The 55,891-nt window shown below is 75.3% G+C and carries 53 protein-coding genes and 1 tRNA gene (2 of these 54 only partly in view); 21 read left to right on the top strand and 33 right to left on the bottom strand.

Going from position 1 to position 55,891, the window contains the following annotated elements; translation table 11 throughout:
- The 11 genes from ACH443_RS14090 to ACH443_RS14040 all read right to left on the bottom strand — a co-directional run.
- Positions 1–1,444 carry the 5' portion of an ABC transporter ATP-binding protein gene (locus tag ACH443_RS14090; protein WP_430590694.1) on the bottom strand. Its footprint begins 386 nt before the window's first position, so only the first 1,444 of its 1,830 coding nucleotides appear in the window; it begins with the start codon at positions 1,442–1,444; its stop codon lies beyond the left edge, outside the window.
- 106 nt (positions 1,445–1,550) lie between these two features.
- Complete coding sequence (gene hisF, locus ACH443_RS14085) at positions 1,551–2,324, bottom strand: imidazole glycerol phosphate synthase subunit HisF (protein WP_429763374.1); 774 nt, start codon at positions 2,322–2,324, stop codon at positions 1,551–1,553.
- A 7-nt stretch (positions 2,325–2,331) separates the two neighbouring features.
- On the bottom strand, positions 2,332–3,345 hold the full coding sequence (locus tag ACH443_RS14080; protein WP_430590665.1) for an FKBP-type peptidyl-prolyl cis-trans isomerase: 1,014 nt from the start codon (positions 3,343–3,345) through the stop codon (positions 2,332–2,334).
- A gap of 118 nt (positions 3,346–3,463) precedes the next feature.
- On the bottom strand, positions 3,464–4,825 hold the full coding sequence (gene pafA, locus ACH443_RS14075; protein WP_429763372.1) for a Pup--protein ligase: 1,362 nt from the start codon (positions 4,823–4,825) through the stop codon (positions 3,464–3,466).
- A 94-nt stretch (positions 4,826–4,919) separates the two neighbouring features.
- Entirely contained in the window at positions 4,920–5,642 is a 723-nt protein-coding gene (gene prcA, locus ACH443_RS14070) for a proteasome subunit alpha (RefSeq protein WP_429763371.1), read from the bottom strand.
- Complete coding sequence (gene prcB, locus ACH443_RS14065) at positions 5,639–6,538, bottom strand: proteasome subunit beta (RefSeq protein ID WP_430590664.1); 900 nt, start codon at positions 6,536–6,538, stop codon at positions 5,639–5,641. The genes prcA and prcB overlap by 4 nt, the downstream gene beginning before the upstream one ends.
- A gap of 6 nt (positions 6,539–6,544) precedes the next feature.
- The gene (locus ACH443_RS14060) at positions 6,545–6,742 is read right to left on the bottom strand and encodes a ubiquitin-like protein Pup (RefSeq protein WP_079575068.1); all 198 of its coding nucleotides are present in this window, start codon (positions 6,740–6,742) and stop codon (positions 6,545–6,547) included.
- 184 nt (positions 6,743–6,926) lie between these two features.
- Positions 6,927–8,693: a depupylase/deamidase Dop gene (gene dop / locus ACH443_RS14055; RefSeq protein ID WP_430590693.1), complete on the bottom strand. Its 1,767-nt coding sequence runs from the start codon at positions 8,691–8,693 to the stop codon at positions 6,927–6,929.
- Positions 8,694–8,825: 132 nt separating this feature from the next.
- Positions 8,826–10,493 (bottom strand): proteasome ATPase, encoded by a 1,668-nt coding sequence (gene arc / locus ACH443_RS14050; RefSeq protein ID WP_430590663.1) that lies wholly within the window; start codon positions 10,491–10,493, stop codon positions 8,826–8,828.
- Positions 10,494–10,673: 180 nt separating this feature from the next.
- Complete coding sequence (locus ACH443_RS14045; RefSeq protein WP_429763368.1) at positions 10,674–11,708, bottom strand: tRNA (adenine-N1)-methyltransferase; 1,035 nt, start codon at positions 11,706–11,708, stop codon at positions 10,674–10,676.
- Positions 11,709–11,742: 34 nt separating this feature from the next.
- Positions 11,743–12,864 (bottom strand): site-2 protease family protein, encoded by a 1,122-nt coding sequence (locus ACH443_RS14040; RefSeq protein WP_429763367.1) that lies wholly within the window; start codon positions 12,862–12,864, stop codon positions 11,743–11,745.
- 144 nt (positions 12,865–13,008) lie between these two features.
- Here ACH443_RS14040 and ACH443_RS14035 point away from each other — a divergent pair, with 144 nt between their 5' ends.
- Positions 13,009–13,956 carry a RecB family exonuclease gene (locus ACH443_RS14035; RefSeq protein WP_430590662.1) on the top strand — a complete coding sequence of 316 codons (948 nt, stop codon included), beginning with the start codon at positions 13,009–13,011 and terminating at the stop codon, positions 13,954–13,956.
- On the opposite strand, the gene ACH443_RS14030 is transcribed toward ACH443_RS14035, so the two are convergent.
- Both ACH443_RS14030 and ACH443_RS14025 read right to left on the bottom strand, forming a co-directional pair.
- On the bottom strand, positions 13,946–14,659 hold the full coding sequence (locus ACH443_RS14030; RefSeq protein ID WP_430590661.1) for an HAD family hydrolase: 714 nt from the start codon (positions 14,657–14,659) through the stop codon (positions 13,946–13,948). The two genes, ACH443_RS14035 and ACH443_RS14030, sit on opposite strands and share 11 nt — an antisense overlap.
- 65 nt (positions 14,660–14,724) lie before the next feature.
- Positions 14,725–15,012, bottom strand: coding sequence for a hypothetical protein (locus ACH443_RS14025; RefSeq protein ID WP_430590660.1), 288 nt, complete (start codon positions 15,010–15,012; stop codon positions 14,725–14,727).
- 81 nt (positions 15,013–15,093) lie between these two features.
- Between ACH443_RS14025 and ACH443_RS14020 the strand changes: the two genes are divergently transcribed.
- Entirely contained in the window at positions 15,094–16,014 is a 921-nt protein-coding gene (locus tag ACH443_RS14020) for a PAC2 family protein (protein WP_430590659.1), read from the top strand.
- Positions 16,015–16,044: 30 nt separating this feature from the next.
- Here ACH443_RS14020 and mshC read toward each other — a convergent pair whose 3' ends face one another.
- Positions 16,045–17,328 carry a cysteine--1-D-myo-inosityl 2-amino-2-deoxy-alpha-D-glucopyranoside ligase gene (gene mshC / locus ACH443_RS14015; RefSeq protein ID WP_430590658.1) on the bottom strand — a complete coding sequence of 428 codons (1,284 nt, stop codon included), beginning with the start codon at positions 17,326–17,328 and terminating at the stop codon, positions 16,045–16,047.
- 52 nt (positions 17,329–17,380) lie between these two features.
- Entirely contained in the window at positions 17,381–18,253 is an 873-nt protein-coding gene (locus tag ACH443_RS14010) for an undecaprenyl-diphosphate phosphatase (RefSeq protein ID WP_429763360.1), read from the bottom strand.
- Positions 18,254–18,304: 51 nt separating this feature from the next.
- Here ACH443_RS14010 and ACH443_RS14005 point away from each other — a divergent pair, with 51 nt between their 5' ends.
- On the top strand, positions 18,305–19,270 hold the full coding sequence (locus tag ACH443_RS14005; protein ID WP_429763359.1) for an aldo/keto reductase: 966 nt from the start codon (positions 18,305–18,307) through the stop codon (positions 19,268–19,270).
- Here ACH443_RS14005 and ACH443_RS14000 read toward each other — a convergent pair.
- Positions 19,252–19,626, bottom strand: coding sequence for a primosomal protein (locus ACH443_RS14000; RefSeq protein WP_430590657.1), 375 nt, complete (start codon positions 19,624–19,626; stop codon positions 19,252–19,254). The two genes, ACH443_RS14005 and ACH443_RS14000, sit on opposite strands and share 19 nt — an antisense overlap.
- A gap of 74 nt (positions 19,627–19,700) precedes the next feature.
- Here ACH443_RS14000 and ACH443_RS13995 point away from each other — a divergent pair, with 74 nt between their 5' ends.
- Together ACH443_RS13995 and ACH443_RS13990 are read left to right on the top strand one after the other, a co-directional pair.
- On the top strand, positions 19,701–19,952 hold the full coding sequence (locus ACH443_RS13995) for a DUF5703 family protein (RefSeq protein ID WP_429763357.1): 252 nt from the start codon (positions 19,701–19,703) through the stop codon (positions 19,950–19,952).
- A gap of 45 nt (positions 19,953–19,997) precedes the next feature.
- Positions 19,998–20,783 (top strand): fructosamine kinase family protein, encoded by a 786-nt coding sequence (locus ACH443_RS13990; RefSeq protein ID WP_430590656.1) that lies wholly within the window; start codon positions 19,998–20,000, stop codon positions 20,781–20,783.
- A gap of 41 nt (positions 20,784–20,824) precedes the next feature.
- Here the strand turns inward: ACH443_RS13990 and ACH443_RS13985 are convergent, their stop codons facing one another.
- On the bottom strand, positions 20,825–22,195 hold the full coding sequence (locus ACH443_RS13985) for a M20/M25/M40 family metallo-hydrolase (RefSeq protein ID WP_430590655.1): 1,371 nt from the start codon (positions 22,193–22,195) through the stop codon (positions 20,825–20,827).
- Positions 22,196–22,524: 329 nt separating this feature from the next.
- Positions 22,525–24,156: an ABC-F family ATP-binding cassette domain-containing protein gene (locus tag ACH443_RS13980; RefSeq protein WP_430590654.1), complete on the bottom strand. Its 1,632-nt coding sequence runs from the start codon at positions 24,154–24,156 to the stop codon at positions 22,525–22,527.
- 265 nt (positions 24,157–24,421) lie between these two features.
- Between ACH443_RS13980 and ACH443_RS13975 the strand changes: the two genes are divergently transcribed.
- Entirely contained in the window at positions 24,422–25,093 is a 672-nt protein-coding gene (locus ACH443_RS13975; RefSeq protein WP_430590653.1) for a hypothetical protein, read from the top strand.
- 13 nt (positions 25,094–25,106) lie between these two features.
- Here ACH443_RS13975 and ACH443_RS13970 read toward each other — a convergent pair whose 3' ends face one another.
- The 5 genes from ACH443_RS13970 to ACH443_RS13950 form a co-directional block, all read right to left on the bottom strand.
- The gene (locus ACH443_RS13970) at positions 25,107–26,054 is read right to left on the bottom strand and encodes an NAD-dependent epimerase/dehydratase family protein (protein WP_430590652.1); all 948 of its coding nucleotides are present in this window, start codon (positions 26,052–26,054) and stop codon (positions 25,107–25,109) included.
- The gene (locus ACH443_RS13965) at positions 26,051–26,974 is read right to left on the bottom strand and encodes a bile acid:sodium symporter family protein (protein WP_429763350.1); all 924 of its coding nucleotides are present in this window, start codon (positions 26,972–26,974) and stop codon (positions 26,051–26,053) included. Before ACH443_RS13965 ends, ACH443_RS13970 begins: the two co-directional genes overlap by 4 nt.
- Positions 26,971–28,356, bottom strand: a complete 1,386-nt coding sequence (locus ACH443_RS13960) for a flavin-containing monooxygenase (protein ID WP_430590651.1) — start codon at positions 28,354–28,356, stop codon at positions 26,971–26,973. Before ACH443_RS13960 ends, ACH443_RS13965 begins: the two co-directional genes overlap by 4 nt.
- A 103-nt stretch (positions 28,357–28,459) precedes the next feature.
- Entirely contained in the window at positions 28,460–29,062 is a 603-nt protein-coding gene (locus ACH443_RS13955) for a GNAT family N-acetyltransferase (protein WP_429763348.1), read from the bottom strand.
- Positions 29,063–29,099: 37 nt separating this feature from the next.
- Entirely contained in the window at positions 29,100–30,293 is a 1,194-nt protein-coding gene (locus tag ACH443_RS13950) for an AI-2E family transporter (protein WP_429763347.1), read from the bottom strand.
- 193 nt (positions 30,294–30,486) lie between these two features.
- On the opposite strand from ACH443_RS13950, the gene ACH443_RS13945 reads away from it, so the two are divergent.
- A complete protein-coding gene (locus ACH443_RS13945) occupies positions 30,487–31,308 on the top strand; it encodes a hypothetical protein (protein ID WP_430590650.1) in 822 nt (273 codons plus the stop codon).
- 87 nt (positions 31,309–31,395) lie between these two features.
- On the opposite strand, the gene ACH443_RS13940 is transcribed toward ACH443_RS13945, so the two are convergent.
- Positions 31,396–31,480: transfer RNA gene (locus ACH443_RS13940), tRNA-Leu, on the bottom strand.
- 206 nt (positions 31,481–31,686) lie between these two features.
- Here ACH443_RS13940 and ACH443_RS13935 point away from each other — a divergent pair.
- Positions 31,687–32,511 (top strand): metal-dependent hydrolase, encoded by an 825-nt coding sequence (locus tag ACH443_RS13935; protein WP_430590649.1) that lies wholly within the window; start codon positions 31,687–31,689, stop codon positions 32,509–32,511.
- A 10-nt stretch (positions 32,512–32,521) separates the two neighbouring features.
- On the opposite strand, the gene ACH443_RS13930 is transcribed toward ACH443_RS13935, so the two are convergent.
- Positions 32,522–33,373, bottom strand: a complete 852-nt coding sequence (locus ACH443_RS13930; RefSeq protein WP_430590648.1) for an MBL fold metallo-hydrolase — start codon at positions 33,371–33,373, stop codon at positions 32,522–32,524.
- A gap of 225 nt (positions 33,374–33,598) precedes the next feature.
- Between ACH443_RS13930 and ACH443_RS13925 the strand changes: the two genes are divergently transcribed.
- Positions 33,599–34,507, top strand: a complete 909-nt coding sequence (locus ACH443_RS13925) for a serine protein kinase RIO (protein WP_429763343.1) — start codon at positions 33,599–33,601, stop codon at positions 34,505–34,507.
- Between the two features lie 7 nt (positions 34,508–34,514).
- Here ACH443_RS13925 and ACH443_RS13920 read toward each other — a convergent pair whose 3' ends face one another.
- The gene (locus ACH443_RS13920; protein WP_430590647.1) at positions 34,515–35,177 is read right to left on the bottom strand and encodes a hypothetical protein; all 663 of its coding nucleotides are present in this window, start codon (positions 35,175–35,177) and stop codon (positions 34,515–34,517) included.
- 35 nt (positions 35,178–35,212) lie between these two features.
- Between ACH443_RS13920 and ACH443_RS13915 the strand changes: the two genes are divergently transcribed.
- From ACH443_RS13915 to ACH443_RS13905, 3 genes are all read left to right on the top strand, one after another.
- Positions 35,213–35,611 carry a hypothetical protein gene (locus tag ACH443_RS13915; RefSeq protein WP_430590646.1) on the top strand — a complete coding sequence of 133 codons (399 nt, stop codon included), beginning with the start codon at positions 35,213–35,215 and terminating at the stop codon, positions 35,609–35,611.
- Between the two features lie 73 nt (positions 35,612–35,684).
- Entirely contained in the window at positions 35,685–36,335 is a 651-nt protein-coding gene (locus tag ACH443_RS13910) for an SRPBCC family protein (protein ID WP_430590645.1), read from the top strand.
- The gene (locus ACH443_RS13905) at positions 36,335–36,775 is read left to right on the top strand and encodes an ArsR/SmtB family transcription factor (RefSeq protein WP_430590644.1); all 441 of its coding nucleotides are present in this window, start codon (positions 36,335–36,337) and stop codon (positions 36,773–36,775) included. Before ACH443_RS13910 ends, ACH443_RS13905 begins: the two co-directional genes overlap by 1 nt.
- Before the next feature lie 12 nt (positions 36,776–36,787).
- Here the strand turns inward: ACH443_RS13905 and ACH443_RS13900 are convergent, their stop codons facing one another.
- The 4 genes from ACH443_RS13900 to ACH443_RS13885 form a co-directional block, all read right to left on the bottom strand.
- On the bottom strand, positions 36,788–37,960 hold the full coding sequence (locus tag ACH443_RS13900) for a glycerophosphodiester phosphodiesterase family protein (protein WP_430590643.1): 1,173 nt from the start codon (positions 37,958–37,960) through the stop codon (positions 36,788–36,790).
- A 104-nt stretch (positions 37,961–38,064) separates the two neighbouring features.
- Complete coding sequence (locus tag ACH443_RS13895; RefSeq protein WP_430590642.1) at positions 38,065–41,700, bottom strand: error-prone DNA polymerase; 3,636 nt, start codon at positions 41,698–41,700, stop codon at positions 38,065–38,067.
- Positions 41,693–43,444, bottom strand: coding sequence for a DNA polymerase Y family protein (locus tag ACH443_RS13890; protein ID WP_430590641.1), 1,752 nt, complete (start codon positions 43,442–43,444; stop codon positions 41,693–41,695). Before ACH443_RS13890 ends, ACH443_RS13895 begins: the two co-directional genes overlap by 8 nt.
- Complete coding sequence (locus ACH443_RS13885) at positions 43,444–44,304, bottom strand: hypothetical protein (RefSeq protein WP_430556133.1); 861 nt, start codon at positions 44,302–44,304, stop codon at positions 43,444–43,446. Before ACH443_RS13885 ends, ACH443_RS13890 begins: the two co-directional genes overlap by 1 nt.
- Positions 44,305–44,574: 270 nt before the next feature.
- Between ACH443_RS13885 and ACH443_RS13880 the strand changes: the two genes are divergently transcribed.
- From ACH443_RS13880 to ACH443_RS13865, 4 genes are read left to right on the top strand one after another with little or no spacing between them, the layout of a single operon-like run.
- Positions 44,575–45,714 carry a zinc-binding dehydrogenase gene (locus tag ACH443_RS13880; RefSeq protein ID WP_430590640.1) on the top strand — a complete coding sequence of 380 codons (1,140 nt, stop codon included), beginning with the start codon at positions 44,575–44,577 and terminating at the stop codon, positions 45,712–45,714.
- A complete protein-coding gene (fabG, locus tag ACH443_RS13875; protein ID WP_429763333.1) occupies positions 45,711–46,481 on the top strand; it encodes a 3-oxoacyl-ACP reductase FabG in 771 nt (256 codons plus the stop codon). The genes ACH443_RS13880 and fabG overlap by 4 nt, the downstream gene beginning before the upstream one ends.
- Positions 46,478–46,942 (top strand): MaoC family dehydratase, encoded by a 465-nt coding sequence (locus ACH443_RS13870; protein ID WP_430556130.1) that lies wholly within the window; start codon positions 46,478–46,480, stop codon positions 46,940–46,942. Before fabG ends, ACH443_RS13870 begins: the two co-directional genes overlap by 4 nt.
- Positions 46,943–46,999: 57 nt before the next feature.
- Complete coding sequence (locus ACH443_RS13865; RefSeq protein ID WP_430590639.1) at positions 47,000–47,485, top strand: pyridoxamine 5'-phosphate oxidase family protein; 486 nt, start codon at positions 47,000–47,002, stop codon at positions 47,483–47,485.
- Between the two features lie 3 nt (positions 47,486–47,488).
- On the opposite strand, the gene ACH443_RS13860 is transcribed toward ACH443_RS13865, so the two are convergent.
- Together ACH443_RS13860 and ACH443_RS13855 are read right to left on the bottom strand one after the other, a co-directional pair.
- A complete protein-coding gene (locus tag ACH443_RS13860; RefSeq protein WP_429763330.1) occupies positions 47,489–48,715 on the bottom strand; it encodes an acetyl-CoA C-acetyltransferase in 1,227 nt (408 codons plus the stop codon).
- A gap of 44 nt (positions 48,716–48,759) precedes the next feature.
- On the bottom strand, positions 48,760–49,992 hold the full coding sequence (locus tag ACH443_RS13855) for an acyl-CoA dehydrogenase family protein (RefSeq protein WP_430590638.1): 1,233 nt from the start codon (positions 49,990–49,992) through the stop codon (positions 48,760–48,762).
- Positions 49,993–50,091: 99 nt separating this feature from the next.
- Between ACH443_RS13855 and ACH443_RS13850 the strand changes: the two genes are divergently transcribed.
- The 5 genes from ACH443_RS13850 to ACH443_RS13830 all read left to right on the top strand — a co-directional run bounded on the left by ACH443_RS13850 (position 50,092) and on the right by ACH443_RS13830 (position 55,390).
- On the top strand, positions 50,092–50,784 hold the full coding sequence (locus tag ACH443_RS13850; RefSeq protein ID WP_430590637.1) for a QsdR family transcriptional regulator: 693 nt from the start codon (positions 50,092–50,094) through the stop codon (positions 50,782–50,784).
- A gap of 51 nt (positions 50,785–50,835) precedes the next feature.
- The gene (locus ACH443_RS13845; protein ID WP_429763327.1) at positions 50,836–51,237 is read left to right on the top strand and encodes an acyl-CoA thioesterase; all 402 of its coding nucleotides are present in this window, start codon (positions 50,836–50,838) and stop codon (positions 51,235–51,237) included.
- Positions 51,238–51,363: 126 nt separating this feature from the next.
- Complete coding sequence (locus ACH443_RS13840) at positions 51,364–52,455, top strand: phosphotransferase family protein (protein ID WP_430590636.1); 1,092 nt, start codon at positions 51,364–51,366, stop codon at positions 52,453–52,455.
- On the top strand, positions 52,455–53,672 hold the full coding sequence (locus tag ACH443_RS13835; protein WP_430590635.1) for an acyl-CoA dehydrogenase family protein: 1,218 nt from the start codon (positions 52,455–52,457) through the stop codon (positions 53,670–53,672). Before ACH443_RS13840 ends, ACH443_RS13835 begins: the two co-directional genes overlap by 1 nt.
- A gap of 62 nt (positions 53,673–53,734) precedes the next feature.
- Complete coding sequence (locus tag ACH443_RS13830) at positions 53,735–55,390, top strand: AMP-binding protein (RefSeq protein ID WP_430590634.1); 1,656 nt, start codon at positions 53,735–53,737, stop codon at positions 55,388–55,390.
- Between the two features lie 74 nt (positions 55,391–55,464).
- Here ACH443_RS13830 and ACH443_RS13825 read toward each other — a convergent pair whose 3' ends face one another.
- On the bottom strand, positions 55,465–55,891 hold the 3' end of the coding sequence (locus tag ACH443_RS13825; protein ID WP_429763323.1) for an ABC transporter substrate-binding protein. It continues 848 nt past the right edge of the window; only the last 427 of its 1,275 coding nucleotides appear in the window; the start codon falls outside the window, past its right edge; its stop codon occupies positions 55,465–55,467.

Below are 55,891 nucleotides of genomic sequence, written 5' to 3'. Positions count from 1 at the left end.
GCCGCTGGCGCTGCCCGCCGGACAGGTTGGCCCCGCGCTCGCCGAGGGGCGCGTCGAGCCCGCCGGGCAGCGCGCGCACGACGTCGTCGACGCGGGCGACGCGCAGCGCCTCCCAGACCGCGGGGTCCTCGGGGGCGCCGTCGTCGCCCGGGTCCGCGAGGGTCACGTTGGCGCGGACCGTGTCCTCGAAGACGAACGTCTGCTGCGTCACGAGCGCCACCTGCGCGGGGACCTCGCCCGCGGCGAGGCCGCGCACGTCCGCGCCGTCGAGCAGCACCCGGCCTCGCGTCGGGTCGCTCAGGCGCGCGAGCAGCGACACCAGGGTCGTCTTGCCCGCGCCCGTGCTGCCCACGACCGCGACGGTGGTCCCGGGCGCGACGTCGAGGTCGACGCCGTCGAGCAGGGTGGCCGTCGTGCCCGAAGCCGGGACGTCGACCCCGACGCCCACGAGGCGGACCGCCAGGCCCCCCGCCGCGTGCGGGAGCGCCTGCGTGCCCGGGACCAGCGTCGACGGGGCATCGAGGATGCCCGCGATCCGGTCGTAGCCGACGAGGGCGCGCGGCAGCTCGCCGAGCACCCAGCCGAACGCGCGCACCGGCACCGCCATGACGGTCAGCAGGTAGGCCGCCGTCACGACGTCGCCCGCGTCGACGGCCCCGGTGGAAGCGCGCCAGGTGCCCACGCCGAGCACGGCCAGGGTGCCGAGGGAGGGCAGCAGCTCGATGACCGGGTCGAAGACGGCCCGGACGGTGCCGACGCGCACGTTCGCGGCGCGCAGCGCGTCCGTGCGCTCGGCGAACCGACGCTCCTCGCGGTCCGCGGTGCCGAGCGACGTGACGAGCAGCGCGCCCTCGAAGGACTCGTGCGCGACGTCGGCCACCTCGGCCCGAAGCTGCTGCGCCCGCGTCACGGCGGGCGTCATGTGCCGTTGGAAGACGACGTTCGCGGCGACCGCGGCGGGCACGACGAGCAGGGCGGCGACGGCCAGCCACACGTCGACCGCGAGGAGCATCGCCGCGGCGACCCCGATCATCACCACGACGCCGAGCGCGAAGGGCAGGGGGTTGAAGACTCCGGTGGCGGCCTCGACGTCGGCGCTCGCCGCGGACAGCAGCCGGCCCGCGGGGTGCGCGCGGTGCCACGACACGGGCAGGCGCAGGTACCGCCGGGACAGCCCCCTCCGGTGGTGCGCCTGGATCGCCGCGAACCCGTAGCCGGCCCAGATGCGCCGCCCGGCGACGCCGAGGGCGAGGGTGAGCGCCACCGCGGCGAGCACGAGCCCGGCGACCCAGATGCGCGAGCGCGCGTCGGGGTCGCCCGCGATCGCGGGGACGACGACCGCGTCGGTGGCCCAGCCCACGGCGCGGCTCACCGCGACGGTGGCGGCGCCGAACAGCGCGGACGCGCCCACGGCGAGCACGTACAGGCGCGGCTCGGAGCGCATGCCGCGCCACACGAGCGTCGCCGAGCGTCGCAGCCTCGACCCCGTGAGCGCGGTCGTGACGGCTCCGCTCACCGTCGGCGGGAGCGTCGCCCGACCGCCCCCGCGCTCACCTCCGCACCTCGACGCCCGCCTCGGCCAGGGCCGTCTTGACCTGGCCGACCGTCAGCGTGCCGAAGTGGAAGACGCTCGCGGCGAGCACCGCGTCGGCGCCCGCGCGGGCCGCGGCGACGAAGTGCTCCGGGGTCCCCGCGCCGCCCGACGCCACGAGCGGCACGTCGACCTTCTCCCGCACGGCGCCGAGCATCTCGAGGTCGAAGCCCGCGGTGGTGCCGTCGGCGTCCATCGAGTTCAGCAGGATCTCGCCCGCGCCCAGGTGGGCGACGCGCGCCGCCCACTCGACGGCGTCGATGCCCGTGCCCCGGCGGCCGCCGTGGGTCGTGACCTCGAAGCCCGAGGCGGTCACCGTCTCACCGGTGACGCGGCGGGCGTCCACCGACAGCGTCAGCACCTGCCGGCCGAAGCGGGCCGCGATCTCCGCGACCAGCTCGGGCCGCGCGATCGCGGCGGTGTTGACGCCGACCTTGTCCGCGCCGGCGCGCAGCAGGCGGTCGACGTCCTCCGTCGAGCGGACGCCGCCGCCCACGGTGAGGGGCACGAAGACCTGGTCGGCGGTCCGCCTCACGACGTCGATCATCGTGTCGCGGCCGCCCGAGGACGCGGACACGTCCAGGAAGGTCACCTCGTCGGCGCCCTCGCCGTCGTACCGGGAGGCGAGCTCCACGGGGTCGCCCGCGTCGCGCAGGTTCGTGAAGTTGACGCCCTTGACGACCCGACCGTCGTCGACGTCGAGGCACGGGATCACGCGGACGGCCACGGACATGCGGGACTCACCCTTCCTTGCTGCTGTCGTCGCTCCCGGCGGGCTCGTCCGAGCCCTTGCCGGACTTCTGCTCCGGGTCACCGCCGTCGTCGCCCTTGGCCTTGCCGGTCGACTCGTCCTCGGTGACCTGGAAGTGGGCGTCCAGGATGTCCACGACGTAGACCAGGGTCTCGTCGGCGAGGTCGCTGCTGGTGCCACCGTAGCCGAGGCTCGGGGGGACCACGAGCAGCACCTGCGAGCCCACGGTCTGCTCGACCAGCCCCTGGTCGAGGCCGTCGACCAGCTGGCCGATGCCGATCGTGGCGGACTGCGGCCGCGTCCCGGCGGTCCACGTGGTGTCGAACTGCCGCCCGTCGCTCCACCGCACCGCGGTGAACCGCATCGTGACGACCTGCCCCACCTGCACCTGCGGCCCGGTGCCCCGCACCAGCGGCTGCACCTGCAGGTCGGCGGGCGCGTCGGCCTTCCGCGGCACGGTCACGCTCGGCGCTCCGCCGTCGCCACGCTCGACGGTCGGGAGCCCCTTCGCCGCGCTCACCTCGGCACCGGAGGCGTGCGTCGGCAGCACGTCGACGACGAGGATCACGGGCACGTCGCCGTCCTGCTCGAGCAGGAGCATGCGCGCCCCCACCTTCTGGCCGCGCAGCGTGTCGTAGAGGTTCGAGCCGAGCGACTCCGGCGACATCGAGTACCACCCCGGCGCGTCGATGTACGTGCTCGAGATGACGGTGCCGTCGCGCCCGTCCTCGGCGTACATGTTCAGCAGCACGGGCTCACCGTCCACCACGGGCTCGCCCGACCCGGGCCACACCGTCCGCGCGCCCGCCTGCACGACGTCGTACGGCTGCTGGTAGTCGAGGGCGGGCGGCTCCCCCACAGCCCCCGACACCTGCACGGGCGCCGCCGACGGCGCGGACGACGGCCGCTTGCCCAGGTCGTCCAGCAGCGACGAGCCGCACCCGCCGAGCACGAGCGCGCCACCGAGCAGCAGCGAGATCAGGAGGGTGAGACGGCGGAGCACCGGGTCATCCTGCCATGCCCACCCGGCGACCGGGGGCCCCCGTCCACCGCCCGCGCGCGACCGGACCACGCCCAGCCGTGAGCCGAGAGCACGGCGGCACCTGCCGACGCGCGACGCTTCACATGGACTCGATCAGCCGATCCACACGCTCGTCCACGCTCTTGAACGGGTCCTTGCACAGCACGGTGCGCTGCGCCTGGTCGTTGAGCTTCAGGTGCACCCAGTCCACGGTGTAGTCCCGACGCGCCTCCTGCGCGGCACGCACGAAGTCGCCCCGCAGCTTGGCGCGCGTCGTGGGCGGCGGCACGGCCGTCGACTCGAACACCTCGAGGTCGGTGACGACGCGCTCCACCATGCCGCGCGCGGCGAGCAGGTTGTACAGCCCCTCGGTGCGGGAGATGTCGTGGTAGGCGAGGTCGAGGCGCGCGATGCGGGGGTCGTCGAGCGGCAGGTCGTGCTTGGCCTGGTACCGCTCGATGAGCTTGAGCTTGATGACCCAGTCGAGCTCGCGGTCCACGAGGGACAGGTTGCCGGACTCCAGCGCCCGCAGCCCGCGCTCCCACAGGTCCAGGACCTGCTTGACGACGGGAGTGGCACCGGCGTGCGCGTCCACGTGCTCGCGCACGCGGTGGTAGTACTCCCACTGGATGTCGACGGCGGTGGCGGTGCGCCCGTTGGCGAGCTGGACGGGGTGCAGGCCGGTGCGGTCGTGGCTGATCTCGCGGATCGCGCGGATGGGGTTCTCGAGGGTGAGGTCGCGCATCGGCACGCCCGCCTCGACGAGGCGCAGCACGAGGTCCGTGGCGCCGACCTTGAGCATCGTGGTCGGCTCGGCCATCGACGAGTCGCCGACGATGACGTGCAGGCGGCGGTAGCTCTCCGCGTCGGCGTGCGGCTCGTCGCGCGTGTTGATGATCGGCCGGGAGCGGGTGGTGGCGCTGGAGACGGCCTCCCAGATGTGGTCCGCACGCTGGGACAGGCAGTAGACGGCGCCGCGCGGGGTGGCGAGCACCTTCCCTGCACCCGTGAGCACCTGGCGGGTGATGAGGAACGGCACGAGCACCTCGGAGAGGCGCGAGAAGTCGCCCTGCCGGCGCACGAGGTAGTTCTCGTGGCAGCCGTAGGAGTTGCCCGCGGAGTCGGTGTTGTTCTTGAACAGGTGCACCTTGCCGGACAGGCCCTCGTGCTCCAGCCGCTGCTGCGCGTCGGCCACCAGGCCCTCGAGGATGCGCTCGCCGCCCCGGTCGTACGCCACGAGCTGGTGCACGTCGTCGCACTCCGCCGTCGCGTACTCGGGGTGCGACCCCACGTCGAGGTAGAGGCGCGAGCCGTTGCGCAGGAAGACGTTCGAGCTCCGCCCCCACGCCACGACCTTGCGGAACAGGTAGCGGGCCACCTCGTCCGCGGACAGGCCGCGCCCGTCGTCCGCCGCGCACGTCACCCCGTACTCGGTCTCCAGACCGAAGATCCTGCGGTCCACGACGTCTCCCCTCGCTCGGCCCTGCTGCCCGACCTGCTGCCCCACCTGGCGCCCGACTGCGGTGCGACCTGCTCGCCCGTCTCAGTCGCCAGTCTCACTCACCGGGCTGCTCGAGCAGCCCGGCCAGCGTCGCGCCCTGCAGCCGCCGGAACGCCCTCCGCCGGCCCGCGCGCTCCAGCACCGCCACCTCGAGGCCGGCGGGCGCGATCTCGCGCTCCTCCCCCTCGGCAGCGACGGAACCGTCCGACCCGACGGCGCCGAGGGTGCGCACCGCGAGCGCGAGCACCTGCGGCAGCGTCATCCCCTCGTGCCAGGCCTCGCCGACGCGCGCGCCCAGCTGCTCCGCCTGGCCGCCCATCACGACGTGCCCGTGCTCGTCCGCGACGGAGCCGTCATAGGACAGCCGGTAGATCTGGTCGGCGGCCGGGGTGTCCCCCACCTCCGCCACGACCAGCTCGACCTCCAGCGGCTTGGACTCGGTGGTGAACACCGTGCCCAGCGTCTGCGCGTACGCGTTGGCCAGCCCGCGCGCGGTGACGTCGGTGCGGTCGTAGGAGTACCCGCGCAGGTCGGCGTAGCGGACTCCGGCGACCCGCAGGTTCTCGAACTCGTTGTACTTGCCCACCGCGGCGAACGCGATGCGGTCGTAGATCTCCGAGATCTTGTGCAGCGCTCGCGACGGGTTCTCCGTGGCGAACGCGATCCCGCCCTCGTACGCGAGCACGACGACGGACCGGCCGCGGGCGATGCCCTTGCGGGCGAAGTCCGCCCGGTCCTTCATCAGCTGCTCGGGCGAGACGTAGAACGGCATCGTCATGCGCGCGCACCCCCCTGGTGGCCGGTCCGGGGACCGCCGGCGGGGCGGTCGCCGTGGGCGGCCCGGTGGGCGGCCCCGCGCTCGTCGACGATCCTCTCGACCGACGCGGCGAGCTCCTCGTCCGCCACCCGGCGCACGCCGTCGGCGGTCACGACGTTCACCACGGGCCAGATCTGGCGCACGGGGTCGGGGCCACCGGTCGCACTGTCGTCGTCGGCCGCGTCGTAGAGCGCCTCGACCGCGACGCCGACCGCCGCGTCGGCGTCGAGCCCGGGCCGCCACAGCTTCTTCAGCGCACCGCGCGCGAACACCGAGCCGGAGCCGACCGTGTGGTGGTCGTGCTCCTCGTACCGGCCACCGGTGACGTCGTAGCTGAACAGCCGTCCGTACCCGCGGTCGAGGTCGTAGCCCGCGAACAGCGGCACGACGGCCAGACCTTGCAGGGCGAGGGGCAGGTTGCCGCGGATCATCGTGGACAGGCGGTTGGCCTTGCCGTCGAGGGAGAGCAGGGAGCCCTCGATCTTCTCGTAGTGCTCCAGCTCGAGCTGGAAGAGCCGCACGAGCTCGATCGCCACGCCCGCGGACCCCGCGATGCCGACCACCGAGTAGGCGTCGGCGGCGAAGACCTTCTCCATCTCGCGGCTCGCGATGAGGTTGCCCGCCGTGGCCCGGCGGTCGCCGGCCATGATCACGCCGCGGCCGCCGTCGTCGGTGCCGAAGGTCAGCGCGACGATGGTGGTGGCGTGCGGAGCGAGGCCGTCGGTGCTCGCCCCGCCGACGTCGCGACGCCCGGGCAGCAGGTCGGGCGCGTGGCCCGCGAGGAAGTCCACGAACGAGGACGAGCCGGGGCGCAGGAACGCGTCCGGCAGCCGTCCCGAGGTGTCAGCGTGAGTCATGGGCGCTCACTGACCGCCCTTCTGCACGAAGCCCCGAACGAACGACTCGGCGTTCGTCTCGAGGACCTCGTCGATCTCCTCCAGCAGGGCGTCCACCTCGGCGTCGCGCTCGGTCGCCGCCGGGGCGACCGGGGCGGGGGTGTCCGCGTCGTCGTCGGGCGTGCGGTCCTCGTGCTGCGGGTTGATCCGTTCCTGACCGGCCATGGTCCGCCTCCTTCGCTGCTGCGGAGCCCCCGACAAGGAGCTCCGGGAGAGTCTCGCGACGCCAGCCTATGCGCTGCGGCCGACACCGCGCGGCGACGTCCACGCCGGTTGCGCCCAGGGCTGAACGACTCCACCCGTGCCCGCCCCGGGCACGGGGTGGACGACGTCGTCGCCGGTCAGGCGGTCACCCGTCACCCCGCAGCCCCTTGAGCAGCGCCGCCGCGTCCGGGCTGGCGTCCAGGAGCGCGCCGATGTGCGCGCGGGTGCCGCGGGAGGGATCGAGCATCGGCACCCGCTGCAGGGCGGCGGCCCCCGGGACGTCGAAGATCACCGAGTCCCAGCTCGCCGCCGACACCTGGTCGGCGTACCGGGCCATCACCTCGCCGCGGAACCACGCCCGCGTGTCCGCCGGCGCGTGGTGCACCGCGTCCGCGACCCGCTCGTCGTCCACGAGGCGCTCGACGGCGCCCGACGCGACGAGCCGGTGGTAGACGCCGCGCTCGGGGCGCACGTCCGTCCACTGCAGGTCCAGCGCGTGCAGCCGGGGGTGGTCCCAGCCGAGCCCGTCCCGCGACCGCATCCGCTCCAGGAGCCGGTGCTTCGCCACCCACTCCACCTCGCGCGCGCACGTCGACGGGTCGGTGCCCAGCCGGTGGAGCACCGAGCGCCAGCGGTCCAGCACCGCGGCGGTCTCGTCGTCGCCCGGCGCACCGGAGGCCGCCGTGCCCCCTGCCGAACCCGCTGCCGTACCCGCTGCCGTACCCGCTGCCGCGAGCGCCGCGACCGACCGGGCCACGACGTCGGCGTACGCCTCCTGGACCTCCAGCGCCGTGAGCCGGCGGCCGTCGGCGAGCTCGAGGGGGACGGCGAGGGTGAGGTCGCGCGACACCCGCTGGACGTCGGCGACCGGGTCGGCGAGCCGCAGGGCGGCGAGCTCCTCCCGGGCGGGGACGCCCGCCTCGGCCAGCTCGTCGAGGTGCTCGAGCACCCACAGCACGAGCGAGGTGGTGCCGAGCTTGAGAAAGGTCGCGACCTCGAAGAGGTTGGCGTCGCCGATGATGAGGTGCAGGCGGCGCCACCGCGTGCGGTCCGCGTGCGGCTCGTCGCGGGTGTTGACGATGGGGCGGCGCAGCGTCGTCTCGAGCCCCACCTCCGCCTCGATGTAGTCGGCGCGCTGGGAGAGCTGGAAGCCGGCGTCCGAGCCCGTCGGGCCGAGACCGACCCGCCCCGACCCGGCGAACACCTGCCGCGTGACGAGGAACGGCGTCAGCAGCTCGACGAGCGTGCCGAACGGCAGCGCCCGGTCCACCAGGAAGTTCTCGTGCGTGCCGTAGCTGGCGCCCTTGCCGTCCACGTTGTTCTTGTAGAGGACCACCTCGCCGCCGGGCACCTCCGCGAGCGACCGCACGGCCGCGAGCATGACCCGCTCCCCCGCGACGTCCCACAGGACACCGTCGCGCGGCCCGGTGACCTCGGGCGACGAGTACTCCGGGTGCGCGTGGTCCACGTAGAGGCGCGCGCCGTTGGTGAGGATGCAGTTCGCGGCGCTCGGGTCGTCGTAGTCCTCGACCGACGGCCGCTCCACCTCCTCCGGCTCCTGCCGGACGGGGCGCGCCCGACCGCGGGAGGACCCGGGCGTGCCCGCCGCGGAGGCCACCTGGGCCGACGCGGGGGTGCTGCCGGACGTCGGGCCGGACGACGAGGGTCCGGACGGCGCGGGGCGCGACGGGTCGTCGGTGAGGAGCGAGGGGTGCGCCGAGGCGCGCTGGAGGTGGAACCCGCGCGCGTCCTGCAGCGGGTCCTCGTCGTCGTAGTCCCAGCGGGCCGGCGGGCGCCCGCCCGCCCGCGCCACCAGGGCGCGGTACGTCATGACCACCTGCGAGCTCATGAGCATCGGGTTGGCCATCGGCCGCCCCGGTGCCAGCACGCCGTACTCGGTCTCGATCCCCATCACGCGACGAACGCTCACGCCACCACCCTAGGTGGCCGGGAACGAGATCGAGGTACCCGTCCCGAAGTCGACCCACGGTGGGTCGACCTCGCGGCGGGTACCTCGATCTGGTGGGCTCGCGACGGGCCGGTGCTACAGGTACTGCCCCGTGCTGGTCACCGTGTCGATGGTGCGCGGGGTGCCGTCGCCGCCCTTCTTCTGGACGATCGTGCGGATGAAGACGATGCGCTCGCCCTTCTTGCCGCTGATGCGCGCCCAGTCGTCGGGGTTGGTGGTGTTGGGCAGGTCCTCGTTCTCCTTGAACTCGTCGACGCACGCCGACAGGAGGTGCTCGACCCGGATGCCGCGCTGCCCGGTGGCCAGGAAGTCCTTGATCGCCGACTTCTTGGCCCGGTCCACGACGTTCTGGATCATCGCGCCGGAGTTGAAGTCCTTGAAGTACAGGGTCTCCTTGTCGCCCGACGCGTACGTGACCTCGAGGAACTGGTTCTCCTCGTCCTCGGAGTACATCCGCTCCACCACGCTGCGGATCATCGCCCCGACGGCGTCGTTCTGGCTGCCGCCGTGCTCGGCCAGGTCGTCGGGGTGGATGGGCAGCTGCGGCGTGAGGTACTTGCCGAAGATCTCGGTGGCGCCCTCGGCGTCCGGCCGCTCGATCTTGATCTTCACGTCCAGGCGGCCGGGCCGCAGGATCGCGGGGTCGATCATGTCCTCGCGGTTCGACGCGCCGATGACGATGACGTTGTCGAGCCGCTCGACGCCGTCGATCTCGGCGAGCAGCTGGGGCACGATCGTCGTCTCGACGTCCGACGAGAGGCCCGTGCCGCGGGTGCGGAACAGCGACTCCATCTCGTCGAAGAACACCACGACGGGCGCACCCTGCGTCGCCTTCTCGCGCGCGCGGGCGAAGATCAGGCGGATGTGCCGCTCGGTCTCGCCCACGTACTTGTTGAGCAGCTCCGGGCCCTTGACGTTGAGGAAGTAGCTCTTGGCCGTCGGGTCGCCGCCCTGCGCGCTGGCGACCATCCCGGCCAGCGAGCTGGCCACCGCCTTCGCGATGAGCGTCTTGCCGCACCCGGGCGGGCCGTACAGCAGCACGCCCTTGGGCGGCCGCAGCCCGTGCTCGCGGAAGAGGTCGGGGTGCGAGAACGGCAGCTCGACGGCGTCGCGGATCTGCTCGATCTGCGGCCCCAGCCCGCCGATGTCCTCGTAGGCGATGTCGGGCACCTCTTCGAGGACGAGCTCCTCGACCTCCGACTTCGGGACCACCTCGTAGACGAACCCGCTGCGCACGTCGACCGTGAGCGCGTCGCCCACCCGCAGCTCCGCGTCGGCGACCGACCCGGCGAGGCGCACGACCCGCTCCTCGTCGGCACGCCCGACGACGAGCACCCGCTCGGCGTCGAGCACCTCCTTGACGGTCACCAGCTCGCCCGTGCGCTCGTAGCCGCCGACCTCGACGACCGTCATGGCCTCGTTGAGCTTGACCTCCTGCCCGGGGCGCAGCTCGGCGACGTCGAGGCCCGGGCTCGCCTGCACGTGCATCTTCCGGCCGGCCGACGAGATGTCGACCGAGCCGTCGTCGTGTGCGGCGAGGAACGTCGCGTACGTCCCGGGGGGCTTGGCGAGCTCGTCGATCTGGCCCTTGAGCTCCACGATCTGGTCGCGGGCGGCGCGGAGCGCCTCGGCGAGCCGCTCGTTCTTGGCGGCGAGAAGGGCGAGCTGTGCGTCGTGGCTCGGTCCGGTGGGCAGCGTCGGCTGCTCCGGTCGAGGCTCCGGGCGGACAGGGTTGTCGGACATCGCATCCCCTCTCGTGCGGCCCGGGTGACCGCCTCCCCGGGCGGGAAGGCGTCCCCGGAGTACAGCACCCTAGACATCAACACGGTCGTCCGGGGGTTCATTTCACGGAGCGGTCGCGAGGTTCACACGACCGAGACCTCCCGGTGACCTGCCGCGGGGCCGACGGCCGCCCGAGGGGCGTCAGGCCTGCGCGTCGTCAGGGGCGACGCCGAGGTCGCGCCGGACGCGGCGGATCTTCTTGTCCGAGACGGCACGCTCGCCCAGCTCCTCCTCCGACCACTCCGCGTCGGGGGCGGGGTAGGAACCCTTGGCCGGGCGTCGCGTGCGCTCCGGCGGCGTGACGCCGTCGGCCAGCCGCCGGGCCGTGACGAGGAAGCCGGTGTGCCCGATCATCCGGTGCTGCGGGCGGACCGCGAGGCCCTCGAGGTGCCAGCCGCGCACCATGGACTCCCATGCCTGCGGCTCCGCGAACCGGCCGTCGGCACGCAGGTCCTCGGCCGTGCGGGACAGCTGCGTGGCGGTCGCGACGTAGCAGATGAGCACGCCGCCGGGGACGAGGGCCCGGGCGACCGGGTCGACGTTCTCCCAGGGCGCGAGCATGTCGAGGACGACGCGGTCGACGCTGCCCGGCTCGGCCACGGTGGGCAGCACGTCGGCGAGGTCGCCGACCGACAGCCGCCACGCCGGGTGCTCGCCGCCGAAGAACGACTCGACGTTGCCGCGCGCGATCGCCGCGAAGTCCTCGCGCCGCTCGATGGAGTGCAGCTCGCCGGCGTCGCCCACGGCGCGCAGCAGCGACATGGTCAGCGCCCCGGAGCCGACGCCGGCCTCGACGACGCGGGCACCCGGGAAGATGTCCGCCATCTGCACGATCTGGCCCGCGTCCTTGGGGTAGACGACGGCGGCACCGCGCGGCATGGACAGCACGTAGTCGCTCAGCAGGGGGCGCAGGGCGAGGTACTCGATCCCCGCCGTGTTGGTCACGACCCACCCCTCGGGGCGGCCGATGAGGTCCTCGTGGCGGAAGTACCCCTTGTGCGTGTGGAAGGTGCCGCCGGGCTTGAGCGTGATGGTGTGCAGGCGCCCCTTGGGGTCCGTGAGCTGCACCCGGTCGCCCTCGCGCAGGGGTCCGCGGCGCAGGTCCGCACCCGTGGCGCGGCCGGTCGGGTCGGCGGTCGGGCGGTTCTCGGGCACGGTGGCGTCGGCGGAGGTCACGACGGGCGAGTCTACCGGCCCGCCTCCCGCCACCTCATCGGCGGAGCGCGGCCGCGACCCGGGCGACGTCGAGCACGCCCGTCAGGCGGCCGGCGTCCACGACCGGCACCACGCGCGCCCCGGACGAGCCGCGGGCGAGGCGGTCGAGGAGGTCGTCGCCCTCGAGCTCGGGGCTCACCGCGGACCCGGGCGGGAACGGGACGACGACGGCCTCCACCGGCGTGGCTGCGGCCTGACCCGCGGGAACGTTCGCGACCGCGGTCGGGTCCACCCAGCCCACGGGCTCCCCGGCGGGCCCGACGACGGCCACGACCGCGCCGGGCTGTCGCGCCGCCGCCTCGGAGACGCCGGCGACGGTGGCGGTGACGGGGAGCACGACGGCCGGCACGGCCAGGCCGCGCGCGGACAGCGTCGCGACCCGGGCCCTGGTCCGCGCGCCCTTGATCGCGTCGCCCGCGCCGGACCACAGGAACGCGCCGATGAGCGCCGCCCACGCGACCGTCACCCACGACGGCCTCCGCCCCTCGAGCAGCGGCCACAGCAACGCCACGACCAGCACGCCGACCGCCACCACCCGTCCGGCCCAGCCCGCCGCGAGCGTGCCCCGCGTGCGCGAGCCGGTCGCGCCCCAGACCGCGGACTCGAGGATCTGCCCGCCGTCCAGCGGCAGCCCCGGCACCAGGTTGAACAGCCCGACGAACGCGTTCGAGAACGCACCGGCGAGGAGCAGCGCCGTCACGACCGACGACACCGGCTGCAGCAGGTACACGACCCAGAACGCGGCCGCGAGCACGAGGTTGGTGAGCGGGCCGACCACGGCCACGAGGGCGCCGTCGAGCGGGCGCCCGCCCGACCCGGTGTACGCGGTGTGTCCGCCCCACAGCGTCAGCGCGATCTCGGTGACGCGGTGCCCGCGCGACCGCGCGACGAGGGCGTGCGCGACCTCGTGCAGGAACACGGACCCGAAGAGGAGCAGCACGAACGCGGCGGCGACGACGAGCACGGCCGTCGTCCCCAGCTGGGGTGCGAACCACGTCCGCACCGAGGGCGCGAACACGAGGGTGAGGACGACGGCTCCGAGGAACCACGACGGGGTGACGAGGACGGGCGCGCCCGCGATGCGGCCGACCACCCATCCCCGGGAGCGAGAGGTCACCCGGTCAGGCTATCCGGCCGGGTTGCCGGTCGGCCGCGCGCCGACCGATCGACGGCCGGTCGACGGCCGGTCGACGGCCGATCGACGGTTGCTCGTCAGAGGGCGTGGGACGGCCTGTCACCGTCCGCCCGTAGGGTGGCGCGCATGACGACGACCGCCGCTCCCGACCCGTCGCCGACGGCGTCGCGGGCCCCGGCGCTGTCGCCGTCGCGGGCGGCGGACTTCATGCGCTGCCCCCTGCTGTTCCGGTTCCGCGTGGTCGACCGGCTGCCCGAGCCCCCGGCGTCCGCCGCCGCGCGGGGCACGCTGGTGCACGCCGTGCTCGAGCGGCTCTACGACGCCCCGCGCGGCGAGCGCACGCCGGAGGCGGCGGCCGCCCTCCTGCCGGTGGAGTGGGAGCGGCTCGTCGAGGCGGAGCCGCGGTACGCGACGCTCTTCGACGACGGCGGCGACGCGGCCGGCACCACGCCGACGGAGTGGCTCGGCCGGGCGCGGCGGCTCGTCGGCACGTACTTCACGCTGGAGGACCCCAACCGGCTGGAGCCCGCGTCCCGGGAGCTGCGCGTCGAGACGTCGCTCGACGACGGGCCCGTGCTGCGCGGGATCGTCGACCGGCTCGACGTCGCGCCCGACGGCGCGCTGCGGGTGGTCGACTACAAGACGGGCCGCGCGCCCGGGCCGGGCTTCGAGGGCTCCGCCCTGTTCCAGATGCGGTTCTACGGCCTGGTGCTGTGGCGCGAGCGCGGCGACCTGCCGCGCATGCTGCAGCTGCTCTACCTCGGGGACGGCCAGGTGCTGCGCGCCGAGCCGGCCGAGCGGGAGCTCGAGGCCACGGAGACCAAGGTGCGCGCCCTGTGGTCGGCCATCCAGGACGCCGCCCGCACCGGCGACTGGCGGCCGCGCCGCAGCCGGCTGTGCGGGTGGTGCGCCCACCAGGCGCTGTGCCCCGCGTTCGGCGGCACGCCGCCGGCGATCCCGCCGGGCGCGCTGCGCGAACGGCTCGGGGTGGACCCCGGGCCCGGCGCGGCCTCGGACGTGATCCTCGGTGCGGTCCCCGACGTGGCGCCGGACGACGACCCCGTCAGTGCGTGAGGTCCACGACCTCGCCGGCGCCGATGCGCGAGAGCGTCGCGACGTCGACCTTCTCCAGCGACGCGGCGCGGCTGAGCCCGTCCAGGTGCGGCACGGGCAGGACCGCCTCGACGCCCAGGGTCGCGATGCCCGCGGCCCGCGCCGAGGCGATGCCGGTGGGCGAGTCCTCGATCGCCACGCAGGCCCCGGCGTCGACGCCGAGCCGCTCGGCCGCGACGAGGTAGGGCTCGGGGTCCGGCTTGCCCCGGGTCACCTGGTCGCCCGCGACGAGCGTCGCGAACGCGCCGGCGGGGCCGCGCGACACGACCTCCTCCGCGAGGGCCGAGTAGCTCATCGTCACCAGCGCGCACGGCACGCCCGCCTCGGCGAGGCTCGTGAGGAGCTCCAGCGCGCCCGGCTGCCACGGCACCCGCTCGCGGACCTGCTCCACGACCTGACCCAGCAGGCGGTCGACGATCGCGTCGGCCGGCAGGTCGACCCCGCCCTGGTCGCGCAGGATCGTCGCCGAGACCGTCAGCGCGTTCCCCACGAGCTGCAGCGCCTGCTCGTGCGTCCAGGTGCCGCCGTGCTCCGCGACCAGCTCCTGCTCGGCCCGGATCCAGTACGGCTCGGTGTCCACGAGGGTGCCGTCCATGTCCCACAGGACGGCCGCGGGCAACGTCGGGGTGGCGGTCTGCGGTGCGGGGGCGAGGGTCTCGGGCACCCGTCCATCGTACGGACCGGCCCGCGCGCAGCGGCCCCCGCGCCCTCGTGAGATGGGGCACGCCGTCAGGGCAGGGCCACCTGCAGCACCCCCGCGCCCGTCCCGTGCTTCCCGTGGTGCTTCACCGCGGCGTACCCGTCCAGCGCCTCGTACGGGTAGACGTCGGCCGGGTCCCAGCCCGCGGGCCCGACCGGGCCCGCCGTGCCGTCGGTGACCACGTCGTCGAGGTCGACGGCGCTGCCCCGGAACCACGACCCGGTGTCCGAGAACCGGGTCGCGTTCCAGTTCGACACCGCCATCCCCGACCCTGTGCCGGGCCCGGTGTAGTCGAACGCGTTGCCCTCCGACACCACGCTGGACTCGATCCCCAGCCCGATGCCGTAGCAGCGCGCGCGGCGACCTCAGGCCGACCGCCCGCTGTATACGCTGGACGGATGACGACCGAGCCGGAGACCACCGGGCGCCACGCCGCACGGCAGACCGTGATGATCGCCGCGTTCGAGGGGTGGAACGACGCCGGCAGCGCCGCCACCGCCGCGCTCGAGCACCTCGCTCACGTGTGGGACGCCCGCCAGGTGCGCGAGCTCGACCCCGAGGACTACCACGACTTCCAGGTGAACCGGCCCGTGATGGAGACCGGGCCGGACGGCGTGCGCACGATCACGTGGCCCACCACGACGGTGTCGGTCGCTGACCTGCCGGACCGCACCGTGGTGCTGGTGCGCGGCATCGAGCCGTCGTTCCGGTGGCGCTCCTACTGCGCCGAGCTGCTCGACCTGGCCGCCGAGCTGGGCGTGCGCACGGTCGTGACCCTCGGCGCCCTGCTGGCCGACGTGCCCCACACCCGGCCCATCCCGATGACCGCCACGACGGAGAGCGACGGCCTGCAGGCGGTGCTCGACGTCGAGCCGAGCACGTACGAGGGCCCGACCGGCATCGTGGGCGTGCTGCAGCACGAGGCCGACCGCCGCGGGTTCCAGGCCGTGTCGCTGTGGGCCGCCGTCCCCCACTACGTGGCCAACCCGCCGTCGCCCAAGGCCACGCTCGCGATCCTCGCCCGCGTCGAGGAGCTCATCGCCGCGTCGGTGCCCCTCGGCGACCTGCCCGAGGACGCCGAGGCCTGGCAGCACGGCGTCGACGAGCTCGCCTCGGACGACGCCGAGATCGCCGAGTACGTGCAGCAGCTCGAGGAGGCGAAGGACACCGCCGACCTGCCCGAGGCGACGGGCGAGGCCATCGCGCGCGAGTTCGAGCGCTACCTGCGGCGGCGCGACGTCGGCGGCGACAAGGGCGGCGACAAGGGCGGGGACAAGGGCCCCGACCGCGGCGGGGACAGGGGTCCGGACAAGAGCTGACCCCCCTGCGCCGGCGTCAGGGACGCCGCGTCAGAGCCGGACGCCCAGCAGCGCGTTCACGGCCCGCGCCAGGACGCCGGGCGCGCCCTCGTGGTCGTCGGACGTGTCGCGACCGGGCTCGAGCGCGACGTCCGCCCAGGCGTCCACGGCGGCGAGCGCGGCGGGGCCGTCCAGGTCGTCCGCGAGCGCCGCGCGCAGGGCGCCCAGCGTCGCCGTCGCGTCGGGGCCGCCGTTGCCGGAAACAGCCGAGCGCCACCGCTCGAGCCGCGCGACGCCGGCCTCGAGGTCGGCGTCCGTCCACTCCCACTCGGTGCGGTAGTGGTGCGCCAGCAGGGCCAGGCGGATCGCCATCGGGTCGACGCCCGCGCGGCGCAGCGCGGAGACGAACACGAGGTTCCCGCGCGACTTGCTCATCTTCTCGCCCTCGTAGGCGACGAGCCCGGCGTGCACGTGCACGCCCGCCCCGCCGCCGCCCAGCAGGCGGTCGTGCGAGGTGGACATCTCGTGGTGCGGGAAGAGCAGGTCCGCTCCCCCGCCCTGCAGGTCGAAGGGCAGGCCGAGCCCGTCGCGGGCGATGACGGCGCACTCGATGTGCCAGCCGGGGCGCCCGGTGCCCAGGGACGCGCCGTCCCACGCGGGCTCGCCCACGCGCTCGCGGCGCCACAGCAGCGGGTCGAGGGGGTTCTTCTTGCCCTCACGCTGCGGGTCCCCGCCGCGCTCGGCGAACAGGGCCGCCATGACCTCCGGGTCGAGGCGCGCCACCTGCCCGAAGTCCGGGTCGGCCGACAGGTCGGCGTACACGTCGCCCAGACAGGGGTCGTCCCCGCCGGCGCCCGGCTCGACGGGAACCCGGTAGGCCGCGCCCTCGTCGAGGAGACGCTCGACGGCGGCGACCACGGCGGGCACGGACTCGACGGCGCCGGTCCAGGTGGCGGGCGGCACCATGCCGAGGGCGGTCATGTCCTCGCGGAAGAGCGCGACCTGGTCGGCGGCGAGCTCGCGCCAGTCGACGCCCGTGGCGTCCGCGCGCTCCAGCAGCGGGTCGTCGACGTCCGTGACGTTCGAGACGAACGTCACGTCCTTGCCGGCGTCGAGCCACGCCCGGTGCAGCAGGTCGAACGCCAGGTAGGTGTTCGCGTGCCCCAGGTGGGTCGCGTCGTACGGGGTGATCCCGCAGACGTAGTAGCGGGCGGTGCGCCCCGGGGCCGGGTCCACGAGCCGTCCGGTGGTGCTGTCGTGCACCCGGACGGGGGTGCGGCGGCCGTCGGCCGGGTCGGGGAGCTCGGGGATCTGCGGGGCGGGCCAGGAACGCACGCGCCCAGGCTACCGGGCGTCTCACCCGGTCAGGTTCCCGACCAGGTCCTGGTCAGACGACGATGCCGCCGTTCGCGGTGAGCACGCCCGTCAGCAGCAGGACCACGACCACGGCGGCGAGGCCGAGGCGGTACCAGACGAACGGCATGAACGAGTGGGTGGTGATGAGCTTGAGGAACCCGATGATGACGACGTACCCGACGACGAAGGCGACGAGCGTCGCCACGAGGGTCGCGCCGGCGCCGGGCGACCCGGGGGCAGGGTCCTCGCCCACGGACTTGGCGAGCTGGTAGAAGCCCGACATCAGCACCGCGGGGATGGCCAGCAGGAACGAGTAGTCCGCGGCGGCCTTGCGGGTGAAACCCATGAGCAGCCCGGCGGTGATCGTGCCGCCGGAGCGCGACACGCCCGGGATGAGCGCCAGCGCCTGGGCGAAGCCGAACGCGATCGCGCGCTTCGGGTTGAGCTCGTCGAGCCGACGCGTGCGCCGGCCGATCTTGTCCGCCCAGCCGAGCAGCAGACCGAAGACGACGAGTGTCGTCACGGTGATCCAGAGGTTGCGCAGGTAGGTCTCGATCTGGTCCTGGAAGAGCAGGCCGAGCACGCCGATCGGGATGGATCCGAGCGCGATGTACCAGGCCATGCGGGCCTGGTCGTCGTGGGCGCCCATGCGGGAACGCCAGTCGCTGCCGTGCGTGCCCACGAGGGACTTCCACCAGGCGACGCAGATGTCGCGGATCGTGCGGCGGTAGTAGAGCAGCACGGCGGCCTCGGTGCCGATCTGGGTGATCGCCGTGAACGCGGCCCCGGGGTCGGTCCCGCCGAGCAGCTCCCCCACGATGCGCAGGTGCGCGCTCGAGGAGATCGGCAGGAACTCGGTCAGGCCCTGGACCAGGCCGAGCAGGATCGCTTCCCAGGCATTCACGGGCGGTCACACTACCCGGACCTGCGAGGTTTCCCGGTAGCCTGGCCCGCCATGGAGCGTCGTCAGGTGGGCCGCACGGGCCTGCGCGTGTCCGAGCTCGGCCTGGGGACCATGACCTGGGGACGGGACACCGACGACCTGGACGCGGCGGAGCAGCTGCGCGACTTCGTCGACGCGGGCGGCACGCTCGTCGACACCGCCGCGACGTACGGCGACGGGGACGCGGAGCGCGTGATCGGGTCCCTGCTGGGTGACAAGGTCTCCCGCGACGACGTCGTGCTGTGCACCAAGGGCGGCGTGCGCGCCGGCCGGTCGGGCGCGCGTGTCGACGCGTCCCGGGCGGGTCTGCTCGCCGACCTCGACGCGTCCCTCGCCCGGCTCGGCACCGACCACGTCGACCTGTTCCTCGTCGCCTGCCCCGATCCGGCGACGCCGCTCGCCGAGACCGTGTCGGCGCTGCGGCTCGCGGTGTCCTCCGGCCGGGCGCGCTACGTCGGCCTGTCCAACCACCCCGGCTGGGCGTCCGCGCGGGTCGCGACCCTGCTGGAGGCGGACGGCACCGGGCTCAGCGCCGTCGAGCTCGAGTACTCCCTGCTGCAGCGGGGCGCGGAGCGCGACGTCGCGCCCGCCGCGGACGCGCTGGGGCTCGGCCTGCTGGCCTGGTCCCCGCTCGGCCGCGGCGTGCTGACCGGCAAGTACCGGCGCGCGATCCCCGCGGACTCCCGCGCGGCGTCGGCCCACCTGGCGGCCTTCGTCGACCCCTACCTGGACGCCGCGGCGTCGTCCGTCGTCGAGGCCGTGGCCACCGCGGCCGACGGGCTCGGGCGCGCGCCGCTCGAGGTCGCTCTCGCCTGGCTGCTGGCCCGCGACACGGTCGCCAGCGCGATCGTCGGGGCGCGGACGCCCGCCCAGCTGCGGGCATCCCTCGCGGCCGTCGACCTCGATCTGCCGGGCGAGGTCCACGCCGCGCTCGACGACGTCTCCGCCCCGGAGATCGGCTACCCCGAGCGCTGGTAGGCCTGGCCCGGGGCGTCGGCCGGCCGGTCGGCGGGAGCCCCCGCCAGGTCAGGCCCCTCGAGGTCCGTGTCGAGCTCCGCGTCGAGGTCGTCGTCGTCCTCGTCGTCGTCCTCGTCGTCGTCCTCGTCGTCCCCGTCGTCGTCCCCGTCGTCGTCCCCGTCGTCGAGGAAGAAGGGCGTGACCTCGGAGTACACCTGGGCCAGCGCGTCCTCGTAGACCTCGAACGCGTCGGCCAGGACCTCGTAGGCGTCGTCGACCGCAGGGTCGTCGTCGCCCCGGCGGGTCGACACCGCGTGGTAGTGGGCCTCCAGCGCGGCGACGAAGCGGTCCAGCGCGGCACGCGGGTCTGCGGTCATGCTCTGACCGTAGCGCCCCACGGGGCACAATGGGCAGACGAAAACCGCCCGCCAGCACTTCGGGAGGACAGCGGATGGCTTCGATCCCGTCCACGCCGCAGGCAGACGCGCGCCCCGGCGCGCCGTCCGCCTGGCGCAAGCACGGCCAGTACGAGTACCGCGTGCTGACCATCGACCGGGGCACGAGCGTCCCGGACGCGCGCAAGATGCTCACCGACGAGGCCGAGTACGGCCGTTGGGAGCTCGCGCGCACCCGCCTGTACATGGGCGGCGAACGCCGGGTGTGGCTGCGCCGCAAGATCATCAAGGTCAGCGCCACCTTCTGACCGGTCGGCACGCCAGGACGCAGGTCAGGACACAGGTCAGGACGCATGGCCGACGCCTTCCGCAAGTCGCGGGCGCACGCGCCGCCGGGGTTCTTCGCCACCGAGGCGGCCGGGCTCCGCTGGCTTGCCGTGCCGGGCGGCCCGCGGGTCGCGCGGGTGCTCGGGCACGGGCCGGATCACCTCGACCTGGAGCGGGTCGACGCGGCGCACCCCACGCCCGACGCCGCGCACGACCTGGGCCGCCGCCTCGCCGTCCTGCACCGAGCGGGCGCCGCCGGGTTCGGCGTCCTCCCGCCGGGCGCCGGGCGCGGGTACTTCGGCCCGCTCGACGACCCCCTGCCCCTGGCTGCGGGGACCTGGGGCGACTGGCCCGCCTTCTACGCGCACTCCCGGCTCCGGCCGGTCGTCGCGCAGGGGCGGGAGCGGGGCGTGCTCACCGCGCAGGACGCGGCCGCCGTCGAGCGGGTGTGCGGACGGCTCGGCGTCCTCGCCGGCCCTGCGGCGCGGGAGGCGCCGGCCCGCGTGCACGGCGACCTCTGGTCCGGGAACGTGCTGTGGTCGCGCGGGCCCGGCGGCTCCGCCGAGGCGGTGCTCATCGACCCGGCCGCCCACGGCGGGCACCGGGAGGCCGACCTCGCCATGCTCGCGCTCTTCGGGGCGCCGCACCTGGACGAGGTCCTCGCGGGTTACGACGCCGCGTGGCCCCTCGCCCCCGGGTGGCGCGACCGGGTGCCGTTGCACCAGCTGTACCCGCTCGCCGTGCACGCCGTGCTCTTCGGCGGCGGGTACGTCGAGCAGACCCGCCACCTGCTCGCCCGCCTGGGCGGCTGACGACGGCTGACGACGGCTGACGACGGCTGACGACGGTGTGGTCAGCAGTCGCGCAGCAGGCGGTCCAGCACGCGCGTGCCGAAGCGCAGCGAGTCGACCGGCACCCGCTCGTCGACGCCGTGGAACATCCCGGAGAAGTCGAGGTCGGCGGGCAGGCGCAGCGGGGCGAACCCGTACCCGGTGATGCCGAGGCGGGCCAGCGACTTGTTGTCGGTGCCGCCCGACAGCGTGTAGGGCAGCACCGTGGCCCCCGGGTCCTCGGCGAGCAGGGACGCGACCATCGAGTCCACGAGGTCGCCGGAGAACGGCACCTCGAGCGCGGTGTCGGTGTGGATCGGCTCGACGCGCACGGAGGGCCCGGCCAGCTCGCGCAGCGTCGCCATACCCTCCTCCTCGTGCCCGGGCAGCAGCCGCACGTCGACGGTGGCCTCGGCACGGCCGGGGATGACGTTCGCCTTGTACCCCGCGTCCAGCCGCGTCGGGTTGGACGTGTGCCGCACCGTGGCGCCCACGAACTTCGCCGCCGGTCCCAGCGCCGCGACGAGCGCGTCGACCGCGGCCGGGTCCTCGCCCTCGAACGGCAGGCCCGTGAGGTCCGCCACCCCGCGCAGCAGCTTGTCCACGGTGGGGGTCAAGGTGTACGGCCACGGGTGCCGCCCGATCCGCGCGACCGCTGCCGCGAGCTCGGTCACCGCGTTCTCGGCGTTCACCTGGGACCCGTGGCCGGCGCGCCCGTCGGCGACGAGCCGCAGCCACGCGAGGCCCTTCTCCGCCGTCTGCAGCAGGTACGCCCGACGCCCGCCGACCTCCACCGAGAAGCCGCCCACCTCGCTGATCGCCTCGGTGGCCCCCTCGAAGAGCTCGGGCCGGTGCCGCACGGCCCACTGCGCGCCGCGCACGCCGCCCGCCTCCTCGTCGGCGAAGAAGGCGACCACGACGTCGCGCGCGGGGCGCCGGCCCTCGCGGACCATCCGGCGCACGACCGCGAGGATCATCGCGTCCATGTCCTTCATGTCGACGGCGCCGCGTCCCCACAGGAGGCCGTCGATCTCCTCGCCGGCGAACGGGTCGACCGACCAGTCGTCGGCCGCGGCCGGCACCACGTCCGTGTGCCCGTGCAGCACGAGCGCGGGGCGGCTCGGGTCGGCGCCCTCGAGCCGCGTCACGACCGACGTGCGGCCGGGCTCCGACTCGAACAGCTCCACCTCGAGCCCCACCTCCGTGAGCAGCCCGGCGACGAGCTCCGCCGCCCGCCGCTCCCCTGGTCCCTCGCCGTTGCCGTAGTTCGACGTGTCGATCCGCAGCAGGTCGCGGCAGATGTCCACGACCTCCTGCTCGGCCGTGGGGTGCGCGGTGGGGTACGCGGACGTGGGAGGCGTGCTCGGGCGCGGGGCGAGGGGCTGGGACGTCACCCCGACACCGTACCGGCGCCCGTGCGCGAGACGTCGAGCCGGGGTGACGACGTCCGCACCGCGGACCACCGTCGTGCCCACGCACCTCCGCACCTACGGACCTCGAGGAGGAGGACCATCGTGCGAAGACTCGCGGCATCCCTCGCCGCCGCCGCGCTGACCGCCGTCGGCATCGTCGCCGCCGTCGGCTAGCCCGCCGCAGCCCACGGGGCCGAGGTGTTCCCCGGCTCCCGCCAGATCTGCTCCGGCGGCGACCGCGGCCCGTACGACTTCTCCGCGTTCGACGCGCCACGCACCGGCGGGCCGACGACGCACCTCACCGCGGGCGGCTAGGACCGCCGCTCGGTGAGCGTCCCGTCCGCGGCCAGCACCAGCTCGGCGTCGAGGCCGAGCCGGTCGAGGAACGCCCGGTCGTGGCTCACGACGAGCAGCGCCCCGCGGTACGCCGCCAGGGCCTGCACCAGCTGGTCGGTGCTGGCGATGTCGAGGTTGTTGGTGGGCTCGTCCAGCACGAGCAGCTGGGCGGGCGGGTCGGACAGCAGCAGGCGTGCCAGGGTCACGCGGAACCGTTCGCCGCCGGACAGCGTCGCGACCGGGCGGCCCACCTGGTCGCCCCGCACCAGGAACCGCGCCAGCCGGTTGCGCAGCTCTCCCGGCGCCACGTCCGGCGCGCCGGCCCGCACGGCGTCGAGCACCGTCTGGTCGTCGTCGAGCACGTCGAGCCGCTGCGGCAGGTAGCCGACCCGGTCGGTGAGCGTCTCGGCGACCGCGCCCGTCCCGACGTCGGCGCCCACGGGCGCCATCCCGACGAGCCGCTCCAGCAAGGTCGTCTTGCCGACGCCGTTGGGTCCGGTCAGCGCCACGCGCTCCGGCCCGGCGAGCACGACCTCGCGCCCGTCCGTGCCCCGCAGGACGGCCAGCCGACGGCCCGCGGGGACGTCCGGGTCGGGCAGGTCGACGACGATGCGGTCGTCGTCGCGCACGGAGAGCTCGGCGGCCTCGACCGCCGCCCGGGCGTCGGCCTCCTTCCCGGCGGCCTGGCCGCGCCGCGCGGCCTGCGACTTCTCGGCGGAGTTGCGCCGGTCGTTGATGGCCGCCTTGACGTACCGGCGCTCGACGACGTCCTTGCGGCCCCGGCGCTCGGAGTGCGCGATGCGCTCCTCGGCCTTGATCCGCTCGCGCTTCTCGCGCCGCAGGATCTGCTCGGCGTCACGCAGGGCGGCGCGTGCCGCCTCCTGCTGCGCCGCCAGGTGCTCCTCGTACTGCGCGTACGTGCCGCCGTACGTGGTCAGCGAGCCGGTACGCAGCTCCGCGGTCTCGTCGACCAGCTCGAGCAGCTGCCGGTCGTGCGAGACGACGACGAGCGCGCCGCGCCACGTGCGCACGAGCTCGTGCAGGCGCTCGCGGGCGTCGCCGTCGAGGTTGTTGGTCGGCTCGTCCAGGAGCGCGACGTCGGCGCCCCGCAGCCGCACGCCGGTGACGGCGACGAGCATCGCCTCGCCGCCCGAGAGGGTGCCGACCGGGCGGTCGAGCACGCCGTCGCCGGCCGGGAGACCCGTGCCGGCGAGCTCGGCGAGGGCGCGCTCCTCGACGTCCCAGCCGTCGCCGACGACGTCGAACAGCGCCGCGAGCTCCGCCTCGGGCGCGGTGCCGTCCGTGATGGCACGCACCGCGTCGACGACGTCGCGCACGCCCAGCAGGTCCGCGACCGTGGCGTCGGTGTCGAGGGTCAGCCGCTGCGGCAGGTAGTCCGCGACGCCGGACACGCTGATCGACCCGGACGTCGGGCGCAGCCGGCCGGCGACGAGGCGCAGCAGAGTGGACTTGCCCGCGCCGTTGAGCCCGACCAGGCCGGTGCGGCCGCGGGAGAAGGCGCCGGACACACCGGCGATCGGGGTGGCCCCGTCGGGCCAGGAGAAGGTGAGGTCGTGCAGGACGACGGAGGGGTGGGGAGCAGGCACGGAGACTCCAGCGGTGCGAGGAACGGCGGACGGCGGGTGCGTCGACGCCGCTCCCCCGGGCCGCACTCGAGCGTGCAGGCCGGCAGGGAGCCTCGGGGTCGACGCGTCAGGCGGTCGTCCGGATGCCCGTCATCGCTGTGGTGCGCCTCTCGTCCTGGAGCCGTCCCCTCTCACGCGCGGCGGAGGCCGCGGGGACGGCGTCGAGGCTCGCACACCGTCGCCCGGGGCGCAACCCCGTTTCCGGGGCCGCACCTAGGCTGTCCGGGTGCCTCCCGAGCCCCTGAGCGACGCCGTGCCCGACGACCGGCCCGACGACTGGTTCGAGCACTGGTACGGGCCGTGGGCGCCGCGCACGCCGCGCGACGTCGCCGCCCTCTTCGCCGGCTATCCAGGCATCTGGTGGGTGGCGGGCGGCTGGGCGCTGGAAGCCTTCACCGGCGTCGAGCGGCACCACGAGGACATCGACCCGGGGGTGCTGCGCCAGGACCTGCCCGCGCTGCGGCGCCACCTCTCCCCGACGCTGCACACGTGGGCCGCGTCGTCCGGCACGCTGAGCCCCGTGCGCCCCGACGTCGACCCCGACGCCCCGGCCGACGACGTCCTGCCCGAGGGCTGCGGGCAGCTGTGGACCCGGCGCGACGCCACGTCGCCCTGGGAGTTCGACGTCCTGCTGAGCCCGGGCACCGCGCAGACCTGGGTGTACGAGCGCGACCCGGCGATCACGATGCCGATGGCGGACGCCCTGTGGGTCGCGGACGGCGTCACCTACCTGCAGCCGGAGATCCAGCTGCTGTACAAGGCGCGCGGCCTGCGGCCCAAGGACCGGCGCGACTTCGACGCGACCCTGCCGGCCCTCGGCCGGGACCGCCGCGCGTGGCTCGCCGACGCCCTCGGCCGCACCCTGCCCGGGCACCCGTGGCTGGACGCGCTGCGCTGAGCCCGCGGCGGGCTCACGACCCGGCCGGCTCCCGGACGCCCCGCCAGGTCTCGAACGCCTCGCGGGACGTCAGGCGCGGCACGTAGAGCTCGGCCTTGAGGCGGGAGTTGTCGAGCACCGGCCGGTAGCGCAGGAACCCCACGCGCTCCGGGCCGTGCACGGTGAGGCGCAGCGCGTGCCCGACGCGCAGCGCGGCGGCCAGCGCCCACGCCGGCACGTCGAGCGTACGGCGGCCGAGGCTCGCGGCGATGTCCGCCACGGTCACGACGCCGTCCCCGCACACGTTGAACGTGCCGGTGGTGGCGCCGGTCGCCCCCGCCACGACCGCGCCGGTCACGTCGTCGACCCACGCGAAGACGAACGGGCTCTCCGAGCCGCGCACCCGCAGCAGCCGGCGGGCGCGCCACAGCGCGGTGATCTGGTTGTCCACCCCCGGGCCGAGGATCGTCCCGATCCGCAGCACGACCTGGCCGAGCCCGGGTTGGTCGGCGCGGTAGCGCGCGAGCATCTCCTCGACCTCGCGCTTGTGCCGCGAGTACGTGAACTCCTCGTTGCCGCGCACCGGGTCGGTCTCGCGCAGCGGCACGGGATTGTCCGCGTGGTACCCGTACGCGGCGCCCGACGACGAGATCACCACGCGCCGCACCCCGGCCGCCACGCAGGCGTCGAGCACGTTCCGGGTGCCGTCGACGTCGACGGCGCGCTCGGCCGCCGCGTCGAGGGTGCCCGGGTTCACGATCGCGGCGAGGTGCACCACGGTGTCGACGTCGTGCTCCGCGATCACGCCCGCCACCGACGCCGGGTCGGTGACGTCCATGCGCGCCCAGGTCCCGCCGTCGGGCACCCGCGCCTCGCGCAGGTCGCCCGCGACGACGTGCGCGACGTCGTCGCGGGCCGCGAGGGCCGCCACGGCGTGCGACCCGAGGAACCCGGCCCCACCGGTCACCAGCACGCGGATCATGCCGCCACCTCCTCGCGGGCCGCGCGGGCCCGCGTCCGTCTCGCCCAGACGGTCGCCAGGGCCAGGCCTGCCACGATGTCCCAGATGCCCCACCAGCCGGCGACGACGGCCATGCCGCCCAGCCCGCCGAAGAACGTGAACACGAGGCCGAGACCGAGGCCCGCGTTCCGGATGCCGACCTCGAACGTGACCGCCTTCACCTCGCGCGGCGCGAGCCGCCCGGCGCGGCCCGCGAGGTAGCCCAGGCCGAGGGCCGCGGCGTCGTGCAGGAACACGGCCAGCAGGACCACGCCGATGTACGCGACGAAGACCGCGAAGTTCCCGGCGAGCGCCGCGACGATGAAGCCGACCAGCGCCACGAGGCTCGCCCAGCGCACCGGGCGGTGCACACGGGCCGCGAGCGCCGGCCAGCGCGTGCGCACCAGCATCCCGGCCGCGAACGGCATGCCGATCACCAGGAGGATCTCGAGCAGCATCTGCCCGGCGTCCAGGCGCACGTCCGTGAGGATCGAGCTCGCCGTCGGGTGCAGCGAACCCCACAGGGCGAGGTTGAGCGGCATCGCGACGATGTAGATCGCGTTCCCGACGGCGGTGAGCGACACCGACAGCGCGACGTTGCCGCCCGAGCGGTGCGTGAGCACCTGGGACACGTTCCCCGGCGGGCAGCACGCGACGAGGATCATCCCGAGGGCCACGGAGGCCTGCACGTCGAGCAGCAGCGTGAGGCCGAAGGTCACGGCGGGGAGCGCGACGAGCTGGGCGAGCAGCGCCAGCACGGCCGCCCGCGGCGCGCGGCGCAGCGCCCGGAAGTCCGCGGGCGACGTGTCGAGCGCGATGCCCAGCATGATGAGGCCGAGCACGAGGTCCAGGGCGACCATCGAGCCCGGGGCGAACCGCACGGCGACGTCGTCGATGTTCATGCCGCGCTCTCCGCGGCCGGCGCGAGCTCGTCGGCCAGGCGCCGCACGGTGCGGCGGTAGGCGTCCTTGTTCACGTAGTAGCTCATCCGCTCCAGCCCGAGGTAGCGGTAGCCGCCCGTCAGGTCCGGCCACGGCTCGGTCAGGCGACGGCGGAACCGCACCGCCCGCTCCCGGGCGGCGACGTCGCCGTCGTCCCCGGCCGCGACGGCCGCGAGGTAGCGCGCCACCAGCTCGGCCTGCTCGGCACGGCCCTGCCAGCCGATGCCCGACGCCTCGAGCATCCCGACGACGAACAGCCCGTTGCCCGACGGCGGCACGATGTTGCAGAACAGCCGCGGCGCCGTCCCGGAGCCCGGCCCCGCCCACGCGAGATGGCGCGGGTCGAGGAACGGGTAGTCGAGCCGGTAGCCGGTGGCGAGCAGGACGAGGTCGTAGTCGCCGCTGCTGCCGTCGGCGAAGTGCACCGTCCGCCCGGCGCACCGCGCGACGTCGGGCCGCACACGCAGGTCGCCCTGCCCGGCGTGCTGCAGCACGAGCGAGTTCACCACGGGGTGCGACTCGTAGATCCTGTGGTCCGGCTCCGGGAAGCCGAAGCGGCGCGGGTCGCCGTTCAGCAGGCGCAGCAGGCGCGAGTCGACGGCCTGCTTGACCCGGGCGGGCAGCGGCCGCCCCTGGTTGAGGGTGTCGGTGGGCCTGCCCAGCAGGTAGCGCGGCACGAACCAGTAGCCGCGGCGCACGGACAGGTCGACCGACGCGGCGCGGTGGACGGCGTCGACCGCGATGTCGCAGCCGGAGTTGCCGCCTCCGACGACGAGCACCCGCTTGCCCGCGAACACGTCCGCGCTCTTGTACGCGCTCGAGTGCAGCGCCTCGCCGTCGAACGTGCCGGGCAGCGTGGGGACGTTCGGCTCGGCGAGCGTGCCGTTCGCGATCACCACGTGCGAGTAGGTGCGCTCGACGGCGTCGTCGGCTCCCGACCCCGGGGCCGACCCGGCGGACGCGGATCGCACCGTCCAGCCGCTGCGCCCGCTGTCGTCGCCGCCCGCCGGCTCGACGCCGAGCACCCGGGTGCCGAAGCGGAAGCGGTCCCGCAGCCCGAACTCGTCGGCGTACCGGCGGAAGTAGCGCAGCAGCTCGCGGTGGCTCGGGTAGTCGGCGGCCGAGTCCATCGGCAGCTCGTCGAACTGGGTCGTGGTGCGCGAGGAGATGAGGTGCGCGGACTCGTAGACCGTCGAGCGGGGGTTGTCGATGTCCCACAGCCCGCCGACGTCCGCGTGGGCCTCGTACCCGTCGAAGGCGAGCCCGGCGCGGTCCAGCGCCCGCGCGGCGGCCAGTCCCGAGGGACCCGCCCCGATCACCGCGACCCGTCGTTCCAGCCCCATCGCCCGCCTCCGTGCTCCCGGCGCGCGCCGTGCGTGCCTCGATCCGCGCCCTTGCGCGCAGGGAGCATACGGTCCGGGCACTGCGGCGCCCAAAGCCGACCGGTCAGGCGGCGGCGGGGGCCTCCGCGGGCCAGGGCTCGTGGGGTTCCCGCGGGTCGCCGGGCACGTAGGACCCCACCCACGAGTCCTGGAGCACGCCGCGCTGCGCGCCGAAGCGGCGCAGCAGCCCCTCGTACCGGAACCCGAGCTTCCACGCGACGCGGCGCGACGCCCAGTTGCCGACGTTCGCGCGCCAGCGCACGACGCCGAGCCCCAGACCTTCGGGGTCGACCGCCCAGTCGACGACGAGCCGCGCCGCCTCCGTCGTCAGGCCGCGGCCCCGTGCGTCCGGTGCGCACCAGAACCCCAGCTCCCCCGCCGGCTCGACACCGGGCCCGCCCTCCCTCGACATGCCCACCATGCCGAGCACCGGGCCGTCGACGCCCCCGGGGGCGCGCACGGCCCAGGTGAAGTCCTTCTCCTCGGACCAGCCGTCGGCGACGAACCTCTCGACGAAGCCCACCGCGTCGTCGCGCGTGTACGGCGACGGCACCGTGGTCCACCGCGCGATGGCGGGGTCGGCGCAGATCTCGGCGATGCGCTCGACGTCGGCGGCGGTCGGGACGGACAGGCGGACGCGGTCGGTGGCGAGGACGAACGGCTCCATCGGGGCATCGTGGCACGCCGGGCCCGCCGGCCTCCTGCTATTTGTCCGGAGTCTCCCCGGATGTCTCCGCGGCCCCGCGAGCACCGGGCCCGGCGTCGGCGTCGGGCGGGCCGAGGATCGGGGCCACCGCGAGCGGCCCGTCGCCCGGCCCGGGCGGCTCGTCGAGCTCGGGGTGCGGCCGGTCGCCGCGCAGGGTCGAGAACACGGTCCACGCGACCGCCATGAGCGGGACGGCGATGATCGCGCCGAGGATGCCGGCCAGCACGGTGCCGGCGGTGACGCCGAGGCCGATGACCAGGGGGTGCAGGGCGACCTGCTTGCCCATGATGAGCGGCTGCAGCACGTGCCCCTCGAGCTGCCCGATGAGCGCGATCCCGATCGTGACGATGAGGGCCGTGACGAACCCGTTCGCCGCGAGCGCCACGACGGCGGCGATGATCATCGCCAGCGGCGCGCCGATCAGCGGGATGAACGCGCCGATGAACACCAGCACGGCCAGCGGTGCCGCCAGCGGCACCCCGAGGATCGTGAGCAGGATGAACGCCAGGACGCCGTCGACGAAGGCGATGATGACGGTGCCGCGCGCGTACCCGGAGAAGCTGTACCAGCCGGCCCCCGCGGCCGCCTGCCACCGGTTGCGGTGCTCCTCCGGGATCTGGCCCAGGAACCAGCGCCACATCCTGCCGCCCGACGCGACGAAGAACACCGTGCAGAAGATCGACAGGGCGAAGATCGCGAAGCCCTCGAAGACCGAGCCCGCGCTCTGCGCCGCCTGGCTGACCAGCGAGTCGGCGTTGTCGGCGACCCACTGCCGCCCCTGGTCGATCCACTCGTTGATCTGGTCGCCGGTCACGGAGAGCCCGAACGGCCCGCTCTCCACGTACTGGAGGATCTGCTGGACGCCGGTGTCGAACTGCCCGGCGAGCTGCTCCCACTGACCCGCCACCGACGCCACCACGTACGTGAGGAGGCCGCCCAGCACGAGGAACGCGCTGAGGATCGCCAGGGCGGTGGCCAGCGCTCGCGGCATGACCTTGGCGTAGAAGTCCGCGACGGGATTGAGGACCGAGGCGAACACCAGCCCGAGGAACACCGCGATGAAGACCAGCTGCACCTGCACGGTCGCCCAGAACACGAGCGCGACGGCCGCGGTCAGGGCGATGAGCCGCCACGACCAGCCGGCCGACGTCCGCAGCCAGGCCGGGACGTTCTCGCTCGCGCGCTTCGCCACCCGTGCGCTCCTCTCGCCCGCTCGTCCGCCCAGTGTGCCGCACGGTGCCCACCCGTCGTGGGAGGACGACGCGCGCCGCCTGCCGGGGTGAACTTCCTGGTGAATTTCTCCCGGCCGGCCGGTGGGCCGGTGCGCGACGTGCGCCGCCGCCGGACGATGGACGCACGTCGCCCGGCGACAGGAGGAGCCCACCATGACCCGGACGTCCCCGCAGCCCGGCAGCGACCCCGCGCCCCCTCCGCCGTCGCCGCCCGCGCCGATGCCCGCGTACGACGCCGAGACCCTCGCCGCGGTCCTCGCCGTCCTGCCCGAGGTCGACGCCGTCGAGCTGAAGCTCACCGTGCCCGGCGCGGACCACCGCCGGGTGCTCGACCGGCTCGGGATCGACGCGCTCGACGCGACGATCCGCCAGGTCGTGTTCTTCGACACACCCGCACTCGACCTGTCCACCGCCGGTCTCGTCGTCCGCGCCCGGCGCACGCAGCGCAAGGACGGCGACCTCACCGCGAAGGTGCGACCGATGCTGCCGGCGGACGTCCCGGCGACCGTGCGGCGGGCGGACGGCTTCAAGGTCGAGGTGGACGCGTCGCCCGCCGGCTTCACCTGCTCGTGCTCGGCGACGCGGCGGCTCCCCGACGACGACGTCCGGGCCCTGCTGGACGACGTCGGCCGCCTTCCCGGCCTGCTCGACCGCACGCAGCGCTCGCTGCTCGAGCCGCGCCTCCCGGCCGGGGTCACGCTCGACGACCTGCGCGTGCTGGGTCCGACGACCCTCCTCAAGGCGCGGTTCGCGCCCGAGGGGCTGCCGCGGCGCCTGACCGCCGAGCTGTGGTTCCTGCCCGACGGCGACCGCATCCTCGAGCTGTCCACCAAGGCGGCGCCGGCCGCGGCCTTCCAGGCGGCGGCCGAGACGAAGGTGTTCCTGACGAGCCGGGGCGTCGACCTCGGCGCGCCCCAGGAGACGAAGACCCGGGCGGCGCTCGCCGCGTTCGCCGCGCGCTCCGCTGCGGTGTGACGCACACGTGCCGTGACGACGTGCGAGGGCACGAAAAAGCCCCCGGGTTGTGGACCCCGGGGGCTTGTTCGTCGCTGTCTCAACGAGTGTCCGGAGGGGGACTTGAACCCCCACGCCCGATAAAGGGCACTAGCACCTCAAGCTAGCGCGTCTGCCATTCCGCCACCCGGACGAGTGGACCTCGACAGCGCCTCGGCGCCGTCTCGGTGCGGGGAAAAACATAGCACGGCGGGGGCGTGCTCTCGCAAACCGCGACGTCGCCCCGCTGGTCACGGGCCCGGGCGTCGGCGGCGGCGTGTAGCGTCCTGCCCGGCCCGGACCAACCGGTCAAGGGTGCGGAACTGGACAAGCACGACCGGACAGGAGAACGACGACGTCATGATGGGTGGGCACCACGCCGCGTCGGGAGCGGCCGCCTGGGTCGCGGTGACGTCGACGGCACCGTTCGCGTTCGCTTGGCACCCCGTCTCCGAGGTCGGGGTGATGACCGGCGCGCTGGTCTGCGCGGGCGCCGCGCTGCTGCCCGACGCCGACCACCACTCCGGCACCATCGCGCACTCGTTGCCCCCGGTCTCCGAGGGCGTCTCCAAGCTCGTCGCGACCGTGTCCGGCGGGCACCGCAACGGCACCCACTCCATCCTCGGCATCGCCGTCTTCACCGCGATCGCCTGGGTGATGGGCATGGTCTCCATCAGCACGGAGGCCTTCGGCGAGGTGCTCGTCGGCCCCGGCGTCATGGCGGTCCTGCTCATCGCGTTCGCCCTGCGCGCCTGGAAGGTGACGGGCGGCAAGCGCTGGTGGACCTGGACGCTGTCGCTGCTCCTCGCCGCGTGCGTCGCCGTCTTCGCGCCCGAGGAGTGGAACTGGATGCCGTGGGCCGTCGCCCTCGGCTGCACCGTGCACGTGCTCGGCGACCTCGTCACCACCGCCGGCGTCCCCCTCCTGTGGCCGCTGAAGTTCCGCTCCCCCTACTGGGTGCGCCGCTACCGGGTGCTGCCCTTCGACGACGTGTGGCGCGACGGCGGCAACCTCTCGCTGCCCGTCCTCGGCGACGCCGGGTCGTGGCGGGAGTGGCTCGTCATGACGCCGGTCAGCCTCTACGCCGTCGTCGGCGTGGCCTGGGCCGCCCTGGGACAGATGGGGTTCGACACCCAGCCGGTGTGGGAGCAGGTCACCGCCTGGGCGGGGGCGGTCGGCGGCTGACGTCCCCGGGTCAGCGCGCCAGCGCGGCGCGCAGCCGGCCGTCCTCCTCCGCGGCGCCGGGCAGGCCCAGGCGCGGGTCGTCGACGACGCGCCCGCCGAGCACGGCGTCGAGGTAGCGCCGGTCGGCGTCGAGGCGAGCGACCGCGTCCGCCGTGGGCGACCCGTGCCCCGGCACGACGACGGCGCTCCGGGCCGCGAACGGCGCGAGCCGGTCCAGCCCGGCGAGGAAGCGCTCGACGCTCCCCTCCGCGCCCCCGCCGGCGATCTCGTCGAGCGGCAGCGGGAGCTCGACGTCGCTCAGCGCGTCCCCCGCCACCAGCACCCGGCTGCGCGGCAGCCAGAGCGCCCCGTGCCCGGGGGCGTGGCCGTCGTGGACCACGAGCTCGGTGGGCGGCAGGACGCCGTCCGGGTCGGGGACCCCGCGCTCGGTCGCCGGGACCGGGGCGACGCGCCCGAGCAGGTCGAGGACCTCGGAAGGGTGCCCGGCTCCCCCGTAGCGCTCGGCGTCGGCGCGCGCCTCCGCCAGCAGCCGCGGGCGCTCCCGGCGCGCGACCCGCGCCGCCCGCGCCGTCGCCCAGCGCGGCACGTCGAGCCCGAGACGCGGGTGCCACAGCAGATGGTCGTGGTGGGCGTGCGTCGCGTACCCGGCGACGACCCGGCCGCCCCGGGCGTCCACCCCGTCGGCGACCGCCACCAGCTCGTCGGGCTCCCACGCCGGGTCGACCAGGAGAGCCGCCCGGGCGCCGTCGCCGGACCCGGGCGGCGCGAGCACCAGGGTCGTCGTGGTGCTCAGGCGGCGGGCGGTGCGGACCAGGACGTCCTCGACGCCCGGGACACCCTCCACGACCGGCACGAACCCCATCCCCGCACCCTATGGACCGAGAAGGCGAAAAAGACGTGGACCGCCGTGACCCGCTCCTGCCATGCTCCCCGCAAGCGGCACGCGATCGACGCGGGCCCGCACGCGAAGGAGGGCAGAGCGATGGACGACGTCGTCATGCACGCCCTCCCGGAGGCTCTCCGGCGGGCGGACACCACCCGATCCTGAGGGGCCGCTCGAGCTCCTCGACCTGAGCAGGAGTCTCGCGTGCACCAGCACACCCCTTCCCCTTCCCTTTCTTCTTCGTCGTCCTTCGCCGCCTTCTCGGTCGCCGCGGACGGCGACCTCCCCGTGGAGCCCGGCCCCGACCAGCGGTGGTCCACCTGGACCTCCGTGACCAAGGGCCAGCGCGGCCCCGAGCCCGTGCCCGACTGGGTCGTCACCGCCGACGCCGCCCTCGACACCGAGCTCGGCGTGCTCAAGACCGGCAAGGAGGCGGACGTCTTCCTCGTCGAGCGCGCCGTGCCCGACGACCCGACCCGTCGCAGTCTGCTCGCCGCCAAGCGGTACCGCGGTCGCGACCACCGCCAGTTCCACCGCGACGGCGAGTACACCGACGGACGGCGCGTGCGCCGCACCCGCGACCAGCGCGCCATCGAGGACCGCAAGTCGTCGTGGGGCAAGGCCGTCGCCGCGACCCAGTGGGCGGACGCCGAGTTCCTCGCCCTGTCCCGCCTGTGGGACGCCGGTGCGCCCGTGCCCTACCCGGTGCAGATCGACGGCACCGAGCTGCTGCTCGAGTTCGTCGGCCGGGAGTCGGCGGACGGCACGGCCGAGGCCGCGCCGCGCCTCGCCCGCACCCGGCCCGATCCGGCGCACCTCGCGGACTGGTTCGAGCAGCTGCGGCACGGCATGGGCGTCATCGCCCGGCTCGGCTGGGCGCACGGAGACCTGTCGCCGTACAACATCCTCGTGGACGGCCTCTCCGAGGGAGCCGACGACGGCGGGCGGCTCGTGATCATCGACCTGCCGCAGGTCGTGGACCTCGTGGCCAACCCGTTCGGCGCGGACCTGCTGCACCGCGACTGCCGCAACGTGTGCACGTGGTTCGCGTCCCGCGGCCTCGACGTCGACCCCGACGAGCTCTTCGCGGACGTCTTCGCGCAGGCGTGGTGAGCGCCCGTCAGCCGCCCGCGCCGACGGAGTTGTCCGGGGCTCCGTCGCCGGGCGGTAGGTCGCCGCGCTCGACCGGCGAGCCCTGGTCCCGCGGCGTGCCCGCGACGAGCGCGGCCAGCTCGCCGCTCGTCGGCGGGCGGATGTTCGCGGCCGCCTCGCGCAGCACCTCGTGGTCGGCGGCGCTCCCCGAGACCCGGACGAGCGCGCCGTCGCGCAGGACGACGTACTCCTCCGCGTCCCCGGCCATCCGCCGGAACGCTCCGCCCTCCTTCGTGCACGTCACCGGCCCGCCCACCTCGCCCCCGCCGACGTCCATGACCGTGCCCTCGCCGCAGTCCCCCGCGGTCATGGAGCCCTCGACGGCCGAGAGCATGAACGTGCGCCCGGACCCGCCGCTGAACTGGAGGGAGAAGCCGTCCGACCCGAGGACCCCGGCGGCGATCGGCACCGCCTCGAACCCCGCGGCCGACGTCGTCAGCACGTACCGCGGGGCGGCACCCCACGCCTGGGCCGCCTCGGCGATCTGCTCCTCGGTCGCGGGGGCGTCGGAGGACCCGGACGGCGCCGGCTCGGTGCCCCCGGTCAGCCCGGCGCACGCGCTCACGGACAGGCACACGACCGGCAGGACGGCGACGGTGAGCACCAGGCCCCGCCCGCGACGGCAGCTCATGAGCGCTGATCATGGCACGGGGCTACCGTGAACGGATGGCGAATCCGGCGGGCTCGTACGACGGCGAGGCGATGTCCTCCTTCCTCGCGGACCTGGGCCTGGTGCTCGGCGCGGAGGACCTCGAGGCGGTGACCGACCGCTACGACCTGCCCGCCCTGCTCGTGGGCCAGGAGAGCTCGACGCTCCTCGCGTCGCCCGAGGACGTGCTCGACCTGTCCAGGGACCGCCCGGTCGCCGCGCGGGCGCGCGAGGCCGTCGCGGTGCTGCCCGAGCTGGTCGCCCTCGAGGAGGTCGGCTGGGGTCTGCTCTGGGTCGAGGTCCGCTGGTCCTACCGGGACGAGCTCGCGGCCGAGATCGCCGACGAGAGGTGCCGCTATCTCCTGCGGCGGGGACGCGGGACCTTCGAGGTCTGCGTCGTCGCTCCCCTGGGCTGACTCCCCGCCCTCTTCCGCGCGGCGTCGTCGCATGGTTATATATAAGCATCCACTTATACGAAGGAGGGTCGCCATGACCACCATCACCATCGACCCGGTCGCCACCGCAGGTCTCGTGGCGCGGGAGATCCGCAGCGGCGAGCGCGACGGCGCGCCGACGAAGATCGCCGTCGCCCGCCGTGCCTACGCCACCGACCGGGCCGACCTGTGGGACGCGGTCACGTCCGCCGCCCGCATCCCCCGCTGGTTCCTGCCCGTCAGCGGCGACCTGACGGTCGGCGGCCGCTACCAGCTCGAGGGGAACGCGGGGGGCACCGTCGAGCGCTGCGACGCCCCCGCGAGCTTCGCCGTCACCTGGGAGTTCGGCGGCTCCGTCTCGTGGCTGACCATCGCCCTGACGGAGGACGGCGACGGCACCGTCCTCGAGCTCGTGCACGAGGCCGTCGTCCCCCAGGAGCTCTGGGACCAGTACGGCCCCGGCGCCACCGGCGTGGGCTGGGACCTGGGGCTCATGGGGCTGGGGCTGCACGTCGCGGACCCGACCGGCGCGATCGACCCGAAGGCTGCGGAGGCCTGGTCGCTCTCCCCCGAGGGCGTCACGTTCTCCCGGCTCGCCGCCGCGGGCTGGGCGGACGCTGCGATCGCCGACGGTGACGACCCGGTCGCCGCCCGCGCGGCGGCCGAGCGCACCGTCGCCTTCTACACCACGGTGCCGGAGGGCTGATGCCGCACGCTGCGGCGTCGGCGGGAGCACCCTCCGAGGTCCCGGGGGGCGAGCGGCACGCGCTGCGGGGGCCCTTCGAGGCGCTGGGCGACCCCGTGCGGCGGCGCCTGCTCGAGCTGCTCGCCGACGGCGAGCGGCCCGCCGGAGCGCTGGTCGACTCGCTGCGGGCGGAGGCCCGCATCTCGCAGCCGGCCGTCTCGCAGCACCTGCGGGTGCTGCGCGACGCGCGCCTCGTCACCGTGCGCGCCGACGGCACGCGCCGCCTCTACGCCGTCGACGACACCGGGCTCGACGTCGTGCGCCTGTGGCTGGGGCGCTTCGGCGACCCGTTCGCGCAACCGCTCGACGCCCTCGCGACCGAGGTCGCCCGCGGCCGTCGCGCGCGGCGGCGCGGGACCGGCGGCGCCGGCTCGGACGACGCCACGAGCGCCGCCGGCTGACGACGCGCCCGGTCAGGCGCCCGGGGCGTCAGCCGGCCGTGCCGCCGAGGACTCCGCCCGGTGGCGCGGCTCGTGGTACGGCTGGGGCAGCTTCAGGTGACGCTCGGCCAGGATGCCGCGCAGCACGTCGGGGGCGTCGGTGATGAGGCCGTCGACGCCGAGGTCGAGCAGGGACTCGATCGTCGCGGGGTCGTCCACGGTCCAGGGGACCACCCGCATCCCGGCGTCGTGGGCCGCGTCGACCAGCTCGCGGGTGGTGAACGGCACGTACCCGGGGTCGTCGACGCCGCCGCCCTGCGGGTCGCCGTGCACCGGCGAGACGGCGTCGGCGCCGAACGACGCGGCCGCGGCGACGAACCGTTCCTGGAGCGAACCGTCGAAGTCGTCGATGTCGAGGCCCCCGAGCCACGGGGACGCGCCCGGCAGGCCCTGCTGCAGGAACTGCTGGCCGTTGGTGAGGGCCACGAGCGGCAGGCGCGGCTCGACCTCGCGCATCCGCCTCAGGGAGCCCCAGTCGAAGCTCTGGACCGTCACCTGGTCGACCAGGCGCGCGCGGCGCACCTCCCGGGCCACGACCTGCACGAACTGCTCGCGCGGCGCGGTCTGCTCCGGCGCGCCCGCCTCGACCTTGGTCTCGACGTTGAGCGTGACCTTCCGGGCGCGGTAGTCGTTCACCAGGTCGAAGACCTCCGAGAGCAGCGGGATCCGCTCGCCCGGGTGCAGCTCCTGGCCGGGGAACTGCGGCTGGCGCAGGGACCCGCAGTCGACGGTGCGGACCTGGGCGAGCGTGAGGTCCTTCACGTACGTCGTCCCGGGCACGTACGGGTACTCCGGGTCGCCGGGGAACGCCGGCCCCGTGTCCACGCACTTGTCGGGGTTGAGGTCGCGGTCGTGGGTCACCACGGCGTACCCGTCGGCGGTGATCTGCACGTCCAGCTCGAGGGTGCTCACCCCGAGCTCCAGGGCGTTCGCGAACGCGGGCAGCGTGTTCTCCACCGTCATCGCCACGCCGCCCCGGTGGGCCTGCAGGTCGAAGGCGCGCGGACTCCCGTGCCCGGGTCCATGCCCATGCCCATGCCCTTGCCCCGCGACGGCCGGCGCGGCGCCCGTGGCCAGGAGGGCGGCGGCGACTCCGGTGCTGACGAAGGCGCTGACGAGGGCGGTTGCGGGGCGACGGGTGCGCATGCGCCGAGCCTGCGTGCCCGCGGTGACCCGCGGGTGGCCCCGCGACGGCGTGTCGCCGACGGCCCGGTGAACTCCCCGGGGGTGGCCGGCAGGTTCCGGGGGCGTCATCGGAAGTCCCGCGACCGGGTGGACACGGGCAGCCGCAGCGGCGCGAGGTGCTCCGCGAGCAGGTTGACGGCGCCGTCGGCCTTCTCGACCCGGCCCCGGACCACCATCGCGGGGGCGCCGCGCGCCACGGCCCGGAAGCGACGCCACAGCCCCGCCGTGCAGATAACGTTGAGCAGCCCCGTCTCGTCCTCGAGCGACAGGAACGTCACGCCGCCCGCCGTGCCCGGGCGCTGCCGGTGCGTCACGACGCCGCCCACCGCCACCCGCCGGCCGGGCTCCGTGGCGCACACCCCCGCGACGGTGAGCACCCCCGCCTTCTCCAGGCCCTCGCGCACGTGCTCCAGCGGCGACGTCGAGCCGGGTGTGATGCCGGTGGCCCAGGCGTCGGCGACGTCCGTCTCGACCGGGGTCATGCCCGGCAGCGTCGGGGCGTCGACCCCGACGGACACGCCCGGCAGGGTGCCCGGCCCCTCCTGGCCGAGGGCCCCCGCCGCCCACAGCGCCTCGCGTCGCCCGGCGCCCAGGCCCTCCGTGGCGCCGGCGGTCGCGAGCGCCTCCAGCTGCGCGGTGCTGAGCCCCACCCGGCGGGCCAGGTCGCGCAGGTCGCGGAACGGTCCGCGCTCGGTCCGCTCGGCGACCATCTGCTCGGCCAGCTCGTCGCCGATGCCGCGCACCGCGGACAGCCCCAGCCGCACCGCGAGCGCAGGGTCGGGTGGCGGGCCGAAGCCCTGGTCGTCGCCGGTCGTGCCCGGGGGCGCGACCGGCTCGGCCGCCGGGGAAGACCGCCGTTCGACGCCCGCGAGCGCCCGCGAGTCGTTGACGTCCGGCCGCAGCACCTGCACCCCGTGCCGGCGCGCGTCGGCGGCCAGCGACTGCGGCGAGTAGAACCCCATGGGCTGCGCGGCCAGGAGACCGGCGTAGAACGCGGCGGGGTGGTGCACCTTGAGCCACGAGCTCGCGTACACGAGATAGGCGAACGAGTAGGCGTGCGACTCGGGGAAGCCAAAGTCCGCGAACGCCTTGAGCTTGTCGTAGATCTCCTCGCGCACGGCCGGGTCGTCCACCCCCTTCGCGCGCATCCCGTCCATGAGCCGCCCGCGCAGTGCCTCCATCCGCTCCACCGACCGCTTCGAGCCCATCGCCCGGCGCAGCTGGTCGGACTCGGCGGCGCTGAACCCCGCGACGTCGATCGCCATCTGCATGAGCTGCTCCTGGAACAGCGGCACGCCCTTGGTCTTGCCGAGGGAGCTCTCCAGCAGCGGGTGCAGGAAGGTCACCGGCTCGCGACCCCGCGCCCGCTCGATGTACGGGTGCACGGAACCGCCCTGGATGGGGCCGGGGCGGATGAGCGCGACCTCGATGACGATGTCGTAGAACGTCCGCGGCCGCAGGCGCGGCAGGGTGGCCATCTGGGCCCGCGACTCCACCTGGAACACCCCGACGGTGTCGGCGGCGCACAGCAGGTCGTAGACCGCCGGGTCGTCGTCGGGCAGGCCGTGCAGCGTGAGCCGCTCCCCGGTGTGCTGCTCGATCGAGTCGAACGCGTACCGGATGGCGGTGAGCATCCCGAGGCCGAGCAGGTCGAACTTCACCAGCCCCGCGTCGGCGCAGTCCTCCTTGTCCCACTGCAGCACCGTGCGCCCCTCCATCCGCGCCCACTCCACGGGGCAGACCTCGATCACCGGGCGGTCGCACATGACCATCCCGCCGGAGTGGATGCCCAGGTGGCGCGGCAGGCGCAGCATGCGGTCGGCCAGGTCGAGCACCGGGCCGGGGATCTGCCCCTCCTCCTCGGCCGACGGCGGGCGCTGCGCGGGCACGACGTCGTGGGCGTCGTCGGCGCGGCGCACCTCCCCCTCGTCCGTCGCGAGCGGGTCGACGACGCGCCGGCGGCCGTGCGGGTCGCCCTGCCGATGGCCGAGCGTCGGCGACCAGTCCCGCCGGCCGGTCCCCGGCAGGTGCCCCTGGTGCGGGCGGTCGGCACGCGGCCGGCCGGCCCCCGCCGGGAGCGACTCCGTCGGGCCCCACAGCGCCGCCGTGCGCGCGTCCTTGGCGGCGGTCCGGTTCGCCGGCGTCCCGCCCCCGGAGCCGCCGGAACCCGCGGCCGCCCGGGCGGCCTGCGCCGCGGCGTCGGCCGCGGGGCTGACCGGGTCCGGCCCGCGGAGCGACCCCCAGCGCTCGATGGACTTGCTCCACGCGTCCTGCTGCCCGACGTCGTACCCGAGGGCGCGGGCGGCGTCGCGCACCGCGGAGCGCGGCCGGTAGGAGATGACGTTCGCGACCTGCGCCGCGTGCTGCCGGCCGAACTTTCCGTAGACGTGCTGGATGACCTCCTCGCGCCGCCCGGACTCGATGTCGATGTCGATGTCCGGCGGCCCGTCCCGCTCGGGCGCGAGGAAGCGCTCGAACAGCAGGCCGTGCTTCACCGCGTCGACCGCGGTGATGCCGAGCGCGTAGCAGACCGCCGAGTTGGCGGCGCTCCCGCGCCCCTGGCACAGGATGCCCTCCCGGCGGCAGAACTCCACGAGGTCGTAGACGACGAGGAAGTAGCCGGGGAAGGTCAGGTCCTCGATGACGCGCAGCTCGTGGTCGATCTGCGCCCAGGCACGCTCGTCGCCGGGAACCCCGGGGGCGGGCCGCGGGCCGTACCGGTCGGAGGCCCCCCGCCGCACCAGCTCGCGCAGCCAGCTGGCTTCGTCGTGCCCCGCCGGCACCGGGTAGGGCGGCAGGTTCGGCGCCACCAGGCGCAGGTCGAAGGCGCACTCCGCCGCGAGGACCGCCGCCGCGGTGACGGCCCCCGGGTGGCGTCGGTGCAGGGCCCGCATCTCGGCGGCCGATCGCAGGTGCGCGACCGGGGCACCCGGCAGCCAGCCGTCCAGGCCGTCCAGCGAGGAGCGCGCCCGCACGGCGGCGAGCGCGCCCGCCAGGTCCGCGTCGCGCGGGCGGGCGTAGTGCGCGTTCGCGGTCGCGACGACCGGCAGCCGCGCGTCGTGGGCCAGGGCGGCGAGCGCGTCGTGCAGGTCGGCGTCCCGCGGGTCACCCGTCGCGGTGAGCTCGACGGCCACGTTGTCCCGGCCGAACGTGGCGACCAGCAGGTCGAGCTCGCGCCGTGCCGCGTCGACGCCGCCCGCGGGGGCGGTGAGCGCGCGTCGGACGGCCCCCTTGCGGCACCCGGTGAGCACGAGCCACTCCCCGCCCGCCTCGGCCCCGAGGCCCTCGAGGTCGTACCGGGCCTTGCCCTTGACCCCCGCGTCCAGGTGGGCGGTCGCGATCGAGCGGGACAGGTTGCGGTAGCCCTGGTCGCCGCGCGCCAGCACCAGCAGGTGGGTGGCGCGCGGGTCGGGGACGCCGGTGGGCGGGTCGAGCACCGGCCGGCTCCCGGCGGTGCCCGGCGCCGCACCGGGGGTCACCGGGGCGGGCAGGTGCAGCTCGGCGCCGAAGACGGTGGGCAGCCCCACCTTCCGCGCGGCCTCCGCGAAGCGCACCACCCCGTACAGCCCGTCGTGGTCGGTCAGGGCCAGCGCCTCCAGCCCGAGGCGCGCGCCCTCGGCCGCCAGCTCCTCCGGGTGCGACGCGCCGTCGAGGAAGCTGAACGCCGAGTGCGCGTGCAGCTCCGCGTACCCGCTAGTCATAGAAGGCCTCCACCTGCCACACGCCGCCGGTCTGCGCCAGCAGCAGCGCCCGCCCGTCGTCGAGCACCGCCTGCAGGTAGACGCGGCGCGCTCCCCCGCCCGCCGACCACCAGCGCTCCGCGAGCGGCCAGGGGCCCGCCCACCCCGTCACCGCGGCGACGTCCTGCGCCCCGTCCGCCCCACGACCGCCGCCGCACGCGACGGCGGCGGGCTCGCCGCTCATCGCGAGCCGGGCGTCCACGACGACGTCGCGCCCCGCCGCGTCGAGCACCCGGGCGGGCACCGGCTCGCCCGGCAGCCCGGCGGGCGCGGGGCTGGGCAGGGCGCCCGGCCAGGGCAGCCCGGGGTCGCGGCCCGCGCCGCCCTCCGTGCCGAAGGGCACGAGCCGCACCCGGTCGCGGGGCCCGCGGCCGCCCTGCAGCTCCACCGTGAGCACGGCGTGCCCGCCGAGCAGCCCCTGCACCCGCCCGAGCGCCCGCCGGGCACGCTCGCCCTCGCCCGCGTCCGCGCCCCACAGGCCGGGCTGGTGGGTGGTCGCCGGGACGACGTCCTCCGCGGCCAGCGCCAGGTGCGCGATCGGCGCGACGACGGGGTCGTCCGCACCGCCCCCGCGCCGGGCGGACGCCGCGGTCAGCCAGCCCTCGAGCTGCCACCGCACCCGGTCGGTGATCCGCGCCGCGCTCATCCCGCCGGCCGCGGCGTCGTCCGTGCGCCACACCCGCTCCAGCACGGCGTCCTCGCCGACGTCCCCGCCGACGTCGTCCCCGCCGAGGTCGACGCCCGCCGTGCGCGCGGTGATCCGCAGCCGCCCGCAGGCCAGCCCGCGCACGGCGAGCAGGTCGTGCAGCGCGGTGGCCAGGCGGCGCGCGGCGAAGGTCGCGACGTCGACCCGCAGGGCGGGCGGGTCGAGCTCCTCCGCGACGGCCAGGTCCTCCTCGACGCGACGCCGCGCCGGAGGGCGCAGGTCCTCGCCGCGGGCCAGCCGCTGCGCCCAGGCGCCGAGGTCGCCGAAGCGCGCCTGCACGCTCGCCGCGGGCAGGGCGGCCAGGTCGCCGAGGGTGCGCAGGCCGAGCCGCCACCACAGCCCGGCCGCCTCCCGGACGGCGGCCACCCCGGCCGGGTCGCAGACGGCGTGCACCAGCTCCCCCACGGGGCGGTCGGCGAGGAACGCCGCGGAGCCGCCCGGGGGCACGACGGCGTCCTCGCGGGCGGCGAGCACCGCCGCGAGCAGACCGTCGGCGACGCCCACCTGGCTCTCGTGCCCGGTGCGCGCGGCGACGGCGCCCACCAGGGCCTGCGCCAGGGCCAGCTCGGAGCCGTGGTAGCGCGCGGCCCCGCCCGCCGGCAGCAGGAGCAGCCCCGGGCGCGCCACCTCCAGGCCCGCCACCACCGTCTCGGCCGCGAGCGCCACCGGCTCGAACTCCCGCGCGTCACGGGCGTCGTCGGCCGCCAGCAGCGCCACCTCGGGGCACCGCTCCTGCGCCTGCCGGCGCCGCATCCCGCGCCGCACCCCTTGGGCGCGGGCGACGGCGGAGACGGCCACGACGGTGTGCCCGGCGCCCGACCCGCCGCCCGACCGGGCGCCGAGCACCGCCGCGGGGACGTGCGCGTCCAGCCCGGCGCCGGCCAGCGCCGCCACGACCGGCCAGTCCGGGACCCACAGGACGGCCGTCCGTGAGGTCGCCCCGGACGAGGTCGTCGCGGACGCCGCGGGCGCCGCGGACGCCGTCTTCCCGCCCGTCATCACGCCACCCGCAGCCGGGCGGGCGCGGAGGGGCCGCGCGCCCCGGCGGGCACGTGGGCGCCCGGGACGGTGCCCACGGCGTCGGGGCCGCCGACCACCCGCTCGACCTGCAGCGGCACGTCCACCTCGATCTCGACGGGCCGGGCGGCGGCCCCGCGACCGGTGCGCCGCACGCGCAGGGTGCGGCGGCGCAGCCAGCCCGCCCCGTGGTCCACGCCGGACCAGGTGCCGCCCCGTGCGTCGAGGGTGACGTGCGCGCCGGGCCACGACGCCTGCGCCAGCAGCACCGCGCCCCGCTCCCGGGCGCGCGCGGCCAGGCGGCGCCGGTCGGCGTCGAGCAGGGCGGCGCCCGGGCCGACGACCACCACGTCCATCCCGTCGAGCAGCGCGGCGAGGGCCGCCGGCGCGTCCGGGCCCGGGGCGGGGACGAGCACGGTCCGCCCGAGCGCGACCCCGGCGTCCGCGGCGGCCAGCATCCCGACGTCCGGCGTGCCGACGAACGCGACCCACGCGCCGGACCGCGACGCCTCGGCCAGCAGCGCGAGCAGCAGCGTCGACGAGCCGCGGACGGCGAGCACCGTGCCCGCGGCCAGCCCGCCCTCGGGCAGGAGGGACGCCAGCCCCGGGTGGACCGGCAGCAGGCGGCCGCCCGGCTCCGCCGCGCGGCCTCCGTCGGCGCGCTGACCTGCGCGGGGGGCGGAGTGCGGGGTGGCGCGCTTCCCGGTGCGCTGCTCCGCCGCCCGCAGCGCGGCCCGCGCGACGGCGGCGCGGTCAACCGGTCGCTCGGGCTCGGGCTCGGGCTCGGGCATGGGCTCGGGCATGGAGCGGGCCGCGGTACGCGGCGGGGCGACGACCGTCATGCGACCTCCCCCCGAGCCGGACGCCGGGCGACGCCCGGCGGACCGCGACCAGCAACGACCAGACGACGACAGCACGACGACCGTCGTCGTTCGAACGCTTGTTCGAACACTGCCAGTAGACGTCGCGACGGCGACCGCTGTCAACCGCGCAGGTCGGCCGCACGGGCGCCTCGCTCGTGTACGCTGCTGCCGACATACCGCGCAGTCGGTATGTCGGATGGACGGGCTCTCGGGAGCAGACTGGGGCCCTCAGCGACGAGGAGGTCGACCGTGCAGATCGTGGGCGCCGTGCTGGACCGCACCGGAGCACCCCCGCCGTACGCCACCTCCGGGGCGCTGCGCACCAGCACGCTCGACCTCGACCCGCCCGGTCCCGGCGAGCTCCTGGTCCGCATCGAGGCCGCGGGGCTGTGCCACTCGGACCTGAGCGTCGTGGACGGCAGCCGCGAGCGCCCCGTCCCCCTGCTCCTCGGCCACGAGGCCGCCGGGATCGTGGAGGCCGTCGGCGACGCGGCGCACGACGGCACCGATGGCACCGACGACATCGCCCCGGGACGGCGCGTCGTCCTGACCTTCCTGCCGCGGTGCGGCGCCTGCGCAGCCTGCGCCACCGACGGCCGGCTGCCCTGCACGGCCGGCAGCGCCGCCAACGCCGCCGCCACGCTGGTCGGGGGCGCGGTACGGCTGCACCGCGGCCCGGAGCCGGTCCACCACCACCTGGGCGTCAGCGCCTTCGCCACCCACGCCGTCGTGCACCGCACCTCCGTGGTCCCCGTGGACGACGACGTGCCCGCCGACGTCGCCGCCCTGCTGGGCTGCGCGGTCCTCACGGGCGGCGGCGCCGTGATCAACGCCGGCCGCCCGGCACCCGGAGACCGCGTGGCCGTCGTCGGCCTGGGCGGGGTCGGGATGGCCGCGCTGCTCGTCGCGCTCGCCCTGGGGCACGAGGTGCTCGGCGTCGACCCGGTGCCCGCCAAGCTCGACCTCGCGCGCCGCCTCGGCGCCACCACCGCGCGCACCCCCGACGAGGCGCTCGACGCCGGCGAGCGGGCGCCCGTCGTCGTCGAGGCCGCCGGCTCGGCGCGCGCCTTCGAGACCGCGCTCGCGCTCACCGCGCCCGGCGGCACCACCGTGACGGCCGGGCTGCCCGGCCCCGACGCCCGCGCGTCCGTCGCGCCGCTGACCCTGACGGCCGAGGCCCGCACGGTCGTGGGCTCCTACCTCGGGTCGTCCGTGCCGAGCCGCGACATCCCGCGGTACGTCGACCTCTGGCGCGCGGGCCGCCTGCCGCTCGAATCACTCGTCTCGGCCCGCATCGGGCTCGAGGACCTGCCGGCCGCCCTGGACCGGCTCGCCGCCGGCGCCGAGCTGCGCCAGCTCATCACCTTCGACGAGAGGACCACCGCATGACCGCCACCGCCGACCCCACCTCGCGCGTCGCCGTCGTCACCGGAGCCGCCCGCGGCATCGGGGCCGCGACCGCCCGCCGGCTGGCCGCCGACGGCCACGCCGTCGCCGTCCTGGACCTCCTGGAGGAGCAGGCCGCCGCGACCGCCGCCGACATCGTCGCCGGCGGCGGTCGCGCGATCGGCCTCGGCGTGGACGTCGCCGACGCCGCGGCGGTCGAGGCCGCCGTCGCGCGCGTGACGGACGAGCTCGGCGCGCCGACGATCCTGGTGAACAACGCCGGGATCCTGCGCGACAACCTCCTGTTCAAGATGTCCGAGGACGACTGGGACGCCGTGCTGCGCGTGCACCTGCGCGGCGCGTTCGTCGCGACGCGGGCCGTGCAGGCGCACATGGTCGCCGCCGGCTGGGGCCGCGTCGTCAACCTGTCCAGCACGTCCGCGCTCGGCAACCGGGGCCAGGCGAACTACTCCGCCGCGAAGGCGGGCATGCAGGGGTTCACCAAGACGCTCGCGATCGAGCTGGGCAAGTTCGGTGTCACCGCCAACGCCGTGGCACCGGGCGTCATCGCGACCGACATGATCGCCGAGACCGCCGAGCGCATCGGCATGACGCCCGAGGAGTTCCACGCCGCGGCGGCCAAGGACGTACCGGTCGGGCGGGTCGGGCAGCCCGAGGACATCGCCGCCGCCGTGTCGTTCTTCTGCTCCGAGGAGGCGTCGTTCGTCTCGGGCCAGGTGCTCTACGTCGCCGGCGGGCCGAAGGCGTGACCGCGGCCATCCAGGTCTCCTCCCCCGCCGCGCTGGCCGGCGCCGTCGGGCAGAAGGCCACGGGCGAGTGGTTCACGATCGCGCAGGAGCGCATCGACGCGTTCGCCGACGCCACCGAGGACCTCCAGTGGATCCACGTCGACCCGTGGCGCGCCGCCGACGGCCCGTTCGGCACGACGATCGCGCACGGGTTCCTCACCCTGTCCCTGCTGCCCCGGCTGGCGTCGTCGCTGGTCGAGGTGGGCGGCGTCGCGATGGCGATGAACTACGGCCTGGACAAGGTGCGGTTCCTGCACCCCGTCCCCGCCGGCTCGCGCATCCGCGCGACGACGGAGCTCACGGGTGCCGAGACCGTCGCCCAGGGCGTGCGGCTGGCCTCGACCGTGACGGTCGAGATCGAGGGGGTCGACAAGCCGGCGCTCGTCGCGCAGACGCTGGCGCTGTACGTCCCCGAGCGATAGGCGGTGCCCCCGGACGGCGCCGCCGTCCGGGGGCACCGGATCGGGCAGGATGGCGCCATGACGACGAACCCGCAGGTCGCACCCGGTCCTCGCACACGCGAGCAGCGCCGCGCCGACACGCTGGCGATGCTGAGCTCCCCGGTGCGAGACGTCTGGGTCGCCACGGCGTCGACGGCACCCGACGGCACGCCCGAGCCCTACCTGGTGCCCCTGTCGCTGGCCTGGGTCGACAACCGCGTCGTCCTCGCGCTGGAGGCGACGTCGCGCACGGGCCGCAACCTGCTCGCCACCGGTACCGCGCGGCTCTCGCTCGGGGCGACACGCGACGTCGTCATGGTCGACGCCGTCCTCGAGCGCTCGGTCCGGGTCGCCGAGGCGCCGCCGGAGCTCGCCGAGGGGTATGCCGCGCAGGCGGACTGGGACCCGCGCCCGGGCGGCGAGCACGACGTCTACCTCGTGCTGCGCCCGCGACGCGTCCAGGCCTGGCGCGAGGTGGACGAGCTGGCCGGCCGTACCCTCATGCGCGACGGCGAGTGGCTCTGAGCGCTACGCGACGCGCTCCAGCACCATCGCCATGCCCTGCCCGCCGCCGACGCACATGGTCTCCAGCCCGTAGCGGCCGCCCGACGCCTCGAGCCCGTTGATCAGCGTGGAGGTGATACGGGCGCCGGTCATGCCGAAGGGGTGCCCGACGGCGATGGCGCCGCCGTGGACGTTGAGCCGCTCGTCCTCGATGCCCAGCTCGAGGGCCGACGCGATGACCTGCGCGGCGAACGCCTCGTTGATCTCGACGAGGTCCATGTCGTCGATCCCGAGCCCCGCGCGGGCGAGCGCCTGGCGGCTCGCCCCCACCGGGCCCAGGCCCATGATCTCGGGCGACAGGCCCGTGACGCCGGTCGACACGATGCGCGCCAGCGGCGTCAGGCCGAGCTCGTCGACGACGCGGTCGGAGACCACGACGACTGCGGCGGCCCCGTCGTTGAGCGGGCACGCGTTGCCGGCGGTGACCGTGCCGTCGGGGCGGAACACCGGGTCGAGCGTCGCGAGCCTCTCGACGGTCGTGCCGGGCCGCGGGCCGTCGTCCGCGGACACCACCGTGCCGTCGTCGAGCGTGACGGGCGTGATGTCCCGCGCCCAGAAGCCGTCGGCGATCGCCGCCTCGGCGCGCTGCTGGCTGCGCGCGGCGAACTCGTCCTGGTCGCGGCGCGAGATGCCGCGCAGGTCCGCGACGTTCTCCGCCGTCTGCCCCATGGCGACGTACGCGTCCGGCAGGGCCCCGACGGCGCGCGGGTCGGTCCAGGGCCCGGCGCCGCCGACGGCGCGCTTCGCCGTGCGCTCCAGCGCGTCGGCGAAGCGAGGGTTGGTGAGGTCGACGCCGGGGATCTCGTCGCTCGACCCGACGGCCATGCCGCTCACCGACTCGACGCCGGCGGACACGAAGACGTCGCCCTCCCCCGCCCTGATGGCGTGGAACGCCATGCGCGTGGTCTGCAGGCTGGAGGAGCAGTACCGGGTCACGGTGGTGCCGGGCACGGAGTCCCAGCCGTTCAGCACGGCCACGACGCGGGCCATGTTCATCCCCTGCCGGCCGCCGGGCAGGCCGCAGCCCAGCAGGAGGTCGTCGATGCGCGCCGGGTCGAGCCCGGGCACCTGCGCGACGGCGGCCTCGACCATGCGCGCGGCGAGGTCGTCGGCGCGGACGTCCTTGAGCGATCCCTTGTGCGCGCGCCCGATCGGCGAGCGCGCGGTGGCGACGATGTACGCCTCGGTCATGTCGTGTCTCCTTCGGGTCGGTACGAGATGGGGGCGCGGGCGGCTCAGACGAACGCCGCGTGGCCGGTGATCTCGCGGCCCACGATGAGGTTGTTCATGTCCCGGGTGCCCTCGAACGTGTACACGGCCTCGGCGTCGGCGAAGTACCGCGCGACGCCGGTGTCGAGGGTGATGCCGTTGCCGCCGCAGGCCTCGCGGCACAGCGCGACGGTCTCGCGCATGCGGGTGGTGACGAACGCCTTCGCCATCGCGGCGTGCGCGTCGCGCTGCGTCCCGGCATCCTGCAGCTGGGAGACGCGCACGCACACGGCGAGGCTCGCGGTGACGTTCGCGAGCGCGGTGGCGAGCTTGTCCTGGATCAGCTGGTAGCTGGCGATCGGGTGCCCGAACTGCTCACGCTGCCGCGTGTACGCCACGGCCGCCTCGTAGGCGCCGATCATCGTGCCCAGCGACTGCCAGGACACGCCGTCGCGCGTCACTCGGAGCACCTGGGCGACGTCGCGGAAGCGGTCGATGCGCTGCAGCCTGTCGGCCTCCGCGACCTGGACGCCGTCGAGCGCGATGTCCGCGTTCTGCACGATGCGCAGCGACTGCTTGCGCTCGATCTTCGTGGCGGTGAAGCCTGGCGTCCCCTTCCGGACGAGGAAGCCCTTGACCTGGTCGTCGGCCGTGTCCTTGGCCCAGATCACGACGACGTCGGCGAACGTCGCGTTGCCGATCCAGCGCTTGGCGCCGTGCAGGGTCCAGGTGTCGCCCTGGCGCGTGGCGGTGGTGCGCAGCCCCTTGGCGGTGTCGGAGCCGGACAGCGGCTCGGTGAGGCCGAAGGCGCCGATGACGTCGCCGCTCGCCATCGGGGGCAGCCACTGCGCGCGTTGCTCGGGCGAGCCGCCCAGGCCGATCGCGCTCATCGCGAGCCCCGAGGACACGCCGATGAAGGTGCAGAACGAGGAGTCCACGCGGGCGAGCTCCATGCCGATCCAGCCGCGGAACACCGCCGAGCTCTCGAACGGCGCGCACTCGGGCCACGCCGCACCCACCGTGCCGAGCTCGGCGAACGGCTTGAAGAGGTGGACGGGACACTCCGCTCGCTCCCAGTAGTCGTCCGCGAGGGGGCGTACCTCGCGCTCCATGAACTCGCGCACGGCGAGCGCCGCCGCCTGCTCGCGGGGGGTGAGCAGGTCCTGGAAGCCGTAGAAGTCGGCGTCGAGCACCGCGGGGCCGGTGGTCGGGCCGGTGGTCAGGCCGGTGGTCGAGGTGGCCGGGGAGGTGAACGTCATCGTTGCTCCGATCGTCGTCGAACGCGACCAGTGTGCACCCCCGTGCATCATTTTCCAAGATGTTGCACGGACCTTGTCCCACGACACTAGGCTGCGGTCATGCCGGACAGCGCCACGAGCACCACGCCCGCCCCGCACGACGACGCGCCGATCGCGACCGTCGGCCTCGAGGCCGCGCCCACGCCGCTCTCCCTGCGCCTGGCGCCCGGCGCCCACGCCGACGCGCGGCGGGCGTTCGACCTCGCGCGGGAGACGTTCGTCGCAGGACGGCGCCTCGACATGGCCCCCCTGGCCGCGAGCCTCGGCGTCGACCGGACGTCCGTGTTCCGGTGGGTCGGCAACCGGGACGCGCTGCTCACCGAGGTGCTGTGGTCCCTCGCCGTCCCGACCCTGGTCCAGGCCGACCGCGCGACGGCGGCCGAACGCGGGGCCGAGCGGGTCGCCGGCGTCCTCACGCGCTTCGCCGGCGACCTCATCACCGCCCCGTACTTCCGGGACTTCCTCACCCGCGAGCCCGCGCGCGCCCTGCGGCTGCTCACCACCAAGGCGAGCCCCATCCAGCACCGCTTCCTCGCTACCTGCGAGTGGCTGGTGCGCACCCATCTCGGCGACACCCCGTTCGACGACGGCGGGAGCACGAGCGGCATCGACCCCGCGTCGCTCGCCTACCTGCTGGTGCGCGTCTCCGAGTCGTTCACCTATGCCGACCTCATCACGGGCGAGACGCCCGAGGCCGACCGCGCCGCCGTCGCGTTCCGCCACCTGCTGCGGGTGCCGTCCACCTCCGCCTGATCCCGCCCGCCGACACCCCTGAGACCCCGCCCGAGACCCCCAGGAGCACCGATGCCCCGCGCCCGCCACCCGTTCCCGCTGCGCTGGAACGACAACGACCAGTACGGCCACGTCAACAACACCGTGTACTACGCCGCGATGGACACCGCCGTGAACGCGTGGATGATCGCCCACGGGGGGCTGGACCCGCGGGGCGACGTGATCGGGCTGTGCGTGGCGTCGTCGTGCGAGTTCCGCGCGCCGGCGTCGTACCCCGAGGAGCTCGAGGTCGGGATCGGCGTGGAGCGCCTGGGGCGCACGAGCCTCACGTGGGACCTGCACGTGCTCCGCGCCGACGGCGACGAGCCGATCGCCGTCGGCCGGTTCACGCACGTGTTCGTCGACGAGCCCTCCCGGCGGCCGGTGCCCGTGCCGGACGGCGTCCGGCGGGCGGTCGCCACCCTGCAGGACTGACACGCCGCAGGACCGACCACGACGGCCCCGCGCGCCCCGCGGACGACCTGGTCGCACCGCATACCGACTGAGCGGTATGCTCGCTCGAGCCCCGGGACGATCCGGGTCGACGGAAGGTGGTCATCGATGACCGACGTGCCCGGACTGGACACCGCAGGGCTGCGGGCGTGGCTGGAGCGGGAGCACCCCGAGCTCACCGACGGCGGCACGGGTTCCGGAGGTGAGGTCACCGCGAGCGTGATCGCCGGCGGCCGCAGCAACCTCACGTACCGCGTCCACGGGGCCCGCGTGCCGCTCGTCGTGCGGCGGCCGCCGCTGGGCCACGTGCTGTCCACCGCGCACGACATGCGCCGCGAGCACCGCGTCGTCACCGCCCTCGCGGACAGCCCCGTCCCGGTGCCCCGCACCGTCGACGTCGTCGACGACACCGACCGCGGCGAGGTCACCGGCACCGTCTTCTTCGTCATGGAGCACGTGGCCGGCACGGTGCTGTCCCGCCCGGCGCAGAACGCGGCGTTCACGGCGGACGGCCTGCACGCCCTCGGCCTCGAGCTCGCCGAGGTGCTCGCCGACCTGCACGCCGTGGACCCGGCCGCCGTCGGCCTCGCGGACTTCGGCCGCCCCGACGGGTACCTCCACCGGCAGCTGGCCACGTGGCGGCGCCAGTACGACGCCTCCCGCAGCCGCCCGCAGCCCCGGCTCGACGCGCTGCAGGACCGGCTCGCCGCGGGCGTCCCTGACTCGGGCGGGCGGGCCGGCATCGTGCACGGCGACTTCCGGCTCGACAACGCGATCGTCGCCGGCCCGCCCGACGCGCCCCGCGTCGCCGCCGTCCTCGACTGGGAGATGGCGACCCTCGGCGACCCGCTGGTCGACCTCGGCATGCTCGGCCTGTACTGGGACATCCGCGGCCTCACCGGTACGGCAGGCGACGACGGTTCCGACGACGGCGCGCTGAGCGCCGTCGTCCCCGGCGCCGGCTACCCGGAGTTCGCCGTCCTCGTCGACGCGTACGCCGCGCGGTCGGGCACCGCGCCGCCCGACCTGGCCTGGTACCGCGCGTTCGCCGCGTACAAGCTCGCCGTGATCCTCGAGGGGATCCACTACCGCTACCGGGCGGGCGAGACGGTCGGCGAGGGCTTCGACCGGATCGGCGCCCTCGTGGCGCCGCTGGCCGAGGACGGCCTCGCGCACGCGACGCCCGCCGGGAGGGCCTGATGGACTTCGCCCCCGACGCCCGCACCGCCGAGCTCACCGACCGGGTCCGCGCGTTCCTCGACGAGCGCGTGCTGCCGGCGGAACCGGTGCTGGACGCGCAGCTCGCCGCCGCCCCGGACGACTGGTCCCCGCGCCCCGTGCTGCGCGAGCTCCAGGACGCCGCCCGCGAGCAGGGCCTGTGGAACCTGTTCCTCCCGGGCGACGGGCCCGCCGGGGACCGCGGCGCCGGCCTCACCAACCTGCAGTACGCGCCGCTCGCCGAGCTCACCGGCTGGAGCCCGCGGCTGGCCCCGGCGGCGTTCAACTGCGCTGCCCCCGACACCGGCAACATGGAGCTGCTCGCGCACTTCGGCACGCCGGACCAGCAGCACGAGTGGCTCGACCCGCTGCTCGACGCGCGCCTCCGGTCGGCGTTCTGCATGACCGAGCCGGGGGTCGCCTCGAGCGACGCGTCGCAGATCGGCACGCGCATCCGCCGCGACGGCGACGAGCTGGTGATCACCGGCCGCAAGTGGTGGTCCACCGGCGCGATGAACCCGGGCGCCGCGCTGCTCGTCGTCATGGGCAAGACCGACCCGGACGCGCCGCCCCGCCGGCAGCAGTCGATGGTGCTCGTGCCGCGGGACGCCCCGGGCGTGACGGTCGTGCGCCCCCTGACCGTGTTCGGCTACGACGACCGCGACCACGGCGGGCACGCCGAGATCGCCTTCGACGACGTCCGCGTGCCCGCCACGAACCTGCTCGGCGGCGAGGGCGACGGGTTCGCGATGGCGCAGGCGCGCCTCGGGCCGGGCCGCATCCACCACTGCATGCGCGCCCTCGGCATGGCCGAGCGGGCGCTGGCGCTCGCCGTCCGGCGGGCGCGCGAGCGCTCCACGTTCGGCCGCCCGCTCGCCGAGCAGGGCGTGGTCCGCGAGTGGGTCGCCACCTCCCGCGTCGAGGTCGAGGCGTTGCGCCTGCTCGTGCTCAAGACCGCCTGGCTCATGGACACCGTCGGCAACCGGAAGGCCATGCGCGAGATCCAGGCCATCAAGATCGCCGTGCCGCGCACCGTCCAGGCGATCCTCGACCGCGCGATGCAGCTCTTCGGCGCCGCCGGGCTGTCCGGCGACCAGCCGCTCGCCGAGATGTTCGCCGCGGCCCGCGCCCTGCGCCTCGCCGACGGCCCCGACGAGGTGCACCTCGGCTCCCTCGGGCGCGCCGAGCTGCGCGGCTGAGCCGTCCCGGAGCGCCGGGGCCCGCACGACCCTCCGGATCGACGACGACGAAAGGACCGGACATGACACCCACCCCCGACCCCAGCGCGGACTCCCCTGGCCCCGCGCCCGACGCCCCCGCCGACGGTTCCGCCCGGACCTCCACCGACGCCGTCGACGGCCCCGGCTTCGGGACGCTCTCGGCCGCGTCGCTGCTCGCGGAGACGGCGCGACGCCATCCCGGGTACCCCGCGCTGCACTTCGCGGGGACCACCACCACCTACGGCGAGCTCTGGGACCAGACCTGCGCCTACGCCGGCGCCCTCGCGGCACGCGGGATCGGGCGCGGCTCGCGCGTGGCGATGGTCGTGCCGAACGTGCCCGACTTCGCGCGCGTGTACTACGCCGCGCTCTCCGTCGGCGCCGTCGTCGTCCCGATCCACCTGCTGTTCCGGTCGGGCGAGATCGAGTTCGTGCTGCGGGACAGCCGGGCCGACCTCGTGGTCGCGGCCGCACCGCTGCTCGCCGAGGCCGCGCCCGCCGCCGAGCGCGCGGGCGTCCCCCTCGTCACGGTGCTCGCCCCCACCGCGGAGCAGGGCGGGCCCGCCCTCCCCCGCCTCGAGGACGAGGCGGCCGCGGCGACGCCCGTGGAGCGGCACACGGCGGTGCACCCGACGTCGGCCGCGACGATCCTCTACACCAGCGGCACCACCGGGCTGCCCAAGGGCGCCGTCGGCTCCCACCTCGCCGCCGTCGAGCAGGTGCACTGCTCCCTCATCGACTCCTTCGACCTGCGGCACGACGACGTCGTCTTCGGCGGGCTCCCGCTGTTCCACGCGTTCGGCCAGATGGCGGTGATGAACTGCGCGTTCCGCGTCGGGGCGTCCGTGGTGCTGCTGCCCCGGTTCGACCCGGACCAGGCGCTCGAGCTGCTCGTGGCGCACCGGGCCACGGTGTTCACCGCCGTGCCGACGATGTTCGTCGGGATGCTGGAGGCCGCGCGCCGCAGCGACGCCCGGCCGCCGCTGCGGTACGCCGTCTCGGGCGGCGCGGCGCTGCCGATCAGCGTGCTCGAGGAGTTCGCCGCCGCCTACGGCGCCGAGGTGCACGAGGGCTACGGCCTCACGGAGACGTCCCCGAGCGTCTCGTTCAACACCGTCTTCGAGCCGATCCGGCCCGGCACGGTGGGTCGTCCGATGTGGGGTGTGGACGTGGCCGTCGCCGACGCCGTCATCGACCACGAGGTGCACCTGCTGAGCGAGCCGGGCGCGCTCGGCGAGATCGTGGTGCGCGGGCACAACCTGCTCAAGGGCTACCTGGGACGGCCGGACGCGGACGCCGCGGCCGTCGTCGACGGCTGGTTCCGCACCGGCGACCTCGGCACCCTCGACGCCGACGGCATCCTCGCGATCACCGACCGCAAGAAGGACATGATCATCCGCAACGGGTACAACGTGTATCCCACCGAGGTGGAGGCGACGCTCGTGTCGCACCCCGACGTCGCGCTGGCCGCGGTCTTCGGCGTCGCGGACCCGGTGCACGGGCAGGAGATCCACGCCGCCGTCGTGCCGGCCGACGGGCGCACGCTCGACGCCGACGCCCTCGCCGCCTGGGTCCGCGAACGTGTGGCCGCGTTCAAGTACCCGCGCGTGGTGCACGTGGTGGACGAGCTCCCCCTCGGCCCCAGCGGCAAGATCCTCAAGCGCGAGCTGCCCGCCCGCTTCGCCCCCGTCCGCTGAGCCGTGGTGGGCGCACGTCTGGCGCCATCCGGTACTCGGATGGCGCCAGACGAGCGCCCACGACGGCGGCGAGACTACGGGGCGGGGACGCCGCCGCCTCGCAGCTCCACCGGCTGCGGCTCCACCTCGGTGACCTTCCCGCCCCCGACGGCGTAGGTCGCGCCGACGTAGTCCTGCACGCCGTCGGCGACGACGGTGATGCCGACGCCGTCGAACGCGGAGTGGTCGTCCGGGCCGAACATGAGCGGCAGGATGCCGTTGCCCTCGAGCTTGCCCGATTCGACGGCCTCGACCAGGCTCTCGCGCGTCGGGTCCTCGCCCGCCTGGGCCAGCGCCTCGGCGAACAGGTAGCCGACGCTCATGCCGTACACGGTGTTGCCGTCGAAGCGCGCGCCGTCGTTGTACTCGTCGTTGATCTGCTCGAACAGCTCGACCCACTCGCCGTCCGGCCCGAAGGGCAGGTAGTTCGCGCTGACGAAGCCCTGGAGCAGGGCGGGCGCC

The organism is Isoptericola sp. NPDC019571, from assembly GCF_044389385.1.
Taxonomy (GTDB): domain Bacteria; phylum Actinomycetota; class Actinomycetes; order Actinomycetales; family Cellulomonadaceae; genus Isoptericola; species Isoptericola nanjingensis.
The sequence above is the reverse complement of the archived record's forward strand: the minus strand, read 5'-3'. Positions and strand labels throughout refer to the sequence as shown.

Excerpts from the sequence above, each read along its gene's own strand:
- ACH443_RS13915 (WP_430590646.1), top strand. The coding sequence starts at position 35,213 with ATGGCGAATCCGGCGGGCTCGTACGACGGCGAGGCGATGTCCTCCTTC.
- ACH443_RS14020 (WP_430590659.1), top strand. The coding sequence starts at position 15,094 with ATGACGACCGAGCCGGAGACCACCGGGCGCCACGCCGCACGGCAGACC.
- ACH443_RS13890 (WP_430590641.1), bottom strand. The coding sequence starts at position 43,444 with ATGACGGGCGGGAAGACGGCGTCCGCGGCGCCCGCGGCGTCCGCGACG.
- ACH443_RS13845 (WP_429763327.1), top strand. The coding sequence starts at position 50,836 with ATGCCCCGCGCCCGCCACCCGTTCCCGCTGCGCTGGAACGACAACGAC.
- prcA (WP_429763371.1), bottom strand. The coding sequence starts at position 5,642 with ATGACGATGCCGTTCTACGTCTCGCCCGAGCAGCTGATGAAGGACCGG.
- prcB (WP_430590664.1), bottom strand. The coding sequence starts at position 6,538 with ATGACTCACGCTGACACCTCGGGACGGCTGCCGGACGCGTTCCTGCGC.
- ACH443_RS13840 (WP_430590636.1), top strand. The coding sequence starts at position 51,364 with ATGACCGACGTGCCCGGACTGGACACCGCAGGGCTGCGGGCGTGGCTG.
- ACH443_RS13965 (WP_429763350.1), bottom strand. The coding sequence starts at position 26,974 with ATGAACATCGACGACGTCGCCGTGCGGTTCGCCCCGGGCTCGATGGTC.
- ACH443_RS13990 (WP_430590656.1), top strand. The coding sequence starts at position 19,998 with ATGGCCGACGCCTTCCGCAAGTCGCGGGCGCACGCGCCGCCGGGGTTC.
- ACH443_RS13865 (WP_430590639.1), top strand. The coding sequence starts at position 47,000 with ATGACGACGAACCCGCAGGTCGCACCCGGTCCTCGCACACGCGAGCAG.
- ACH443_RS13920 (WP_430590647.1), bottom strand. The coding sequence starts at position 35,177 with ATGAGCTGCCGTCGCGGGCGGGGCCTGGTGCTCACCGTCGCCGTCCTG.
- ACH443_RS13885 (WP_430556133.1), bottom strand. The coding sequence starts at position 44,304 with ATGACGGTCGTCGCCCCGCCGCGTACCGCGGCCCGCTCCATGCCCGAG.
- ACH443_RS13850 (WP_430590637.1), top strand. The coding sequence starts at position 50,092 with ATGCCGGACAGCGCCACGAGCACCACGCCCGCCCCGCACGACGACGCG.
- ACH443_RS13955 (WP_429763348.1), bottom strand. The coding sequence starts at position 29,062 with ATGGAGCCGTTCGTCCTCGCCACCGACCGCGTCCGCCTGTCCGTCCCG.
- ACH443_RS13970 (WP_430590652.1), bottom strand. The coding sequence starts at position 26,054 with ATGATCCGCGTGCTGGTGACCGGTGGGGCCGGGTTCCTCGGGTCGCAC.
- ACH443_RS13905 (WP_430590644.1), top strand. The coding sequence starts at position 36,335 with ATGCCGCACGCTGCGGCGTCGGCGGGAGCACCCTCCGAGGTCCCGGGG.
- ACH443_RS13855 (WP_430590638.1), bottom strand. The coding sequence starts at position 49,992 with ATGACGTTCACCTCCCCGGCCACCTCGACCACCGGCCTGACCACCGGC.
- ACH443_RS14000 (WP_430590657.1), bottom strand. The coding sequence starts at position 19,626 with ATGACCGCAGACCCGCGTGCCGCGCTGGACCGCTTCGTCGCCGCGCTG.
- dop (WP_430590693.1), bottom strand. The coding sequence starts at position 8,693 with ATGGGGATCGAGACCGAGTACGGCGTGCTGGCACCGGGGCGGCCGATG.
- ACH443_RS14005 (WP_429763359.1), top strand. The coding sequence starts at position 18,305 with ATGGAGCGTCGTCAGGTGGGCCGCACGGGCCTGCGCGTGTCCGAGCTC.
- ACH443_RS13910 (WP_430590645.1), top strand. The coding sequence starts at position 35,685 with ATGACCACCATCACCATCGACCCGGTCGCCACCGCAGGTCTCGTGGCG.
- ACH443_RS13960 (WP_430590651.1), bottom strand. The coding sequence starts at position 28,356 with ATGGGGCTGGAACGACGGGTCGCGGTGATCGGGGCGGGTCCCTCGGGA.
- ACH443_RS14035 (WP_430590662.1), top strand. The coding sequence starts at position 13,009 with ATGACGACGACCGCCGCTCCCGACCCGTCGCCGACGGCGTCGCGGGCC.
- hisF (WP_429763374.1), bottom strand. The coding sequence starts at position 2,324 with ATGTCCGTGGCCGTCCGCGTGATCCCGTGCCTCGACGTCGACGACGGT.
- ACH443_RS13860 (WP_429763330.1), bottom strand. The coding sequence starts at position 48,715 with ATGACCGAGGCGTACATCGTCGCCACCGCGCGCTCGCCGATCGGGCGC.
- ACH443_RS13935 (WP_430590649.1), top strand. The coding sequence starts at position 31,687 with ATGATGGGTGGGCACCACGCCGCGTCGGGAGCGGCCGCCTGGGTCGCG.
- ACH443_RS14060 (WP_079575068.1), bottom strand. The coding sequence starts at position 6,742 with ATGGCCGGTCAGGAACGGATCAACCCGCAGCACGAGGACCGCACGCCC.
- ACH443_RS13900 (WP_430590643.1), bottom strand. The coding sequence starts at position 37,960 with ATGCGCACCCGTCGCCCCGCAACCGCCCTCGTCAGCGCCTTCGTCAGC.
- ACH443_RS13945 (WP_430590650.1), top strand. The coding sequence starts at position 30,487 with ATGACCCGGACGTCCCCGCAGCCCGGCAGCGACCCCGCGCCCCCTCCG.
- ACH443_RS13930 (WP_430590648.1), bottom strand. The coding sequence starts at position 33,373 with ATGGGGTTCGTGCCGGTCGTGGAGGGTGTCCCGGGCGTCGAGGACGTC.
- ACH443_RS13995 (WP_429763357.1), top strand. The coding sequence starts at position 19,701 with ATGGCTTCGATCCCGTCCACGCCGCAGGCAGACGCGCGCCCCGGCGCG.
- ACH443_RS13830 (WP_430590634.1), top strand. The coding sequence starts at position 53,735 with ATGACACCCACCCCCGACCCCAGCGCGGACTCCCCTGGCCCCGCGCCC.
- arc (WP_430590663.1), bottom strand. The coding sequence starts at position 10,493 with ATGTCCGACAACCCTGTCCGCCCGGAGCCTCGACCGGAGCAGCCGACG.
- ACH443_RS13835 (WP_430590635.1), top strand. The coding sequence starts at position 52,455 with ATGGACTTCGCCCCCGACGCCCGCACCGCCGAGCTCACCGACCGGGTC.
- ACH443_RS13895 (WP_430590642.1), bottom strand. The coding sequence starts at position 41,700 with ATGACTAGCGGGTACGCGGAGCTGCACGCGCACTCGGCGTTCAGCTTC.
- fabG (WP_429763333.1), top strand. The coding sequence starts at position 45,711 with ATGACCGCCACCGCCGACCCCACCTCGCGCGTCGCCGTCGTCACCGGA.